We start from the raw sequence: 55,110 nt of genomic DNA, 5'->3' as shown, positions 1-55,110 counted from the left end.
TGCCACCATCTCGGACACCGTGAACACCGTGACGACCACGCCGCTCTCCTGGATGAGCTCGGCGTCTTCCGCATGGCTGAACTCGTTCTGGTAGACCCGGATGATGCGGTCGACGAGGTCGGAGTAGTAGCCGATCGTCCGATCCGCGTCCCCGCTGCGGGCGTCCGCGCGCTCGCGGAACGCGGCCAGGTCCGCGAGGCCGTGCTTCAGCTCCGCGACGTAATGTCCGTCCTCGCGCCCGGTCGCCGCCAGAGCTCCGTCCGCTGCCCGGCGGAACTCGTCCGCGGACCGGTCCGTGGCCGCGCGCCGCTCGCGCAGTTGTTTTTCGGACACGGAGCCGCCCGCCCACCATGTGGCGGTCATCGTCCGCTCATCCTGGATTTTGACCATCAGTCTGGTCAGGGGTACGTCGATCCGCTCACCAACTGCCACATCAGCGCGCAGTTGCTCCGACTGGTGCATCAGGGGCTGTACGGTCTTGACCACTTGGGCACTCATCGCCAGAATAGGGACGATTGCCAGCCAAATGAGCAGCGTACGCAGGCGCAGAGTACGCCGCCGACGAGTCGACAACTGCCCTCGTGTGCCTTCGGGTTCTATAGGAGACATCAGTCCTCGGAGAGCGGGGAAACAGTGGGGACGGCCCAACAGCCGAGACCAGACGCAGTCCTGGGGTCAGGACTGGGGGAAGTCCGGTTCGGCTTTGACGCGATGTGGGGTACCGATCATAACCGGCCGCACCGAAGAAACGGAGGGATGACTTCCGTTGGCCACATGTGGTAAAGGCGACGGAGACGTTGCACACCGGACGTTGGCGTTCACCTGACGCCTGGGCACAGGCGTGTTCGTGCAGGCAGGGCGACCCGCTCCCCCGGTCGCACGTCTTAGCCGGCATGACGTCGGTGCTCACGGCCGTCCGTCAGCTGTGGCTCTTCACGGGCCTGCAGATCCGCGCCTGCGCCCTCGCGGCCGCCATCCTTGCGGGCGGTCGCCCTGTCCGGCCTCATGTCCCAACTGCCGGTGGCCCGCTACCACCTCTGCTCCTGTACGGCGTGCTGCTCACCTTGGTGCTCCGGGCCTGCGGCTGGGAGATCGGACGGCAACTGGCGGTCATCGCGACACCACGAACTGGATCTGGACTGTCCGGAGATCCGCCCGCTCGTCGCCCAGCACGTTCCGGCCGTCGGCCCCGATCCGGATGCCCGCATGTTCACCAGGCCTCGGGGCAGCCGTGTCTCCACCGCGGTCCTGCGTGACCCCACCCACTGGGACAACGTCGTCACCAAGCTTGGGTACGAGCACCTGCGCCGCCATGGACTCACGTGGTTCGCCGATGCGGGGTCCAGGTCCACGTCCTGCGCAAGATCGCCGGGCACGGCTCGCTGACCACCACCCAGAAGTATCTGCACCCCGACGTGCACAAGATCACCGCCGCCGGCGCCACTCTCTCGGCACACGTCAGCGCGCTGCGCGCCCCGCGCTCCCTGCCGAGCCCGATCGTGGTCGCCCGCTGACACGGCTAAGGGTTCTGGTCCCCAACTGGTCCCCAAAAACGATCAAGGGCCGGTTTCGGATTGCTCCGAAACCGGCCCTGACCTCGACTCTCTTGAGTCGGGACGACAGGATTTGAACCTGCGACCCCTTGACCCCCAGTCAAGTGCGCTACCAAGCTGCGCCACGTCCCGATGCCCGCCTGGCCTGGGGTTTCCCCCGGCTGAACGCGCTTGAGAACGATACCGCACTTCGGCCGGTGGTAACGAACCCCTTTCCGCATTTCCGTGCTTGACCTCAAGTGCGCTTGAGGTCACACGGTGAGTCGCATGACAAATACAGCCTCCCCGACGGTCCACGGCCACCGGGACCTGAACCGGCTAGAACCGGCTCATGGACCTGATGACGGGCGACGAGAAGCACGGCCCTGCCGCGACCTCCACGCTGGACAGCCTCTGGGTCCTCTACGACCGGGTGCTGCGGGTATCGCCCGAGACGGCGGACCTGCCGGAGCGGGACCGCTTCCGAGATCAGCAGGGACGGTTTCCAGCAGGCCCAGCGCAAGCACCCGGACCGGGTGATCACTCCCCGCAGCCCTGCGCATGGCCCGGCGCCTGCACGAGCTCGGCGTCACCGCCTTCGAGCAGCCGCTGCCCGCCAATGACATCGCGGGCCTGCGGCGGCTGCGCGAGTCGTCACCAGTGCCGGTCGCGCTCGACGAGAGCCCGCGCCACCCCACCGACCTCGCGACTCGTACGCCTGGAAGCGGTGGACGTGGCCATCGCCAAGATTCAGCGCAACGGTGGGCTCACCCTGTCCCGGCGGTTGTGCGCGCTGGCCGAGGACCGCGGGGTCGAGCTGATGGGGTCGGGGCTCACCGACTCCGACCTGGGCCTCGCCGCCTCGCTGCACCTGTTCGCCGCGTACGGGATCGACTCCCCCGTGGACCTCAACGACCGTCAGTTCATCGGCTCGCCGTACGCGGCACGGACGGTCGTCGTGGAGAAGGGGACGGCGCGGGTGCCCGAGTCCCCCGGGCTCGGCGTGGAGGTCGACGAGTCGGTCGTACGGCAGCTGGCGGTCGACGTGTTGGAGCGGCGGGGCTGAGCTGAGCCGGCCGCGCGAAACAGCCGATCAGCAGCTCAAAAGGGGGCGCCCTCGCCGCGGTGGATCTGTTCGACCAGCTCGGCGGCCATCGCTTTGATCGTCTCCAGACCGGCCCGCCCCCACCGCCGGGGCTCGGTGTCTACGACACAGATCGTGCCGAGCACCAGGCCGGTCCGGTCGATGAGCGGTGCTCCCATGTACGAGCGGATGCCGATTTCATCAACCACCGGGTTGCCCGCGAACCGCGGATAGTCGCAGACGTCCTCCAGGACGAGCGCCTTGCGCCGGGCCACGACATACGGGCAGTAGCCGTGGTCGCGGGCGAGGAACCGGCCGATCCTGCCCGCCGCGGCGACCGCCCCCAGGTCCGTGCCGGTGTGCGTACCGGTCGGAGTGTGCAGACCGGCGAAGAACTGCCGGTTCTCGTCGATGAAGTTGACCATCGAGTACGGAGCTCCGGTCATCTCCGCGAGCCGGTCGGCGAAGGTGTCGAAGGCCGGTACGGCCCGGTCTCCGATGCCCAGTTGGAGGAGCCGCCGCACGCGGGCGGGCGCCTCACTGTCGACGGGAGTGAGCAGCAGATGACCGATCCTGTCGTACGTCATGTGGACGCTCCGTAGCTCGGCGAGGCCGGGGTGAGGGTGAGCAGGTGCCGGACCAGAGTGACCAGCGTCCGGATCCCGGAGCTGGCGATTCGGGCGTCGCAGAGCACGACAGGGGTCTCCTGCCTGAGGTCCAGCGCGGCCCGTACCTCGTCCGGTTCGTAGCGGTGGGCGCCGTCGAACTCATTGACGGCGACGACGAATTCGATGCCGCGCCGCTCGAAGAAGTCCAGGGCGGAGAAGCAGTCCTGGAGGCGGCGGGTGTCGGTGAGCACTACGGCGCCGAGCGCCCCCTCGGAGAGCTCGTCCCACATGAACCAGAAGCGTTCCTGGCCGGGTGTGCCGAAGAGATAGAGCACATGGTGTTCGTCGAGGGTCATCCGGCCGAAGTCCATGGCGACGGTCGTGCTGGTCTTGTCCTCGATGCCCTCCAGACTGTCGGTACCCACGCTCACCTGGGTGAGCAGTTCTTCGGTACTCAGCGGTGCGATCTCGCTGACCGCCCCCACGAAGGTCGTCTTTCCGACCCCGAACCCACCGGCCACAAGGATCTTGAGAGCGGTGGGAAAGGGATCAGAGCCGTCGTCGTAGGCCATCGAGGACTGCCTCCAGCAGGGAGAGGTCGGTGGGTTGGTCGTCGAAGCGGGGCGCGTGGGTGGTGATCGCCCCGCAGTCCAGCAGGTCGGACAGGAGCACCTTGGTGACGACGGCGGGGAGCTTCAGGTACGCCGCGACCTCCGCCACCGAGGTAGGTCTTTCGCACAGGTCCAGCGCCTGCAGGTGCTCTGGACCGAGGTGCGGCTGGGCGGTCGTACCCGTCGCCAGCACCATGGACAGCAGGTCGAGGGTGGCCGTGGGGCGGGTGCGGCCGTCGATCACCGTGTACGGGCGGATCAGCCGGCCCGCCGCGTCGTCGAGCCATGGCCCGTCCTGCGGGGTCGGCACGCTCAGCGCCCCGAGGCGCCAGGTGCGCCTGCCCGCTGCCTCGCCGGTGTCATCAGGTACGGCCGGACGCTCTTGACCAGCATCGCCATCTCGTAGCCCAGCACCGCCGCGTCCGCCTCACGGCCCGCGAGCACGGCCAGACAGGTGCCGGAGCCCGCGGTGGAGACGAAGAGGAGGGTGGAGTCGAGCTCCACCACCACCTGGCGCACCTCGCCGCCGTCGCCGAAGCGGGCGCCGGCGCTGCGGCCGAGTGAATACAGGCCGGAGGCCAGGGCGGCCATGTGGTCGGCGCTGTCGGTGTCGAGGCCGTGTACGGACTTCACCAGGCCGTCGGCGGAGAGCAGGACCGCGTGGCGTGTGAAGGGAACACGCTGGACCAAGCCGCTCAGCAGCCAGTCGAGATCAGATACTTGGCCGGTCGGCGCATCGCTCGCCATGGTGCATCTACTCCTTGGAGGTACTGCGGGACAGGGGCGGGGCGGGCGCGGAGCAGGGCGGCAGGCATGCGTCAGCCTGCGTCGCCCTCCTGCCGCGAGGGCGTGGGTGTGCTCGGGAACCGCTGGGGAAATGGCTCGAAGGGCGGGAGCAGCTGGGACGCCCCCGGTGCCTGGGGCGGCGCCGGTGCCTCCAGGTACGGGTCCGGTGCCTCCAGGTACGGGTCCGGCTGGGCCTCCGCCAGACCGATGCCCCGCTGGAAGGCCGCCATCAGACCGGGATCGTGGATGGCGGGGTGTTCCTCGTCCTCCCGCACGGCGGGGGCCTCCCTGAGCTGCGGCGCCAGATGTTCCTGACTGCGGCGCCTGGGCAGGAGGGGGCGGCTCGTGCTGCCGCGCACATATCCGTTCGCGCGCGGCTGCGTGAGGGAGTGCGCGGGGGGCTCGGCGGGCGGGTCGGACCGGGCATCGAGGTCTGCCATGTCCGGATGGCTGTTGTTCCGGCCGGTGTAACCGTCCAGGTCGGCGTGACCGTTCCCGTCCGTGTAACCGTTCCGGTCGGTGGGGCCGAGGCCGTCCGTATAGCCGTTCCGGTCGCCGGTGAGGCCGACGCCGTTCTGATCGGTGAAGCCGTCCTGACCGGTGAAGCCGTTCTGGACGGCCTGGCCGGTGTGCGCGTGCCGACCGTTCTGGCCGTTCTGGCTGCTCGGGCCGGTGCCAGGACGGGCGGCGGCCGGGGTGGACCGGTCCCCCTGCGCGCCGCGCACCGGCAGCGGCGGGGCGCTGCCGGTGGCCGGGGTCGGAACAGGAGGCGTGGGAGCGGGCGTGGGGGCGGCAGCGGGAGCAGGCAGGGGCTGCCGGTGCGCGGCTGTCTCCGGCTTGCCCAGACTGCCCTCGTCGCCGGTGCCGAGCAGCGCCTGCGGCAGCACGAGTACGGCCTGCACACCACCGTAGATGTTGGCCTGGAGCCGGACGTTGATGCCGTGTCTGCGGGCCAGCGCGGAGACCACGAAGAGTCCGATGCGCCCGTCCTGCAGAAGATGGCCGACGTTGACCTGGTCCGGGTCGCAGAGCAGGGCGTTCATCTTGTTCTGCTCGGTGAGGGACATGCCGAGCCCACGGTCCTCCACTTCGATGGCAAGACCCGAGGTGACGCGCTGGGCGCGCAGCAGCACCGTGGTGTGCGGGGCGGAGAACACCGTGGCGTTCTCGACGAGCTCCGCGAGGAGGTGGATGACGTCGGCGACCGCGTGGCCGCGCAGGGTGCCGTCGACCGGCGGCACCAGCTTGACGCGCGAGTACTGCTCGACCTCGGCGATCGAGGAGCGCAGCACTTCCGTCATGGTGACGGGGTTGCTCCACTGGCGCCGGGAGATCGCACCGCCGAGTACGGCCAGGTTCTCGGCGTGCCTGCGGATGCGGGTGGCCAGGTGGTCGACGTGGAAGAGGCCCTTGAGCAGCTCGGGGTCCTCGACCTCGTTCTCCAGCTCGTCGAGCAGCTGAATCTCGCGGTGTACGAGCGACTGGAGGCGCCGGGCGAGATTGACGAAGACTTCGACCTTCTGGTCGGTGCCCGCACTGCTGGACAGCTGCGCCGCCTGCACGACGGCGCCCACGGCGGACTCGTGGGCCCGCCCCAGCTCCAGGGCGAGCAGATCGAACTCGTCACCGCCCTGGCTGCCGGTCGGCGGCTTGCGGCGGGCCGGCGGGCCCTCGCCCCTGCGCAGTTGCTCCACCACGGCGCGCAGGTCGGCCTGGCCGCGCGCACTGGCTCCGCGCAGGGCGTTGCAGCGGTCGAGCACGGACTTGGCGGCGCGGTCGGCGCCCACGACGGCCGCCGCCAGCGAGACGACGGCCAGTGCGGCGGCGGCGGCGAGCGCCACCCCTAAGTTCCGCGTCGGCTCGGTGGCGGTGGAGCGCAGGGTGAAGACCACTGCCGCGGCGCCGCTCAGCGCGACGACGATGGCGGGCAGCACCGCAGCCCGCAGGAGCTGGGGGCGTATATGGACTTCGGGCGTCGACTGCGCGGGGTTGGGTCGGGAGCCCGGCCGTCCGTGCCGCCCGCCTTCGCGGCGGTCTGCGCGCGCTGCGGGTGCTCGAAGTTGAGACATCAGCGTCCTTGGTACGTGGGGCCCCAGGCATCGGCGTGCTGCGTCCGTTCGAGACCTCGGTCGGCCAGGAATCGGGCTGGAGTCGGTCTGGGTTCAACTCGGGTGATGTGGCCCCATGTTGATCACCGGGCACTCACAGTAGTCGTCAACCTTTCATGATCGACGGGCAGTTGCCAAACTTGCCCACGCAGCGTCCCGCTCTGGTATGACGTCTCGCACTGCAGACCGATATCCCGAGGGCTCCCCGGGCGCCCCCGTGTCAGCCCTGGACGGCGGGCGCGGCCTCCGGTTCGCCGGTGGCGACAGCCCGCTCGGGCGACGCCGGGCGGGTGGGAGCCGGGGTCACGCCGACCGGCGGCACCGCGACGGCACGCCACCAGGGCGCGACCGGGACGGTCTCCGAGCCGGGCTCGAACGGCAGTCCGGGGTTCGGCAGTGCGAGGGCGACGCCTGCTTCACCGGCGGCCGTGAGGGTGCCCTCGCCCGGCTCGGACCACGGGTGCGGGGCGAGGTTGAACGTGCCCCAGTGGATCGGCAGCATCGGGGCGCTCGACGGGCCGCCCTGGAGGTCGAGGTGGGCCCGGACGCCCTCGGCGGGGGTCATGTGGATGTCGGGCCAGTACTCGCTGTACGCGCCGATCTGGATCATCGTCGCGTCGAACGGCCCGTGCTCGGCTCCGATGTCCTTGAAGCCGGGGAAGTAGCCCGTGTCGCCGCTGTGGTAGACCCGGTGCTCCGGGCCCGCGACGGCCCAGGACGCCCAGAGGGTGTGCTGCTGGTTGCGCAGCCCGCGGCCGCAGAAGTGCCTGGCCGGGGTGGCGGTCAGGCTCAGGCCTGCCACCTTGGCCGTCTCGTTCCAGTCCAGCTCGTGCACGCGCTCGGCGGGCACACCCCAGCGCTCCAGGTGGGCGCCGACGCCGAGCGGCACCGCGAAGACCGTACGGGTGCTCGCGAGGGCGCGGATCGTGGGCATGTCGAGATGGTCGTAGTGGTCGTGGGAGATCACCACGACGTCGACGGGGCCGAGCGAGCCGAGCGGCACCGGGACGGGGTGCAGTCGCTTGGGTCCGGCGAAGGCGAAGGGCGAGCAGCGGTTGCCCCAGACCGGGTCGAACAGGACCCGGCGCCCGTCGATCTCGGCGAGCACGCTCGAGTGCCCCATCCAGGTGAGTCGCAGGCCTGTGGCGGGCGGTGCGGCAAGGTCGGCGAGGGTCGTGGCGTGGACGGGCACGGTGCCCGACGGGGTCCTGCGAAGGCGCTGCTCCTTGCGGAAGTAGATCTTCGCGAATTCGACCGTCGAACCGGACGGCCTGGTCCGTGCGCCCACCGGGTTCTGGAAGACGCCGTCCACGAAGTTCGGAGAGCGGCGGATGCGCTCCATGCGCTCCCCCGCCGGATCGGCGCCGAAGGCGGCGGTCCTCAGCGCACGCGCCCGGGAGCGCAGCGATTGCAGTTGGTCGGCGCCGGTCACAGGACCTCCAGAAGTTCAGTGTCCTTTCCATTATGTGCGGCCGGTACGACAGCGCAGGAAAGAGCTTGTTACGGGAGCGGTTACAGGACCGGGCGACCCGGTGGACGGCTCCGCCGAGCCCCGTCCGGCCACCGGACGGGCGGGCTGCTCCTTCCGGGGCAGCGGGCCGGCAGCGCGGCGCCACCCAGCCCGGCGGAGGTGGTGGCGGGCGTCGGTGCGGAGGAACCGGCGCCGCCCGCGATCGCCGCCGCGCGCCCGGGGCCGGTATCGCGATTGACGGGGCGCCGCCGCGTCCAGATACTGACCGACGGTTCAGCCGAGACCCGGCGGGGCCGTCGGCACCGCCCCGGAGGAGACCACCGCATGAGCGCCCCCCTGATCTCGCTGAGCTGGACCGACCACGTCACGGGACGGCAGGGTTTCCTGGTCGTCGACCGGCTGGTGCGCGGTGTCTCCAGCGGCGGGCTGCGGATGCGGGCGGGCTGCACGCTTGACGAGGTCACCGGCCTGGCCCGCGGCATGACGATGAAGGAAGCCCTGCACTACAACCCGGAGGGCCACTACATCCCGCTGGGCGGCGCCAAGGGCGGCATCGACTGCGATCCGAGGGACCCGGAGGCGTACGACGTGCTGGTGCGCTACCTGCGCGCCATGCGCCCGCACATCGAGAGCTTCTGGACCACCGGCGAGGACCTCGGCCTGACCCAGGACATCGTCGACAGGGCCGCCGCCGAAGCCGGTCTCCTCTCATCCGTCCAGGCCGTCTATCCGCTGCTCGACAACGAGAAGGCGGCGCGTCGGCGGCTCACCGACGCCTTCGCCATTGAGGTCGACGGCATCGGGCTCGACGAGCTGGTCGGCGGCTGCGGCGTCGCCGAGTCCGTGCTCGCGGCGCTGGACCGCGCCGGGGTCGGCCACCGCGGGACGCGTGTCTCCCTGCAAGGCCTGGGCACCATGGGCGGGGCCACCGCGCGTTTCCTGTCCCGCGCCGGGCTGAGCGTCGTCGCCGTCGCGGATGTACTGGGCACCATCGCCAACGAGCAGGGCCTGGACGTCGACGCGCTGCTCGCCGCCCGCGACACGCACGGGACCGTGGACCGCTCCGCGCTGCGCCCCGGCGACCGGCAGTTGCCCGCCGACGCCTGGCTGGCCGCCGACGCGGAGGTCCTGGTCCCGGCGGCCGTCTCGTACGCCGTCAACACCGGCAACCAGCATCGCGTCACCGCCCGCTGGATCGTCGAGGCGGCGAACATGCCGGTGCTGCCCGACGCCGAGGTGCTCCTGGCGGCCCGCGGGGTCATCGTCCTGCCGGACGTCGTCGTCAACTCCGGGACGAACGCCTGGTGGTGGTGGACCCTCTTCGGCGACATCGGGGCCGACGCGGACGAGGCGTTCGCGTACACCCGCCGCTCGATGCGCGCCCTGATCGACCAGGTCCTGGCGCGCGCCGAGGCCGAGGGGAGCACACCGCGCGCCGCGGCCCACGCCATCGTCGCCGACCGTCTGCCGGTCATCGCGGAGCGCTACGGCTGGTACCGGTAGCACAGGCGCGAACGAGCGAAAGCCGCACCAGCGGCAGCAGCCGGTCAGACTCCGGTCCTGGCGGTCACCAGCCGGTGGCCGTGGAGGACCGCGGAGAGTTCCGCGAGGAAGGGTCCGGCCAGCGGCGGCCAGTTCCAGAAGATGAGCCCCAGATGAGCGACCGCGATGGGCGGGTCGATCTTCCAGTCGAGGAAATCGGCCTCCTCCCCGCAGCGCACACAGGCGGCCCGGCCCGGTCCCGTCCCGCCGAACCAGGCGTACAGGGCGTCGAGCAGCGGCGACCAGGTGTCGTTCCACATCTCGGCTCCGCTGTCGGGCTGTTCGGTCGTTGCGCAGCAGTGCGGGCAGGTGGCGGTCCACAGGTCGACGCACGCATAGACGCGGCGCTCGACCTCCATCCCGACTCCGGACGTCAGCACATCCGCGACCTCGTCACCGGCGACGGCGCGCGCCGCGTGCGGCCCCGGCGCCCTGCCCAGCTCGTCCCCGAGCAGGCACTGCGTCAACTCGCTCCGGACAACGCCCCGCTCCTCCAGCCAGTCCATGGCCCGGCCGGCCAGCACCGCGGCTTCCTCCGGCCGGGCGTCCACGTCGGCCACCCATACGTACGCATCGCCCATGCCGCGCACGCTATCCCGTGGACCGCCGCGGCGCTGTTACCCCACTCGGCAAGATCACCGTTCCTGCCCTGGTCAGCCGACCCGTGTGTAGGGTTACCGGGTGGCCAGAGTCCGATTGAGTGTGGCGGAACGGCGCGATGACATGCTGCGTGCCGCCGTCCAGCAGATCGAGGCGCGGGGTGTGAGCGCCGTGCGCATCGCCGATGTCGCCTCGGCGCTCGGCGTGAGCAACGCGCTGGTGCTCTACCACTTCTCGACCAAGGAGAAGCTCGTCGCCGCGGCCTTCAGATACGCCGCCGAGGGCGATCTCGCCCAGCTGCGCAAGCTGTTGGGCCGTCGTACCACGGCCCTCCGCAGGCTGCGCGCCGCCGTCCGCTGGTACGCGCCGACCGGCGTGGCCAAGGGCTGGAAGCTGTGGATCGAGGGCTGGGCCGCAGCGCTGCGCGAGCCCGTGCTCCGTGAGGTGGCCGGCGACCTCGACCAGCAATGGAAGGCGGCGCTGATCGAGGTCATCGCGGAGGGTGTGGCGAGCGGGGAGTTCCGGTGCGAGGACCCGGTGTCCGCGGTCTGGCGGCTGACCGCCCTGCTGGACGGTCTCGCCGTCCAGATGACGTCATATCCCGGGACGCTCTCCCGTACCGCCGTGCTGGAGTGGACAGATGACGCGCTCGCCCGCGAACTCGGCATCGAGCGCATGGCCCTGACAGCCGCCGCCCGCTGACGGCCCGCCGGATCAGCCCACTTCAGGTCGAAGGAACCCAAGCCCATTCGGGATCAGTCCAGCTCGTATACGACCGTGACAGTGACCTGCTCCTGGACCTCGCCCGGCGCCACCGGCGCCTTCGCGTCCGCCAAGCTGCTCGGCTGCACCGCGAGGGGGCTGTGCTGTCCGCCCGCACCCTCGGTCAGCGAGACGAGCCTCCCCAATTCGCGTCCGCTCAGCCGCGCGTACTGCTCGGCCTTGTTCCTCGCGTCGGCGTAGGCGGCCTCGCGGGCCGCCGCGCGCGGGGGCGCCGGGTCGGAGACGTCGAAGGCGACGCCGTTGATCCGGCCGTCGTCGCCCGTCGCGTCCGTCACCGCCTTCAGGAGCGCGCCGGCCCTGTTGATGTCGCGGACCTTGACGGTGAAAGCCTGACCCGCCTGATAGCCGGTCGACTTGGAGGCGCCGTCCTGGTATCGGTGGACGGGGTTCAGGAAGATGCCCGTGGACTGTACGTCGCGGTCGGCGACACCCTGCTTCCGTACGGCGTCGAGCAGCTTCTTCGCGGCGGCGGACTGCCCAGCCATGGCCGCCTTGCCGGTGGGCTTCGTCACCTCGACGCCCGCGGTGACGACGGCCAGGTCGGGGGTGGCCGACGCGCTGCCCTCACCGGCGACCGTGACGGTGGACGCGGCGGGCGCGGGGGCGGAGAGCGGTGCGGGGGCCGCGGCGGTGGCGGTGGCGGGCGCCGCACCGGTGGCCAGCAGCCCGCCGGCCAGCACGGCAGCGGCGAACGACCTGGCCATGGTCGACGTGGCGGGCGGCCCGGCCGGGGACGATGACATACGTGCGGACATGGGGGGGTATTCCTTCCGGAAGCCGAAGGGCCATCCCAGCACCGACCGCCGCCGGACGAGTGACGCCACTCCCACCCGGGGGCATCTCCATTACGGCCATACTGAGGTTCGGGGGTACACGAAAGGGGATGCCTTGACGCACCAACAGGCTGAGCACGAGGAGCAGACGGGCCCCGCTCAGTACGACGTCCTGGTCGTCGGCGGCAGTGGCGTGGACACGGTGGTCCGCGTCGACTCACTGCCGGTGCCGCTCGTCGATTCCGTCGGGGTGCCGCCCATCCGTGAGTGGCCGGGGCACACCGGTGGCAATGTCGCCCTGGGCTGCCGCGCCCTGGGACTCGGCGTAAAGTTCATCGACTTCATCGGCGACGACCGGATCGGCGAGCAGGTCCGTGAGCGGCTCACCAAGGGCGATGTCGACTTCGAGCCGCTGATCTCACCGGCGGGCACCCGCCGCGCGGTGAACCTGGTCGACGGCTCGACGGGCCGCCGCATGTCGTTCTACGACGCCCGCGACCCGGGGCATCTGCGGATGCCACGCTCCTTCTACCTGCCGCACCTGCGGCGGGCCCGGCATGTGCATCTGTCCATCATGGATTTCTCCCGCCACCTCCTGGACGACATCGAGGAGCTCGGCGTACCTGTGTCGACGGATCTGCACGACTGGGACGGACTCACCGACCACCACCGGGAGTTCGCGCTCCGCTCCGACCTGGTCTTCCTCAGCGCGGCGGGCGCGGGTGAGCGTATCGCCGATGTGATGCGCGAAATCCTGCGCGAGGGCCGGGCCGAGACAGTGGTCGCCACGGCGGGCGCGGGCGGCTCGTACCTGATGACACGGGGCGGCAGCCGCACCCCGCGGCCGGTCCCGGCCACGGCGGTGCCGGGCCCAGTGGTGGACTCCAACGGCGCCGGGGACGCGTACGTCTGCGGTTTCTTGTACGGGCGGCTGGCCGGCCAGGACCCCGACGAGTGTGCCCACCTCGGCGCGGTGGCGGGCGCCCACGCCTGCACGACCGAGGGCAACACGGACCCGATCGCCCTGAGCGGTCTGCTGCCCGCCCGGACCTGACCCGGCACGGACCCGGGAGGGCAGGTCAGGGCGTCGGGCCAGGACGTCGGGCCGCGTCAGTACGTCAGCTCAGAGGGGGAGCAGATCGGGCCGCTTCGCCGCGGCGTGGTCCCCCGAGGACTCGCCGCGCAACCGCCGGCCGATCCACGGCACCAGGTGCTCGCGCGCCCACTGGATGTTGTCCCGGCGGACACCCATCGTGCCGCGCGGCATCTGCGGCGGCCACTCCTGGTCCGGGTCGGCCGGCACGTCGAGGCCGAGCACCTGGCCGGCGCGCAGGCCGACCCGGGTGTGACCTTCCGGGGACAGGTGCAGCCGGTCGGTGTCCCAGGCCCGCATGTCCTGGACCGACTTGAGCGACCACAGGTCGAGCACCGGGCAGTCGTACGTGTCGGCGATGGACCGTACGTGCGCCGTGAACGTCGCGATCTTGCCCCGCAGATGGCGCAGCACCGGCATGTGCCGCGTGTCGAAGCCGGTCGTCACCAGGACGGTGCCGACCCTGCTGGTGAGGTCGGCGACGGCCCTCTCGTAGCGCTGGGCCACATCATCGGGGTCGCTGCCCGGCCGGAGGATGTCGTTGCCGCCGGCGCAGAAGCTCACCAGGTCGGGCGCCAGCTCCATCGCCCTCGGGACCTGCTCGGCAACGATCTGGTCGAGGAGCCGGCCGCGCACGGCGAGGTTGGCATAGCGGAATGTGTGCTCGGGGACGCGATCGTCGAGGAGTACGGCCAGCCGGTCCGCCCAGCCGATGTACGCACCGCCGGGTCCGGGGTCACCGACCCCTTCCGTGAAGCTGTCCCCGATCGCCGCGTACGACCCTATGGTCCCTGTCCTGAATGATCTCGCATCGTCTCCCACGTCGGCCCATGCTCCACTGGATCAAGTGACTTACGCCACCGTAGGGAGGGGTTGACGCCGGTGAGAAAGGACACCGGTCAAGTTTGGGTCAACCCCGGAATACGCCTGGATCGACCCGGATCAACCTGATTTCACGCGTACGCCCCCCTCCGCGGCCGGTGTGCGGCGCGGAGGGGGGCGTACGGAAGGCGATGCCCGGATGCCCGGAGAGGGGCGTGTGTCAGACGGAGACGCCGTGACCGCGCAGGTAGCCCAGCGGGTCTATGTCCGAGCCGTAGCTCGGGCCGGTCCGGATCTCGAAGTGCAGGTGCGGGCCTGTGGAGTTGCCCGTGCTGCCGGAGAGGCCGATCTGCGTGCCGCCGGTGACGCTCTGGCCGGACGAGACGGACAGCGAGGACAGGTGGGCGTACTGCGAGTAGCGGCCGTCGTTGTGCTTGATGACGACCTCGTTCCCGTACGAGCCGCTCCAGCCCGCGGAGACGACCGTGCCGGCGCCGACGGCCTTGACCGAGGTGCCGCTGGACGCGGAGAAGTCGACGCCCGTGTGGTAGCCGCTGGACCAGCTGCCGCCGGAGGCGCGGTAGGAGGTGGTGACGCCCGCGGAGACCGGCGCGGTGAAGCCGGAGGAGGACGACGCCGTCGAGGCGGAACCCGCCGACTCGGACTTCTCGGGCCGGCTCGCGTTGGAGGAGGACTGCGAGGAGGACGACTTCGGCTGCGCGGCGGGCACGGCGGCCTTGGCCGACGACTGCGACGCGGATGACGGGGCGGAGCCTGCCGCCTTCGCACCGATGCTGAGCTTCATGCCAGGCATGATCAGCCCGGGGTTGTCGCCGACGGTCGAGCGGTTGTCCTCGTACAGCTTCTGCCAGCCACCGCGCACGTTCTGCTGGTCGGCGATCTTCGACAGGTAGTCGCCGGAGACCACGGCGTACGTCTTGCTGCCGGCCTTCTTCGGCTGCTGCTTCCGCTGGTGCGAGATCTGCGTGACGGCAGCGGCGGGCGCGGCCTTCTCGGGAGCGACGGCGGGCGCGGTGGCCGGTGCGGCGTTCTCGGCCGCGTTCGCGCCGGTGGCGGCGATGAACGGAAGTGCGAGTGCGGCTCCGCCCGTTCCCGCGGCGACGAATCCACGGGTGATCGAGTTGGACCTCGGGCGGCGGTGCTTACCCTTTGCGGGCATGGCGAATTTCCTCTCCGGCGCCTACGAGGTGAGCTGTCGGGTTCGGGCTGGAGATGCCCGGCCGCGCAAGTGCGCGACTTAACCCCGAGCCGGTCCGGAGTTCCGGATGACGGCGTACTACCTGGGTCCCCCGCTCCTGCCACACGTGAGTGTCGTGGGGTTTCCGGGCGGTGGCAGGATTCGGCGATCCACCCGGATTGACGGTGACCGTAAGCCGCCGAGGTGTCCTCGAACAAGCCGATCAGGACAATCGGCCATGGCTGGTCGTCGCCCTGCGGCAATCCGCCGGGGATTTGTCGTCACACTCCGTGGATTACCGATCTTCACGCCCCGCCCACGACCTGGCATTCGCTTCACGGCTTCGCCACACACCGTCACTAATATGATCCTGCTCACCAGCAGGCCCGCCACCCCCCTTACCCGCAAGGGGTGTTACCCACAAATAGGCCGATTCGCCCCAAGTGCTACACACCTCCGGAGGCGCGCCACCGCTGCAGGAATTCGCCCACCGCCCGGCGCCCCTCCTCCACCAGCGCGTCGCGCTCGTCCGGCGCGATCCCGAAGTCGCGATCCTGGCCCTGGCGCAGTCGACGACCAGGGTCCGCTGCCGGACACCCGGCCGTTCCAGGTGGGTCTGGTCGCGCCCGACCAGCGCCGGCGCCACCACCTGCTGGAGGAGTCGCAGCGGCGGCGACATCACCAGGCCGAGCGGCGGGAACAGCTCCGCGATCCCGGCGGGCAGGTCGGGCATGATGCGCACGCCGAACGTCGGCCAGCGCGCCTCCTTGCCGTCCGTACGGTCGAAGATCTCCACGGCGAAGTTGGACAGGATCCCGCCGTCGACGATCACCGAGGTCTCACCGGTCTGCGGATCGGTGACCGTGCACGGCCTGAAGTGGAACGGGATCGACAGCGAGCAGCGCACCGCGTCCGCCACCGACTGCTCGTCCGGGTCCAGGTGGTAGAGCGCGTAGTCCCACGGCAGCCGCAGGAGCCTGCCGTGCGTGACGTCGGTCGCCAGCACCACCAGCTGTACGCGCGGTCCCCCGCCAGGTCCGGCGAGGCGGCCCGGGTCCGCGGCCACCGGACGGCCAGCCGGCCTCAACCGCCCCACGCGCGCGTGGCGTTCATGGCCGGGTACGGTCAGTTCCCGCGAGGCCCGGGGCGACGGCTGCGCGGGCACGGCCGAGACGATTGCCTCAGGTACTCATGTCGTATCGTCGAATGGCGCCCAGATCGGCGAGCAACGCCGACGGCAGACACATCAGGAGCCACCGTGACACAGCAGCTGCCGCAGGTCCCGTCGACAGAGCCCGACCTTGCCGGAGTGCGCAACTTCCGCGATGTCGGCGGCCTGCCGACCGTGGACGGCCGGCAGGTGCGGCACGGCGTGCTCTTCCGCAGCGGTCATCTGGCGCACGCCACCGTCGCCGACGCCGTCTTCCTCGACTCCCTCGGCCTCCACACGATCTTCGACTTCCGCAATGGGGCGGACCAGAAGCTGGAGGGCCCGGACGTCGAGCTCGCGGGCGTACGCAATGTGAACCTGCCGCTGACCGACCCGGCCGACGGCGCCGTGTTCTGGAAGATGGTCCGCGACGGCAACCTCGACGAGCTGCGCGAGATCCTCGCGGACGGCAAGGCCGCGGGCCGGATGTCCGACACGTACCGCGAGATCATCAAAGAGCGCACCGGCGAGCACAGCCAAGTGCTGCACGCGCTGGCCGAGGACAGCGTCCCGGCGCTGATGCACTGTGCGGCGGGCAAGGACCGCGCGGGGCTCTCGATAGCCGTGTCGCTGCTGGCGGTCGGCGTCGAGCGCGAGGCCATCATGGCCGACTATCTCAAGTCGAACGACCCGTCGCGCCGCTACAAGGTCAGCCGTAGCGACAACTCCCCCGTCGGCATGTCCCCCGAGGTCATGGAGCTGCTCAGCCCGCTCTTCGAGGCCCGCGCCGAGTACCTCGACGCCGCCTTCGAGACCATCGAGGAGGTCTGGGGCGGCACCGAGCGCTACCTCACGGAGGGCTTGAGCGTCACCCCCGAGACGCGCGAGCGGCTACGACTGCGGCTCCTCGACGAAGCCTGAGCGACTCGCGGCCCGGGCCGACTCCTCGGCCCGGCGCTCGGCGCGGTCAGCCGTAGGCACGGTAACGACCTCACCCACGATTGGCAGCGGCGTCGCGGCGCCTGGGACCTCCGCCTCCCACTGTCAATCAATCGCGGGTGAGGTCGTAAGCGGTCAGCGCGGTCAGCGCTCGGCGCCCAGCGTGAAGAGCAGATAGACGAAGGCCGCGAAGAGGTGACCCGCGACCACGTACACGAAGAGCCTGATCATCAGCCCTCTGGGGAACTTGTCCTCGACGATGCTGCGCTTGGCTGGCCTCGCGCCCGCCTCTTCGCCGACGGCCTTCTCGTCGATCATGTCGTCCGGCATGTCAGATCTCCTGGGGTAGGCAGAGCCCGGCGGTGGCGCTCTGCAGCAGCGTATGGACGAACAGAAGATCGACCCCGTCCGCGGTGACGGCGGCGATGCGGTGCGGGGTCAGCGAATCGAAGTGCGCGCTGTCCCCGACAGCCAGCCGATGCACGCTCTCGCCGAGCACCAGCCGCAGCTCCCCCGACAGGATGTACAGCCACTCCTCGCCCGGGTGCACGCGCACCAGGTCGCCCTGCGCGCCGTGCGGCACATGCACCCGCAGCGCCTGCATGGCGCGCCCGGGACCGCCCGCCCGGTGGTACGTCCAGCCGTCGGCCTCCGTGGCCTGCGCCTCGTCGGCCCGCAGCACCGCTTCACGGTCGGGCGCGCTCTCGCCGAGCAGCGCGGAGACCGTCGTACCGTAGATGCGGGCCAGCGTGAGCAGCATCGGCAGCGACGGCTGGCGGTGCCCGGTCTCCAGGCGGGACAGGTGTGCGGGCGAGAGCCCGGCGCGCCGGGCGGTAGCCTCCAGGGTGAGGGCACTGTGACGGCGCAGGTCGCGCAGTCGCGGGGCGACCGACGGCAGCCCGTCGGTCGCCTCCTCTTCGAGGCGTGGGGTCATGCCGTCCATTGAGCCAGAAACCTTGCCTGAGAGACAAGTCTCTTGCCTCTCAGGCAAAAAGGGGTGTCCCTCCGACTACCGGTTGGCGACCGCCTGTTTCACCAGCGTCCTGCCGAAGTCCCACATCAGGCCTCCGCCGCTGTGCGCGTCGTCCATGACCGCGGTGAACGCCTCGACGAATCGGTCGACCTCCTTCTCACCCACGGTCAGCGGCGGAATGAGCTTGATGACTTCGAGGTGGTCGCCGGAGACCTGGGTCAGGATGCGGTGCTTCTGGAGCAGCGGTACGACGACCATCTGCGCGAAGAGCCCCTTGCGGGCGGCCTGCAGCATAGTCCAACGACTGCGCAGCTTCAGCGAGTTCGGCCGTCCGAACTCGATGCCGATCATCAGCCCCCGGCCGCGTACGTCGTGCAGCAGCTCATAGCGGTCGACCAGGGCGGCCAGCCGTCCCCGCAGCAGATCACCGACGCGCCGGGCGTTCGCGACGGTCTCCTCGTCCTCCATCACCGCCAGCACGGCGAGCCCCGCGGCCATGGCCTGGGCATTTGAGCCGAAGCTGGCGGAGTGGACGAGCACCCGGTCCATCGACGAATAGACCTTCTTGAAAATCCAGTCCTTGCCGAGGGTGGCCCCCACCGGCACATAGCCGCCGGAGAGCGCCTTGGCGACGCACAGCAGGTCCGGCTCGACGCCCTCCTCGTGCTGGTACGCATAGAAGTCGCCCGTCCTGCCCAGGCCAGTCTGGACCTCGTCGGCGATCAGCAGTGCCTTGTGCCGGCGCAGCAGCAGCTGCGCGCCGAGCAGGAACCCGGGCGGGGACGCGTGCACGCCCTTGCCCTGGATCGGCTCGACGACGAAGCCGGCGACGTCGCCGCGCTTCAGCTCCCGCTCCAGGGCCGTCAGGTCGCCGAGGTCGATGGCGGTGTCGGGCAGCAGGGGCGCGAAGCCGTCGCGGAAGCCCGCCTCGCCGTTGACCGACAGCGCGCCGGTCGTCAGGCCGTGGAAGGCGTGCGTACAGTACAGAATTCTGGGTTTCCCCGTGGCGTACCGGGCGAACTTCAGCGCGGTCTCGACGGCCTCGGTGCCGCTGTTGCCGAAGAACACCCGGTCCAGGTGCGGGCTGTGCGTGAGCAGTTTCTCGGCGAGCAGTCCGGGCAGCGGCTGGCAGTCGAAGCGCGTCAGGTCGGCGAGCGAGGCGTCGAGCACATCGTGCAGCGCCTTGCGTACGACCGGGTGGTGCCGGCCGAGTCCCATCACGCCGAAGCCCGCGAGCATGTCGAGGTAGTCGTTGCCGTCCGCATCCCAGAAGTACGCGCCCTCGGCCCGCTCATAGACCTTGTCGAAGCCGATGGTGTGGAGCATGCGCGGCAGTTGGTGGTTGAGGTGCCGGGCGTGCAGCTCGTACCGTTCGGCGCCACGCTCGGCGAGGAGCGTCGCCAGATCGAACCCTTCGGGCCCGCCGTCCGTCATTGACCGGTCTCCTTCACCAATGAGGCCTCCTTGGTCGCCAGGGTGGCGCTGATGTGGCCCGCGATCTCCACGGGGGTGAGCCCGATGTCGGCCAGCACCTCGCCTCGTTTGGCGTGCGCCAGGAACTGCCCGGGGATGCCGTACGTCCGCAGGGGCACGTCCACACCCGCGTCGCGCAGCGACTGCCCGACGGCCGAACCGACGCCGCCGCTGCGGCTGTTGTCCTCGACGACCGCGACGAGGCGGTGGCGCGAGGCGAGTGGGGCGAGCTGTTCGTCGACGGGCTTGACCCAGCGCGGGTCGACGACAGTGCACCCGATGCCCCGGCCCGTCAGCAGGTCGGCCGCCTGGAGACAGACGGGCGCCATGGCGCCGACGCAGACCAGCAGCACCTCGGCGTGCTCGGACCGGTGCAGCACATCCATGCCGCCCACCCGGTCGATCGCCCCGATCGCCGGGCCCACCGACTCCTTGGGGAAGCGCAGCACGGTCGGAGCGTCGTCGACGTCGACGGCCTCGCGCAGCTGGGCGCGGAGCTGCACGGCGTCGCGGGGCGCGGCGATCCGCAGGCCGGGTACGACCTGGAGGATCGACATGTCCCACATGCCGTTGTGCGAGGCCCCATCGACGCCGGTGACACCGGCCCGGTCGAGCACGAACGTCACCCCGCACCTGTGCAGGGCCACATCCATCAGCAGTTGGTCGAAGGCGCGGTTGAGGAAGGTCGCGTAGACGGCCACAACGGGGTGCAGCCCGCCGGTGGCCAGTCCGGCTGCGGAAACCGCGGCATGCTGCTCGGCGATGCCGACGTCCCAGACCCGGTCGGGGAACTCCTGCGCGAACCGGGTCAGCCCGACGGGGTGCAGCATGGCCGCGGTGATCGCGGCCACGTCCGGCCGCTCGGCCCCTATCTTCGCGATCTCCTCGCCGAACACCGAGGTCCAGGAAGGCCCGTTGGACGGCGCCAGGGGCTCACAGGTCAGCGGGTCCATCGCGCCGACCGTGTGGAAGCGGTCGGCCTCGTCCAGTTCCGCGGCGGCGTATCCGCGGCCCTTCTCGGTCAGGCAGTGCACGAGCACGGGTCCGTGGAAGCGTTTGGCCCGGCGCAGCGCCGACTCGACGGCGGCGTGGTCGTGCCCGTCGATCGGCCCGACGTATTTGAGTCCCAGGTCCTCGAACATGCCCTGCGGGGCGAAGGCCTCCTTGAAGCCCTTCTTCGCGCCGTGCAGCGACTCGTACAGCGGCTGGCCGACGACGGGGGTGTGCTGGAGCACGCCCTTGCCCCAGGAGAGGAACCGCTCGTACCCGTCGGTGGTGCGGAGCGTGGCGAGATGGTTGGCGAGGCCGCCGATGGTCGGCCCGTACGAGCGCTCGTTGTCGTTGACGACGATGATCAGTGGGCGGTCCTTGGCTGCGGCGATGTTGTTGAGCGCCTCCCAGGACATGCCGCCGGTGAGCGCCCCGTCCCCGATGACGGCGACCACGTGGTCCGTCCTGCCGAGCACCTGGTTGGCCTTGGCGAGCCCGTCGGCCCAGCCGAGGACGGTCGACGCGTGGGAATTCTCGATGACGTCGTGCTCGGACTCCTCGCGGGACGGGTAGCCGGAGAGTCCCCCCTTGCCGCGCAGCTTCGAGAAGTCCTGCCTGCCGGTGAGCAGTTTGTGTACGTAGCTCTGGTGGCCGGTGTCGCACAGGATGCGGTCGGCGGGCGATTCGAAGGCCCGGTGCAGGGCGATGGTGAGCTCCACCACTCCGAGGTTGGGCCCGAGATGACCGCCCGTTCTGGCCACCGCGTGGACCAGGAACTCACGGATTTGCACCGCGAGTCGGCGGATTTCTTCCTCTGTCAGCGCCTTCAGGTCGCGCGGTCCCCGGATGTCTTCCAAGATCGTCACGCTCGGTCCCCCTGCCTCTCTGATCCTCTTCAGCTCACAGTGGCGTCGGGCGGCCCTGACGGGACCCCGGCATCCTCCATCTGTTCGGCGATCTTCATGGCTTCCTCGATGAGGGTCTCGACGATCTTCGACTCCGGGACCGTCTTGATGATCTCGCCCTTGACGAAGATCTGCCCCTTGCCATTACCCGAAGCCACCCCCAGATCGGCCTCACGCGCCTCACCGGGACCATTCACCACACAGCCCATCACCGCCACACGCAACGGCACCTCCAGGCCGTCCAGACCCGCCGCGACCTGATCCGCCAGCTTGTACACATCCACCCGCGCCCGCCCGCACGACGGGCACGACACAATCTCAAGACGCCGCTGCTTCAGATTCAACGACTCCGCGTCGTCGTCATCGACTGCACCGAAGCAGGCGCATCCCCGCCGACCGCCACCGACCCGACCTGGATGCGCCGCGAAGTGCGGCGCACCGCCAACGGCCGGGCCGGCAGCCCGGGGAGCCCTTGTACGACGGGCTCTCCAACGGTCATCACCTCAGCCGCGGTTTCCCGAGACGGTCTCACGCACCGCACGCAGGGACTCCTTGAGCGAGCCCATGGTGGCGAGCACGGCCGTCGGCTCGTAGCCGCAGTGCGCCATGCAGTTGGCGCACCGCGGATCCTTGCCGCGGCCGTACTTGCTCCAGTCGGTGTCGTCGACGAGCTCCCGGTACGTGGGGACGTATCCGTCGCTCATCAGATAGCAGGGCCGCTGCCATCCGAAGAGCGAGTAGTTGGGGATCGCCCACGCCGTGCACGGGAAGTCCGCCTTGCCCTCCAGGAAGTCCAGGAAGAGCGGCGAGTGGTTCAGGCGCCAACGGCGCCGGTTGCCGCCCGAGAAGGCCTTCTTGAAGAGTTCGCGGGTCTGCTCCACCCCAAGAAAGTGCTCCTGGTCGGGAGCCTTCTCGTAGGCATACGCGGGCGAGATCATCATCTCGTCCACGTGCAGATCGTCATTGAGGTAGTTGAGGACCTCGATGATGGTCTGCGGAGTGTCGGTGTTGAAGAAGGTGGAGTTGGTGGTGACCCGGAAGCCGAGCCTCTTGGCCTCCTTGATCGCCTCCACCGCCTCGTCGAACACCCCCTCCTTCGCCACGGATTCGTCGTGCCGCTCACGCAGCCCGTCGATGTGCACCGCGAAGGCGAAGTAGGGCGAAGGCGTGAACTTCTTGATCTTCTTGCGCAGCAGTACCGCGTTGGTGCAGAGGAACACATACTTCCTCTTCGCCACCAACTGCCGCACGATCTCATCGATCTGAGGATGCATCAGCGGCTCGCCACCCGCGATGGAAACCATCGGGGCGCCGGATTCCAGGACCGCACCCACGGCCTGGGCCACAGGCATGCGCTGCTTCAGCACCCCGGCCGGGTGCTGGATCTTTCCGCAGCCCTCGCACGCGAGGTTGCACGCGAAGAGCGGTTCGAGCTCAACGATGAGCGGGAACTTCTCTCGCTTGCGGAGCTTCTGTTCAAAGAGGTACGTCCCGACCCTGATGGTCTGACGAAGCGGCATGGCCATCTAGCTCACCTCCTGGGGAGCAGCAAAGAACGGTGCCATTCATGAAAAGCCGGTAGGACGGCGCGGAGAACACGAAAGGCTGATATTCCACCCCGGACCGTCCCAATGCGGACGAGCTCATGCTCTGGAGCGTCCACGACCACTCGTACGGCCGCAACCGGGCGCGGCCCCGCGCGCAGAGCGCTCCACAGCGTCGCGGCGGATTCCATGTCCACCGCGATTGCTCCCGTGGCCCGCAGCTCGGCCCGCTCCACGCCACGTACGACATGGTCGGAGCCGGTCAGCGGGCCGGTGTGTACGGTGCGCCCGGGCACCGCTCTGGCCAGTGCCTCCGCGAGCAGCCCGTGGCCCGTGCAGGCCGTGCTGCCGCGAGAGTCTCGGGTCTCCTCGGCGACGATCAGGTCCCCGGGGCGCATCCCCGGGGCGAGACCGGCGCAGAAGCCCGACGCGATGACGGCCGTGCCCCGGCCCTGGAGGCCGCCGAGCATCCGGGTGACGGCCGCTTCCGCGGCCTTGGGCCCCATGCCCGTACGGAGCACGGTCACGGACCCCGGCGCGCCCCCGCGGTCCCCGCCGCGCAGGGCGAACCTCTCGATGCCCAGCGCGCAGGCGATCAGCAGGGGTGCGGGTCCGTGGGGCGCGCCGGGGCCGGTCATCGGGCCCCCTCGCGCAGGTCGCAGAAGGTGGGCTCCCCGTGGACGTACCGCCCGAGAGCGGTGAGCGGGAAGACCTGCCGGTAGAGGTTGTAGTTGATGGAGAAGTCCCAGGGGAAGCCGGTGCCCGTGAAGTACGGCTCGTCCCAGGCCCCGTCCTCGCGCTGGGTCTCGGCGAGCCAGCCGACGGCCCGCTCGACGGACTTGCCCTCCCGCTCCCCCGCCGCGAGCAGCGCGAGCAGCGCCCAGGCGGTCTGCGACGCGGTCGACGCGCCGCGCCCGGCCCACTCGCTCTCGCGGTACGAGCGAAGGTCCTCGCCCCATCCTCCGTCGTCGTTCTGGACGGATTCGAGCCAGCCGACGGCCCGCCGGATCGCGGGGTGGGCTTCGGGCAGTCCGGCCGCGGTCAGCGCCGGCACCACCGCCCCTGTCCCGTATACGTAGTTGACGCCCCAGCGGCCGAACCAGGAGCCGTTCGTCTCCTGGTTGGCGAGCAGCCACTCGATGCCGCGCCTGGTGCCCGGGTGATGCGCCTGCCCCTCGATGGCCAGCATCTCCACCACGTGCGCGGTGACATCGGCGGACGGCGGGTCGATGACCTCGCCGAAGTCGCAGAAGGGAAGCCGGTTGGGGAACGCGCTGGTGTTGTCCGCGTCAAAGGCCCCCCAGGCGCCGTTCTTGGACTGCATCCCGAGGTTCCAGCGGACACCGCGCTCGATGGTCGCCTCCATCCGCGCACGGTCCGGGTGGGCGACGCGTCGCAGCGCGAGGACGACTTCCGCGGTGTCGTCGATGTCCGGGTAGTTGTCGTTGTGGAACTCGAACGCCCAGCCACCGGGCTCAAGTCCGGGCCTGCGCACGGCCCAGTCGCCGGGGCGCATGATCTGCTCGGTCATCATCCAGTCGGCCGCCTTGACGAGCGCCGGGTGACCGGCGCCCACGCCCGCGTCGGCGAGCGCGATCGTCGCCAGGCAGGTGTCCCAGACCGGTGACTGACAGGCCTCGACCATGCGGGCGCCGTCCTCGCGCCATACGGCGAACCGGTCCAGGGACTCCAGTCCGGCGCGCATCACCGGGTGGTCCAGGTCGTATCCGAGGAGGTGCAGCGCGATCAGCGAGTACACGGCGGGCGGTTGGATGCCGCCCCAGCAGCCGTCGTTCTCCTGCCGCTCGACGATCCAGCGCGCAGCGCTCTTCATCGCGGCGCCGCGCAGCAGGCGCGGAGCGAACCGGTGATAGACGCGCAGGGCCCTGTCGAGCCGCTGGAACGCGCCGTCCCAACTGGTCGGCGGCGCAAGGCGCCTGGGCGGGTTCGGCACCCGCGGATTAGTGTGCAGCTCGTCGAGCGCGAACGGCGCGGCCCGCACCGGGCGCTTCGCGGAGACGACCGTCAGCGGCACGATGGTCTGCCGGGCCCAGCAGCCGAAGTCATAGATGTTGAGCGGCACCCACGTGGGCAGCAGGACCAGCTCGGGCGGCAGCTCGGGCAGGTCGTCCCACTTCCACCAGCCGAAGAGGGCCAGCCAGATACGGGTGAAGACCCGGCTCGCCGCGATGCCGCCGTGCTGCCTGATCCAGGCGGCGGCGCGCGCCATGTGCGGGTCGTCCGGCAGGTCACCGGCCAGCCGCAGGGCGACGTACGCCTCGATGGTCGTGGAGAGTTCACCGGGACCGCCGTAGAACGTGGCCCAGGTGCCGTCCTCGCGCTGCTCGCCGCGGATGAACAACGCGGCGGCCTGGACGGTCTTCTCGTCCTGGATGCCGAGGAACTGACGGAGCAGCAGATCCTCGGCATCCATGGTCACGTTGGTTTCGAGGTCGCCCTTCCACCAGCCCTGGGCGTCCTGCGCGGCGAGCAGATGCTCGACCGCCCGATCCGTGGCCCGCCGCGCGGCGTCAAGGACGTCCGCCGTCGCGGCCGCGGGTGCGGTGGTGTCGCTCGCCACGGCTGCGCCGGGCCCCACCGCCCCGGCGCTTCCGTCGGTCGTCGCTGTCATGGCTTTCCCCTCCGTTGCAGTTGGTCCTCTGCTGTGCTGGGGGTTCCGGGGGTTAAATCCCGGAGAAAGCGGTTATACGCCGGGGATCCATCATCTCTTCCGTACGACGACAAACTCGGCCAGCGCGGTGAGCTGCGCCCGTACCTGCTGCGGAATGTCGACGCCGTCGAGTGCCTCGATCGCGACGGCATGCTGTCTGCGGGCCTCCTGGGAGGTCCACTCGCGACCGCCGGCCTCCTCGATGAGCGCCGCCCTGGTGGCGAACTCCGCCTCGGAGAAGCTGTCGAAGTCGTTGCTCTTGGCGTCGGCGGCGAGCAGCTCGCCGAGCTGCTCGGAGGCCGGCCCGCCCGCGGCGAGCGCGGCGACGACCGGCAGGGACTTCTTACGCTGACGCAGGTCGCTCCAGGTCTGCTTGCCCGTGGCCAACGGGTCGCCCCAGATGCCGAGCAGGTCGTCGACGGCCTGGAAGGCGAGACCCAGGTGGTAGCCGTACGCCTCCAGGGTGTCGGCGGTCCTGTCATCGGCGCCGCCGAGTACCGCGCCGATGGAGACGGCGCAGGCGAGCAGGGCGCCCGTCTTGTTGCCCTCCATCTCCAGGCATTCCTCGACGGTGACCCGCTCGCGGTGCTCGAAGGAGATGTCCTGCGCCTGGCCGTCGATCAGCTTGCGCGTCGCGGTGGTGAGCCGGCGCGTCGCGCGCCCCGCCTCGACCGTGCCGATCTCAAGGAGCACCTCGTTGGCGAGCGCGAAGAGCGCGTCGCCGACGAGGATCGCCTGGGCCGGGCCGTGCACCTTCCACACGGTGTCGCGGTGGCGGCGCTGCTCGTCACCGTCCATCAGGTCGTCGTGCAGCAGGGAGAAGTTGTGTACGAGTTCCACCGCCACGGCGCCGGGCACACCGGTCTCGGGCGTCGCGCCCGCGGCCTCCGCGGAGAGCAGGGCGAGCGCCGGGCGCACGGCTTTGCCGCCGTCGCCGTCGGCGGGCCTGCCCTCCACGTCGATCCACCCGAAGTGGTAGGCCGCGACGGTGTCCATGGGCGGCGCGAGCCGGTCCACGGCGGCCTTCAGCACCGGCGTGGACAGGGTGCGGCCGCGCTCCAGAAGCGCGGCGATGTCCACCGTGGTGTTGCCAGCCGGATTCACCGGGGTCACAGGCTCTCCTCTTGTTCCAATGCCAGTGCTCATGCCGCCTCCTGCAGCGGATGTACATGGGGGCGGCCGAGTTCGGAGAGCGCTGCGCCCGCGGCGCTGAAGCCGCTGCGCACGGCGCTCTCCATGGTTGCGGGCCATCCGGTGTCGGTCCACGCGCCGGCCAGGTAGAGGCCGGGCGCGTGGGTACGGGCGCCGGGGCGCAGCCGTCCGACGCCGGGGGTGGGGGCGAACGTCGCTGTCCGCTCCCGGGTGACGAAGAAGTCGCGTACGCCGGCGCCGCGGGCGGCGGGCAGCAGTCGCTCCAGTTCGGGCAGGTACCGGGCGCGCAGGGTGGCGACCGGCTCGTCGATCTCGTCCTGGGCGGCGGACTGCGACAGGGCGAGATACTGGCCGCCGCCGCGCAGGCCCGAGGCTTCCGTGCGGTCGAAGACCCATTGGACGGGGGTGCCGAGCGCGGCGAAGAAGGGTCGGCGCAGCACCTTGCGGTCGTACACGACATGGATGTTGAGGATCGGCGCGGTGTCGATGTCCAGCAGCTTGTCGGGGTCGTCGAGTGCGCCGTCGGGCAGCAGCGTGTGAGTCTCGTGCTGGGGTACAGCGAGCACGACGGTATCGGCCTCCAGTTGCTCGCCCTCCGCCTCGACGGTCCAACGGCCGTCACCGGTACGGGAGACGGCGCCGACCTTGGCGCGCAGTTCGGTGCGTACGCCCGCGGAGTCGAGTGCCTTGCGTGCGAGCGTGTCGTGGAGGTCGCCCAGCGGTACGTGCGACCAGCCGATGTCGGCGGCGCCGGGCTCGGAGAGCAGCCCGGTCTTGAAGACCATCGCGGCGAGCCCCATCGAGGCGCGCGGCGCCCGCGCGTTGAGCGTGGCGACGCCGACCAGGTCCCAGAGGGCTTCGATGGCCCGCTGCGACTGGCCGTGGCGGCCGAGCCAGGTCGCGAAGTCCAGGCCGTCCAGCGCCGGATCGGCCGGGTCGAGCTGCTTGAGGGCGAGGGCGGCGCGGCCCACGCTCGCGCGTTCGGCGAGGGACAGGTGCGGATACGTCGCGAGGCCGGCGGCCAGATGCAGGGGTACGGGCAGGTCGGTGCGGCGCAGGCGGCCGAGTCTGGGTCCGGAGGCCCGGCCGACGTCCAGCACCGGCACGTCGAGGCGTCGTTGCAGCGGGGCCAGGGCGGCCCCTTCGACGCGGTCGAGGAACCAGCGGTAGGCGGTGCAACAGCGCAGATAGACATGTTGGCCGTTGTCGACGGTGAGCTCGCCGCGGCGGAAGGAGAACGCGAGGCCGCCCAGGCGCGGGCGGCCTTCGAGCAGTGTCACGCGCATTCCGGCGTCGGCGAGCTGGAGTGCGGCCGTGACACCGGCCAGGCCGCCGCCGACGACAACCGCGTGTGCCGACGCCCCCGCGGGCGCGGTCGGCCTACTGCCTGTCATGCGCCCTCCCCCCGCGCCGCGCCGCCGGCGTACCCATGGCGGGCCATCGAAGTCAGGGACGCGTCAGGGCACAGCAGGGTTGCGCGCTGATTCTGCTCATTCGTCCCTCTCGTCGCATCGCCGTACATCAGACACGCCTCCTGGCGGCCTGCCGGGAAACGTTCCGGGCGTCGAGGCCGGAGAGGCCGCGCACCGCGACGTACGCCTTCTCGCGTCCGGGCAGCGAGACCCGGCCGCGCAGTACGGCCTCGGGGTCGCGCTCGATGCGGTCGAGGAGCCGCCGGTAGATGCCGGCCATGGCGGCTACACAGGCTCCGCTGCGCCGGTCGAGCAGGGGCAGCAGCCGGTAGCCCTCGGCGAACAGGGCGCGGGCCCGGCGGACCTCGAAGTGGATGAGGCCCGCGAAGTCGGACCCCTCGGGCGGCGTCGAGCTGTGGAAGCCGACGGAGCAGCCGAACTTGGCGAGGTCGTCGGCGGGCAGGTAGGTGCGCCCGTTGTCCGCGTCCTCGCGCACGTCCCTGAGGATGTTGGTGAGCTGGAGGGCGAGGCCGAGCGTATCGGCGTACTCGGGGGCGCGTTCCGCCCCGCGTGCGCCGGTCTGTGGGCCGAACACGCCCAGCGAGAGCCGCCCGATGGCGCCCGCGACGCACCGGCAGTAGACCTTGAGGTCGTCCCAAGTCTCATAGGTCTCGCCGCGTACGTCCATGAGGACGCCGTCGATGAGCTCGTCGAGGCCACCGAGCGGGAGCGGGAACCTCCGCGCGGCGTCGGCGAGCGCCACCGCGACGGGGTCGGTGTCGTCCTCGTCGACGGCATCCGCCCGGACGCGCCCCAGCAGGGCCCTGGTGTCCTCAAGACGTACCTGCTTGACGTCCGGCGCAAGCACACCGTCGCCGATGTCGTCGACGCGCCGCGAGAACGCGTAGAGCGCCGACATCGCGTGCCGCTTGTCCGTGGGCAGCAGTCGGATGCCGTACGCGAAATTGCGCGCCTGCTGTCCCGTCACAGCCTCGCAGTAGCTGTACGCGGCGAGTACCGGTGCGGACACCTGTGCGGTTTCCTCCATGGTCCGGCTCACCCCTCTCTTCGGTTTCATCGCCAGACAGCTCCCACTGCGCGCAGCAGGCTGAGCTTGGTGGGCTTGGGTGGTCCGGGCAGTACGTCGTAACCGGCGGCCGCGACCGCCGTGAGGGCGGCACGTCCGCCGGCCACGAAACCGGCGAGCAGCAGCTTGAGTCTGCCGTGGACGCTACCCACCAGCGGGGTGCCTTCATCCAGGAGGCGCCCGGCGCGTTCTGCTTCGAATGCGACCAGAGCGCGCGCCGATGCGCCGGCGCTCGGGGCGGCCAGGTCGGCCTCGGTGACGTGGAATCGCGCCATGTCGTCGGCGGGGAGGTAGATCCGGTCGCGGCCGAGGTCCTCGCTGACGTCCTGGAGATGTTCGACGATCTGCAGCGCGGTGCAGATCGCGTCCGAGTGCCGGATGCGTTCGGGGCTCGCGGTGCCGGTGATCGCGAGGACCAGTCGGCCCACGGGGTTGGCGGACAGTTCGCAGTACGCGAGGAGCTCGTCGTACGTCGCGTAGCGCCGCATCACCTGGTCCTGCCGGTTGGCCTCGATGAGGCCGAGGAAGGGCTCGGGGGTGAGGTCGCAGCGCCGCACGGTGGGGGCCAGCGCGCGCAGCAGCGGGTGGCGCGGGCCGTCTCCGGCCGGGGCGAAGACGCGGCGCAGGTCGGCCTCGAAGGCGTCGAGCATCGCCGTCCGGTCGTCGGCCTGCGCGGGATCGAGGCCCAGCAGGCGGGCGTCGGCGCCGCCCGGTGCGAGATCGCCGTCGCCGATGTCGTCCACCAGGCGCGCGTAGCCGTACACGGCCATCAGGTCGTCGCGCCAGGCGCGCGGCAGGAAGAAGGGGGCCACCGGGAAGTTCTCGTCGGCGGCCTTGGAGAGGGTGGCGCGCTCGTGGGCGTCGGGGCGCCCCTGCCTGACTCCGGTCATCGCGGGCTGCCGGGCGCGGGAACGGCGGAGGCTTCTCGGAGCCGAAGAGATTCCATAGCCATTGCCGTCACAGCTCCCGTTCTACACTGCCGATCCAATACATCCCATTTCGGACACGCCGCCGGTCCTCGCGAGTAGCGGACCACCCCTTGACCGGGGCCCGAGGAGGTATCGCCCCACTTGCCGCGAATCAGCACCGTTACAGCTTACGTTGCACAACGCTCAGCACCATGTCGGGGTGTCGCACGCATTACAAGACCGCACCGATCAGTCCCAACCTTCCTCAAGCGGGCCGGAGTTGATGATTCCGGGGCGTTACGGGGCGACGATCCCAGCGACCACCCCGGCCAGGGTGCGCTCGATCACCGCTTCGCGCGCGGCCTCGGGCAGTCGGCGCATCGGGCCGTCGAGCAGCAGCAGTGACAGCCCGTGTACACCCGCCCATGCGGCGGCCTCGGAGGCCGCCCGGTTCCGCGCGTCGAGCCGACCCGCCTCGACCAGGGCGTCCAGCACGCCCGCGAGCAGGGCGAAGGCCTGGTATTCGGGCTCGGGGCCCCCCGGGTCACCCCGGCCCACCCGTCGCCCCCCTCGTCCTCGCCCGTGAGGTGCGGGTGACAGAAGGCGGTGCGGAACAGGCCGGGCCGGCGTAGGGCGAAGGCGATGTAGCCGCGCCCCATGGCCTTGAGCCGTAGCTCGGCCGTCTCCCCGGGGCTGCACGACGCGGGGGCCGACCGGACCACCACGGTCACCGAGGGGCTGTCGCGCGCCGGGCGGATGGTCACCATAGCCGCGGGTCTGCTCGCGGTGAGCTTCCTCGCGTTCGGTACGAGCGACATCACCTTGCTGTGAATGTTCGGCATCGGCAGCGGGCTGGCGATCGTGATCGACGCGGTGCTGGTCCGCGGCATGCTGGTGCCCGCCGCGATGCGGGTGCTCGGCCGCCACGCCTCGTACGCGCCACGCTCCCTGCGCAGGCTGCACGCGCGCGTGGGGCTCGACGAGGCTCCCGCGCACCAGGAGCGGGTCGCGCGCCGGAGTGTGAACGCCAGTGAGCCCCCGCCGGACGTGTCCGGCGGGGGCTCACTGCTGTGCTGGGAGGCGACCTACCGGCCGGTCTCCTTTTCGTACGCCTTGATGACCTCGTCCGTGGGGCCGTCCATGAGCAGCTCGCCCTTCTCCAGCCACAGCACGCGGTCGCAGGTGTCCCTGATCGACTTGTTGCTGTGACTGACGAGGAAGACCGTGCCGGCCTCCTTGCGGAGCTCGCGGATCCGCTGCTCGGAGCGGATCTGGAACTTGCGGTCGCCGGTGGCGAGTGCCTCGTCGATCATCAGTACGTCGTGGTCCTTGGCCGCGGCGATCGAGAAGCGGAGCCTCGCCGCCATGCCCGAGGAGTACGTGCGCATCGGCAGCGTGATGAAGTCGCCCTTCTCGTTGATCCCGGAGAAGTCGACGATCTGGTCGTAGCGCTCACGCACCTCCTCGCGCGTCATGCCCATCGCCAGGCCGCCGAGGATGACGTTGCGCTCACCGGTCAGGTCGTTCATCAGGGCGGCGTTCACGCCGAGCAGCGAGGGCTGGCCGTCCGTGTAGACCTTGCCCTGCTCGGTCGGGAGCAGGCCCGCGATGGCGCGCAGCAGGGTCGACTTGCCCGAGCCGTTCGACCCGATCAGGCCGATCGCCTCGCCGCGATAGGAGGTGAAGGAGACACCGCGTACCGCGTGCACCTTGCGCACGCCGGGCGACTCGCGCTTGCCGCCGCGCACGATGCGGCTCAGCGCCGCCGTGGCGCTGCCCCGGCCGCCGCCTCCGCCGTTGACGCGGTACACGATGTGCACATCGTCGGCGATGACCGTGGGGATGTGTGCCGGATTCTTGTCGTTCGAGTCATCAGCCACGGCCGTAGCGCTCCTCAGCCTTCCAGAAGTACACGAAGCCCACGAGGCCGAGGACGACCGCCCAGCCCAGTGCGACCGCCCACACGTGCGGGGGCAGGTTCTCGGAGCCGTACCCGTCGATCAGGGCGAAGCGGATGAGATCCATGTAGACGGCGGCCGGGTTCCACTGGAGCACGTCCGTGACCCAGGGCGGTACGTCCTTGTCGGCGAGCATGATCGGAATGCTGAACATCACCCCGGACGCGTACATCCACGTACGCATCACGAACGGCATCAGCTGCGCCAGGTCGGGCGTCTTGCTGCCCAGCCTGGCCATGATGAGGGCCAGGCCGATGTTGAAGACGAACTGCAGGGCCAGCGCGGGCAGGATCAGGAGCCAGGACAGCGAGGGGTAGCTGCCGAACGCGACCACGATGATCAGCAGCACGATCATCGAGAACAGCAGCTGCTGGAGCTGCTGCAGGGCGAACGAGATGGGCAGCGAGGCCCGCGGGAAGTGCAGCGCCCTGACCAGCCCGAGGTTCCCGGAGATCGACCGGACGCCGGCCATCACCGAGCTCTGGGTGAAGGTGAACACGAAGACGCCCGTCACCAGGAACGGGACGAAGACCTCGTGCGGAATACCCCGCTTGGTTTCCAGCAGGATGCCGAAGATGAGGTAGTACACGAGCGCGTTCAGCAGAGGGGTGGCGACCTGCCACAGCTGGCCCAGCTTGGCCTGGCTGTACTGGGCGGTCAGCTTCGCCTGGGAGAAGGCGATGATGAAGTGGCGCCGGCCCCAGAGCTGCCGGACGTAGTCCATCAGCCCGGGTCGGGCGCCGCTCACCGACAGGCCGTACTTGACGGCGAGCTGCGCCGGGGTAAGTCCGTCGTCGGGAGACGGCGGGGCGCTTGTCGCGACCGCGCCGTCTTGGGTTGTCTCACTCACAAGTTGAAACTTTCGTGTTCAAGATGCGCAGGCAGTGGGGGCGCAGGCTCTGGCGGCAGTCCGCGTACGTCCAATGCTTTCAGACCCGAGCTTGTCAGACGACAGGAGGTCGTCCCAGCCGGGTCAGGCGCCAGACGGTACGCCACTTCATCGGACGGCGGGGTCCCGCGGAAGTCGTCCACCCTTCCTTGAAACCGCCGAACCATGCCTTGAGCGCGGGTCCCGAGGGCCGTCGCGCCAGCGTGAGCAGCAGCCACACGCCGAGGTAGACGGGGACCAGGGGGGCGGGCAGATTGCGACGCGCCAGCCAGACCCGGTTGCGGGCCACCATCCGGTGGTAGACGGCGTGCCGGGACGGCGCGGTCGTCGGGTGGTACAGGACCATGTCCGAGCGGTAGTCGATCATCCAGCCGGCGTCGAGCGCCCGCCAGGCCAGATCGGTCTCCTCGTGGGCGTAGAAGAACTCGTCGGGCAACCCGCCGACCTCGGCGAAGACCTTCGTGCGTACGGCGTTGGCGCCGCCGAGGAAGGTCGTCACGCGCGAGGAGCGCATCGGGTCCGCGGCACGCAGCCGCGGCACATGGCGCCGCTGCGTCTCCCCGGTGTCCGGGTCTGCGATCCGGAAACTGATGATGCCCAGCTCCGGGTCGGCCGCGAAGGCCTGTCGGCACAGCTCGGCCGTGTCGTGGCCGGCCAGCAGCCCGTCGTCGTCGAGGAAGAGCAGCACGTCCATCTCGGTGCCGCCGGGGCCGAACGCCTCGATGCCGGCGTTGCGGCCGCCCGGGATGCCCAGGTTCTCCGACAGCTCCACGGTCCGTACGCCCTCGGGCACACCGGTGACCGGGGAGCCGTTGCCGACGACGACCACCTCGACGTGGTCGCCGTCCTGCTTGGCGACAGAGTCGAGCAGGGCGCGCAGTTCCTCGGGCCGGTTGCCCATCGTGATGATGACGGCGCCGACCTTCATGCCCGTCACTTCAGCCTGCTCGAAGCGAGGATGGACACCAGGTGCAGGAACGTCTGCACGATCGCGATGCCGGCCAGCACAGCGATACCGAGGCGGGTGAAGAACAGGTCGCCCAGGATGAAGTCGGCGATCGCCACGGCCAGGATGACCAGGCTCGCCTCGATGCCGCCGACGAGCCGGTGGAAGTTGAGCGCGGCGGCCAGCCTGCGGGCGAGCGCCAGACCGGAGGAGCGGGGCACGGATGCCTCGTCCTTGACGGCGGGCAGTCCGCTGCGCTGACGGGCCACGTCGACCAGGTCGGTCTCGGCCTTGATCAGGATCGCGCCGAGTGCGGCGAGCGTCCCGAGGAAGGCCCACATCCAGTTGGTGGCGCCGTTGTGGTGGAAGACGTCCGCGCCACGGACACCGAAGCCCACCAGCAGGGCCGCCTCGCACAGGTAGTGGCCGACGCGGTCGAGGTAGACGCCGGTGATCGAGGTCTGCTTGCGCCAGCGGGCCACCTCGCCGTCGACACAGTCGAGCAGCAGGTAGAGCTGGAACAGCAGGACGGTGATGATCGCACCGGGGAGCCCGGGGATCAGCAGGGTCGCGCCGCCGATGACACCCACGACCACCATGAGGTACGTGAGCTGGTTGGGCGTGATCTTGGTGTTCACCAGGTACGGGTCGATGTGCAGCGAGATCTCTCGCATGTACATGCGCCCGGCCCAGTGCTCGCCGCTGCGCCGGTCCTTGACACCGTCGGGGTGTACGACCGGACGGAGTTCAGCTACTGATGGTCTTGACATAGTCGGCGTAAGCGTCCCTGATCTGGTCTGCGGACAGGTCGAGGTGTTCCAGGATGGTGAAGCGTCCCGGGCGGGTCTGCGGTGCGTACTGAACGGCATTGACGAACTCGTCGACGCTGAAGCCGATCTCTTCGGGAATGACCGGCAGGCCGTGCCTGCGCAGTACGTCGGCGAAGAGAGCGGCGTCGTCGTGGGCTCCGCGCAACTGCATCGCGAAGGCCGCGCCGAGGCCGACCTGCTCACCATGGCTCGCCGCCCGCTTGGGGTACAGCAGGTCGAAGGCATGGCTGATCTCGTGGCAGGCGCCCGACGACGGGCGGCTGTCACCGCTGATCGACATGGCGATGCCGGACAGGACGAGCGACTCGGACAGGACCGTCAGGAAGTCGTCGGTGCCGACCCCACCGGGGTGGCGCAGTACGGCCTCTCCGGCGGTACGGGCCATGGCGGCGGCCAGTCCGTCGATCTGCTCGCCGGTGACGCGGTGGGACAGCTCCCAGTCCGCGATCGCCGAGATGTTGGAGATGGCGTCGCCGATGCCGGAGCGGACGAAGCGGACCGGGGCGTCCCGGATCACATCGAGGTCGATGACCATGGCGATGGGCATGGGGACGCCGTAGGAGCCGCGGCCGTTGTCGTTGTCCAGGATGGACACCGGCGAGCAGATCCCGTCGTGCGCGAGGTTCGTGGCGACGGCCACCATCGGCAGGCCGACCCGCGCCGCCGCGTACTTCGCCACGTCGATGATCTTGCCGCCGCCGAGGCCGACCACGGCGTCGTACCGCTTGCCCTTGATGTCGTCGGCCAACTTGACGGCGGAGTCGATGGCTCCGTCCGCGATGGCGTACCAGTCCGCACCCGGCAGGACCGGCGCGAGCCTGTCCCGCAGGGCAAGACCGGAGCCACCGCTGGTGGCGATGGCGAGCTTGCCGGAGGCGGAGATCCGCTGGTCGGCCAGCAGGCCGGCCAGGTCGTCCATGGCGCCGCGGCTGATGTCGACGACGACCGGGGACGGGATGAGCCGGGTCAGTACTGGCACGCGATCTCCCGACCCCTCGCGAGGTCGGCGTGGTTGTCGATCTCCACCCACGTCACTTCGCCGATGGGGGCCACGTCCACGGTGAACCCGCGGTTCACGAGCTCCTGGTAGCCGTCCTCGTAATAGAGGTCGGGGTCCCGATCGAAAGTCGTCTTCAGCGCGTCGGCGAGCTCTTCGGCGGCCTCGGGCTCGATGAGGGTGACGCCGATGTACTCACCGGTCGCGGTGGCCGGGTCCATCAGCTTGGTTATGCGCCGCACGCCCCGGTCGCCGGCGGTGATGACCTTCATCTCCTCGTCGGCGAGGTTCTTCACCGTGTCGAGGGCGAGGATGATCTTCTGGCCCTTGCCGCGGGCGGCGAGAAGGGTCTTCTCCACGGAGACCGGGTGCACGGTGTCGCCGTTGGCGAGGATCACACCCTGCTTGAGCACGTCGCGGGCACACCACAGGGAGTAGGCGTTGTTCCACTCCTCGGCCTTGTCGTTGTCGACGAGGGTGAGCTTGAGGTTGTACTTCGCCTCGAACTCCTCCTTGCGCGCGTACACGGCTTCCTTGCGGTAGCCGACGACGATCGCGACCTCGGTCAGCCCGACCTCGGCGAAGTTGGCCAGCGTCAGGTCGAGGATCGTGATGGTCTCGCCCTGCCCTTCAGGGCCCACGGGCACAAGGGCCTTCGGAAGCGTGTCGGTGTAGGGACGCAGGCGCCGTCCGGCGCCGGCAGCCAGTACGAGGCCGATCATGCGAGTTCTCCTTCGTCGTGTACCGCGGGCGCTCCGGAGGACACCCAGAAACGGATGGACTCCGCGAGCACCACCAGCGCCACGGCCACAGCAAGGGCCGTCAGCGCCACGGTGAAGTGTGCGTTCTGCGTCGAGAGCGCGGCGGCGAGTACGGCCACCAACAGTGTCCGGCCTTCGTGGCCGCCGATGGTCCGCACCAGCCACTGGGGCGGCGCGCCGGTGCCGCCGCGAATGCGATACACCGTGTCGTAGTGATGGTAGGCGACCGCCGCGACGAGGCCGAAGGCCGCGGGTAGCGCCCCGTCCGCGTCGGACCGGGCCGCCAGCACCAGGACGGTGCAGTACTCGGCGGCCCTGAACACCGGCGGGACGAGCCAGTCGAGGGGGCCCTTGAGGGGCCGCCCGACCGCGAGACCCGAGGTGACGACGTACGCCAGGGCGGCCACGGCGGGCCAGAGCCCACCGAAGGGCGCGTAGGCGGCGGTCGCGACGACGGCCGCGCCGCCGAGCAGGGCGATCGCCACGGGGACGTACGTGGGAAGCCGGCGCACCGCGCCCTGGGTGACGGCTGCCACGCCCTGGGCGAGCGGTCCGCTGTCGGCGAGTTCGGCGAGCGCGCGGGCGGCTCGGTCGGTGCGGCGCGCCTTGCGGGTCAGCGAGCGCAGGACACGGCCGGCCGTCGTGTAGAGGGCGGCCAGCGCGCAGCCGACGAGCAGGGCGTAGAAGACGATCCTGGGCGTGGTCACCGCGGTCAGCACGGCGATCATGGCCCACCGCTCGCCGATCGGCAGCACGATCATCCGCCGCACCCAGACCGTCCAGCCACGGCTGTCGAGCCGGTCGGAGAGGGCAGCGGTGGGGCTCGTATTGGACTGCGCGTCGTGGTTCGCCTCGTTGAAGGAGAAGTCCACGACGTGGCGGGAGATCTGGAGCACCATCGCGCCGAGCGCCAGCGCCCATACGTCGTCGCCGCCGCGGGCCGCGCCGAGCGCCAGACCCGCGTAGTACGCGTACTCCTTGGCCCGGTCGAAGGTCGCGTCGAGCCAGGCGCCCATCGTCGAGTACTGCAGCGAGTAGCGGGCGAGCTGCCCGTCGGTGCAGTCCAGGACGAAGGAGAAGAGGAGGAGCAGGCCGGCCGCGATGTATCCGCCGCGGGTGCCGGTCGCCGCGCAGCCCGCCGCGATCAGCGCGGTGATCAGCGAGGCGGTGGTGACCTGGTTCGGGGTGAAGCCCCGGCGGGCGCACCAGCGGGCGATGTAGCGCGAGTACGGGCTGATGCAGAAGGTGGTGAAGAAGCCGTCGCGGGACTTGACCGCGGTACGCAGCCGCACGGCCTCCTCGTCGACGGCTTCGACCGCGGCGCGGGCCTGGTCGCGTTCGGCGTCGCCGGTGGGAACGGCTGCGACCAGCGAGCCGAGCTCGGGCCGCTGCACGGTGGTGCCCTCGGCTTCGAGCGCGGCGGCGACGGCGTCGGGCCCGGCCGGCGCGGTGCGCACGGCGCGGGCCAGTGCGGCGCGGGCCTCGGGCTGCGCCGTGAGCGCGCCGGGTGCGGCGGCCGCGGGGAAGCGGGGGTCGGTCAGCGCGAGGCGCAGGGAGTGGACGTGGCCGACGAAACGCGGGTCGACGAGCGCGACGCGCTCACCGGTGGGCGTCGCGTCGAGCAGCAGAGCTGTCTCATCCGCGTCGGCGGCGGACCGTACATCGAAACCCAGCGACCGCAGGTCGCCTTCGAGCGGCGATCCGGGGACCGGCGGGCCGATGAGGATGGCGGTCGACAGACGGACTCACTCCTTGGAACTGACCAGGGCGGCATGCGAGATTCCGGCCCGGTCACGGGCAGGAGGCATGTCGGCAGAGGCTATCGGATGAACGGAAGCGAGAATTCACGGCCCGTTCACGCCCCGATCGGACGGGCACGGGGCGCGGGCAACCCGCCGCGATCATCTTGGTCGATCAATGCCCCGGCCGACAAACCGTGTTCCCGCCGACCACCGCCCGTGGCCTGTTCCGTACAGGCCCTAGGGTGAGCGATATGACATGGCTGATCACAGGTGGTGCGGGTTATATCGGGGCGCATGTGGCGCGAACGATGCTGGCGGCGGGTGAGCAGGTCGTCGTGCTCGACAATGTCTCGTCCGGCATTCCCGACAGACTGCCCCCCGAGGTGCCGCTGGTACGCGGTTCGGTGCTCGACCGGGAGCTGCTCGACCGGACGCTCGCCGAGCACTCCGTCACCGGTGTGCTGCATCTCGCGGCGAAGAAGCAGGTCGGGGAGTCTGTCGAGCAGCCGCTCGTCTACTACCGGGAGAACGTGTACGGCCTGACCGTGTTGCTGGAGGCCGTCGTGGCGGCCGGGGTGCGGCGCTTCCTCTTCTCCTCCACCGCCGCCGTGTACGGCGTGCCCGAGGACGAGCTCATCTCCGAGGGCACCCCGTGCAACCCGATCAATCCGTACGGCGAGACCAAGCTGGCCGGCGAGTGGCTGGTCAGGGCCGCCGGGCGGGCGCACGGCTTCTCGACCGCCTGCCTGCGGTACTTCAATGTGGCGGGCGCGGCGAAGCCGGAGCTGTCGGACATCGGTGTGTACAACATCATCCCGATGTTCTTCGACCGGATCACCCGCGGCGAGCCCATGCGCATCTTCGGGGGCGACTATCCGACCCCGGACGGCACCTGCGTACGTGACTACATTCACGTCGCGGATCTCGCCGACGCCCATCTGTCCGTCGCGCGGTCGCTGGCCGCGCGGGACGGCGTAGGGGATCTCACGGTGAACATCGGCCGCGGTGAGGGTGTCTCGGTGCGTGAGCTCGCCGATCTGGTGAGCGAGGTGACCGGTTTCGCCCAGCCGCCGGTGATCGAGGCGCGGCGCCCGGGCGACGCCGCGCGGGCCGTCGCTTCGTCGGAGCTGATCGCCAAGGAGCTGGGCTGGACGGCCAGTACCGGAGTGCGCGAGATGGTGGAGTCCGCGTGGGAGGGCTGGCTGCTGCGCCACCCGGACGCGGGCCGGAACTGATCTTGCCAGGGCTCTGACCTGCGGTCATTTCCGCAGGTCAGAGCACATGACAACGGTGTTCAGTCTCGTGTTGCCTCATACCCCCCACCAGTAGTTCACTGGCCCCGGTCAGACCATTCACGGATCCGGGAGGCGTCCCTCATGGGGGCTGGGCACGATCACGGGCACACCCACGGACCACCGCCCACGGGCACGGCGGCCGCCGCCTACAAGGGACGGCTGCGCATCGCCCTGGGCATCACGCTGGCCGTGATGACGGTCGAGATCATCGGCGGGCTGGTCTCCAACTCGCTGGCCCTGGTGGCGGACGCGGCCCACATGGCGACGGACGCCCTCGGGCTGGCGATGGCGCTGCTGGCGATTCACTTCGCCAACCGCCCGGCCAGCAAGAACGCCACCTTCGGCTATGCCAGGGCGGAGATACTCGCGGCGCTGGCCAACTGTCTGCTGCTGCTCGGGGTCGGCGGTTTCCTGCTCTTCGAGGCCGTCGAGCGTTTCATCACGCCGGCCGAGACCAAGAGCGGGACGGCGATCGTCTTCGCGCTGATCGGCCTCGTCGCCAACATGATCTCGCTCTCCCTGCTGGTCAAGGGACAGAAGGACAGCCTCAATGTGCGCGGCGCCTTCCTGGAGGTGGTCGCGGACACGCTGGGCTCGGTCACCGTGCTGATCTCGGCGGGCATCATCATGGCGACGGGCTGGCAGGCCGCCGACCCGATCGCCTCACTGCTGATCGGCCTCATGATCGTGCCGCGCACCTGGAAGCTGCTGCGCGAGACGCTGACGGTTCTGCTGGAGGCCGCGCCCAAGGGCGTGGACATGGCCGAGGTGCGCGCGCACATAGTGGAGCTGCCCGGGGTGGAGGACGTACACGATCTGCACGCCTGGACGATCACCTCCGGGATGCCGGTCCTGTCCGCCCATGTCGTCGTCAGCCAGGAAGCCCTCGACTCCGTGGGGCACGAGAAAATGCTGCACTCCCTACAGAACTGCCTGGGAGACCACTTCGACGTGGAGCACTGCACCTTCCAGCTGGAGCCCAGCGGTCACGCCGAGCACGAGGCGAAGCTCTGCCACTGACCCGGCAGGACCCGCCGCGGGCGATCTGTACGAGCCGTTCCTCGTCGAGCTGCGGCAGTTCGGCGAAGCGCGTGGGGTCGGTTGAGCGATCCGTACCGAGCAGGCCGACATGGGCGAACTCCCCCACCCCGACGGGTCGTTCGACCTGATCCGGGCGGAGAGCCCGGTCTGCAACATCGGCTTCGACTGCGCGCCTGGCGCCGACTGCTACGTCGCCATCGCCCCGGACGGCGAGGTGGCGGCGTACGCCCTGCTGACCCGGTGCCGGGGCGGGGACGCCCCCGCCCCGGCGCTCGCGCCGGCCGCGGTGGCTCCCGGGTATCGGCGCCGGGGCGCGGGCGCGGCGGTCGTCAGGGCTGCGCTCGACGCGGCACGCGCGTGGCGAGCGGCTCGTCCTGGTGTTCGGGCACCCTGAGTACTACCCGAAGTTCGGTTTCGGGCGTGCTTCGGCGTACGGGATTCGGCCCGGCTTCGAGGTGCCCGACGAGGCCATGATGGCCCTGGTGCTCGATGATTCGGCGTCGGTCGCGCAGGGCACGATCCACTACCCGACGGCCTTCGGAGTCTGACGAACGGTCCGCCCCCGCCGCGTGCGCGCGGCGGGGGCGGACATGCGGCAAGCCGTCGAAGTACGGACAAGACGCTTTTGTGCGGCAGACTTGGGGCCGGGAATCGAAGCGAAGGATGGTTATGCCGACCACACCAGTCACCGCGGCGAACAGCTCGTCGAGCGGCACAGTGGAAGAGATCTTGCTTGAGCTGGTCGACGAGGACGGCAATACCATCGGCACCGCGGAGAAGCTCTCCGCCCACCAGGCTCCCGGTCGGCTGCACCGCGCTTTCTCCGTCTTCCTCTTCGATGAGGCGGGACGGCTGCTGATCCAGCGCCGCGCGCTCGGCAAGTACCACTCCCCCGGCGTCTGGTCCAACACCTGCTGCGGGCACCCCTACCCCGGGGAGTCGCCGTTCGCCGCGGCCGCCCGGCGTACGTACGAGGAGCTGGGGATCTCCCCGTCGCTGCTCGCCGAGGCGGGCACCGTCCGCTACAACCACCCGGACCCGGCTTCGGGCCTGGTCGAGCAGGAGTACAACCACCTCTTCGTCGGGATGGCGCAGTCTCCGCTGCGGCCCGACCCGCAGGAGGTCGGCGAGACGGCCTTCGTGACCGCGGGCGAGCTGGCCGAGCGGCACGCGCAGGCCCCGTTCTCCGCGTGGTTCCACACCGTGCTGGACGCGGCGCGCCCCGCGGTCAGAGAGCTGACGGGGCCTGCGGCGGGCTGGTGAAGGACCCCGCCAGCGGCAGGATGACCCTGATGGCCTTGCCGCCGCTCGCCGTGTGCTCCATGTCGCACACCCCGCCGGCCTCCGCGGTGATCTCCCGCACGAGCAGCAGCCCCCGCCCGCCGGTCTGCGCGTAGTCCCTTTCCAGGGCCCTGGGCCGGTAGGGGTGGTTGTCCTCCACTGACACCCTGATCCAATCCGTACCGATCGCGACCTCGACGGCCAGCTCGGGCGAGAGCAGAGCCGCGTGCCGTACGGCGTTGGTGACGAGCTCGGAGACGATGAGCAGGAGCCCCTGCACCAGCTCGTCGCGCGCTGGGACGCCCTGACGATTCAACAGATCCCGGACGGCGTGTCGGGCCTGGGGAACCGATACGTCGACCGCCGGGGCCGTGAACCTCCAGACCCCTTCGTAGCCGGCCGGGGCAATCGGGACTGCCGGGGCATGGTCGGTGGAACCGTGTTCGCTCATCACCACGCTTCGAGTGTTGGGAACGAGCTGGTCCGGACCGGGGATCTGAACACAAGTCAGCAACAATCGGCGAAATATGACCGGCCTGCTTGCGAGAACGTCAGTTGTGTGACTGTTCCTGACCTTCTGGTGATGCGGTCGGTGCACTGTCCCCATACGCCTCCGGCTTCCCGGTGGTTTCCGGGACCGTGGCGTTCGAAGTCATGCTGTCCGAGACCATGGTGACGATCCGGCGGCCACCCGTGCCGATGGCGACCAGGCCGAGCCCGTCGAAGAGCAGCGCGAGCGAGAAGAAGCAGCCCAGGACGTAGAGACTGCTGTGGGGCCAGTCGAAGAGCACCAGCAGGCCAAGGAGTACACCGAAGGCGCCCTGCACCAGCGTCCAGCCGAACTGCGGGCCGCGCACCACCACGGAGCCGACCAGCCGGAAGACACCGCCGGTCAGGAACAGCAGCGCGGCGAACATCGTCAGCGCCTCCGCCGTGCCCTCGGGGTGCCGGATGACGACGATGCCGGCCGCGAGGTTCAGCGCGGCGACCACCACGCCGAGCCAGAAGAAGTTCGAACCGCGGGACTGGACCGCCTGCAGCAACCCGACGAGACCGCCGATCAGCAGCAGCCAGCCGAAGAGAAGCATCGAGGTCAGCGTGGCGACACCCGTGTACACCAGGCCGACGAGGCCGCCGAGCACGAGGATCACCCCGAGCAGCGTCAGCCAGCCGAAGCCGCGCTTGAGCTTCTTGCCCTCACCTGTCGGACCGGCCATGACCACTCCTCAGACAGCTGCGTCCACTTCTCGGCCCCTCATCGATCATAGGTTCGCACGGTCCGGATAGCATCCGGCGCATGGAGCCGCATCTGCAGCACAGCGTCATGGACGGGGTCGCCACCGTCGTCATCAGCAATGCGGCCAAGCGCAATGCCATGACCGCGCAGATGTGGCGCGCGCTGCCCGGACTGCTGGAGCGGTTCGCCGCGGACCCGGAGGTACGGGCGCTGGTGCTGACCGGCGAGGGGGACACCTTCTGCGCCGGCGCTGACATCTCCTCGCTGCGCGCGCCGGACCGGGGCCCCGTGGACGGCCTCTTGCCCGATGACGCCCCGCAGGATCTCGCGGTGCGGGCCGAGGAGGCCCTGGCCGCCTTCCCCAAGCCGACGCTCGCCGCCGTACGCGGCTACTGCGTGGGCGGCGGCTGCCAGCTCGCTGCGGCCTGCGATCTGCGGTTCGCCGAGGAGGGTGCCTCCTTCGGCGTCACCCCGGCGCGGCTCGGGATCGTCTACCCTGCGTCGTCCACCCGGCGGCTCGCGGCCCTGGTGGGGCCGTCGGCCGCCAAGTACCTGCTGTTCTCGGCCGAGTTGATCGACCCCGAGCGGGCGCTGCGCACCGGCCTGGTCGACGAGGTGCTGCCGGCCGGACAGCTCGACAAGCGCGTCACCGAGTTCACCCGGGTGCTGGCCTTGCGCTCGCAGCTGACGCAGGCTGCGACGAAGGAGTTCATCGCGGGCCGGTCCGACCGGGATGCCCACTGGGCCAAGGAGGCGCGCGGCAGCGGCGACACCGCGGAGGGGGTCGCCGCCTTCCTGGAGCGCCGCACGCCCCGCTTCACCTGGACTACTCGGGGATGAAGCGGCTCCGCTCCCGCCACTCCTCGACGATCTCGGCGGGGGCCTTGTCGGGCGATCCGGCGTCGTAGGGCGGCTGAGGGTCGTACTCCACCATCAGCTGCACGCTCTGGGCGTGCCGGTCGCCCGCGATCCTGCCGCTCAGCGTGAGGCCCATGTCGATGCCGGAGGAGACTCCCGCCGCCGTGACGTACTTCCCGTCGAAGACGACCCGCTCCCCGGTGGGCTCGACTCCGAGGGTCTTCAGGTCGTCGAGGGCCAGCCAGTGGGAGGTGGCCCGGCGGCCGGTGAGCAGGCCGGCCGCGGCGAGCAGCAGCGAGCCCGTACAGACCGAGGTCGTCCAGGTGGTGGTGGCGTCGACGGCGCGCAGCCAGCCGAGCAGCGCCTCGTTCTCCATCTGGTCGGACTGGCCGGGGCCGCCCGGCACGACGACGATGTCGGGGCTCGTGACGTCGGCGAACGTGTGGGTCGCGACGAGCGCCAGCTCGCCCCTGTCGTTGGGGACCGGTCCGGTCCGTTCGGCGACGAAGACCACCTCGGCGTCCGGCAGGCGGCAGAGGATCTCGTAGGGGCCGACGGCGTCCAGCGAGGTGAAGCGGTCGAAGAGCGGGATGGCGATCTGTGTCATGGGTTCCTTCTCCAGGGCTGGTCGGGTGGGTGGTGCCGGTCAGTCGGCCGGCTGGGTGCGGAAGCGGCGCCGGTATTCGGCGGGCGCGGTGCCGAGTGATTTCACGAAGGCGCGGCGCATCGCTTCCGGGGTGCCGTAGCCACAAGTGCGGGAAATCTCCTCGACGCCGTCCGCGCAGTCCTCCAGGAGCCGTCTGGCGTGCTCCAGGCGTACGCGCTCCACGTACCGGCCGGGCGTGCTGCCGGTCTGCGATCTGAAGGCGCGGGCGAAGTGCCGGGGTGAGAGTCGGGCACGGCCGGCCAGCGCCTCCACCGACAGATCACCCCCGGGGTGTTCGGTGATCCACTGCTGAACCTCCCGCAACGGCTCGCGCTGAGCCGTCTGGGCGGCGAGCTGGGCGCTGAACTGCGCCTGGTTTCCCGGGCGTCGCAAGAACACGACGAGATGGCGGGCGATGGTCAGTGCCACGTCCCTGCCCAGGTCCTCCTCGACCAGTGCGAGCGCGAGGTCGATGCCCGCGGTGACGCCTGCGGAGGTCGCCACTCTGCCGTCCCGCACATAGATCGGGTCCGGGTCGACCTCGACGGCCGGGAAGCTGCGGGCGAGGTGGTCGCAGACCATCCAGTGCGTGGTCACCCGGAGCCCGTCGAGCAGTCCCGCCTCGGCGAGCAGCAGCGCGCCGGTGCAGACGGAGACCAGCCGCTCTGGGCCCGCGGCGTTCGCCCGCAGCCAGTCGGTCAGGCGCGGATCTGGGTCGCGGGTGCCGCGCCCGCCGGGGACGACCAGGGTGTGCGGCGGGGGCTCGTCGGCGAGGCTGCCGTCGGGGACGATCGTGAGCCCGCTGGTGGTGCGGACCGGAGCACCGTCGAGCGAAGCGGTACGGATGCGGTACGCGTCCGATTCGCCCACACAGTGGGCGGCGCCGGCGAATACCTCCACCGGGCCGGTCACATCGAGGCTCTGGACGTCGTCGAAGAGCACGACCAGTACGGATCGCTGCGTCATGGGCTCCATCCTTCAGCGCTCCGCAGTTGTCCGCAATGACGAATACCCCTCCTTTACTGCCATTAGGGTCCACCACTTCCGGACGTACCGACCAGTCGGTAACGTACGGGTATGACCTCTCTGCCCGCGCGCGCCGGTCGCCGCTGCCACAACGCTCTCAATCCGCTGCACTCGACGGTGTACTTCTCCCCGGACTTCGCCAAGGAGCTCGCCGGAGTGGGTGTCGAGGACAACAACGCCGCCTACTTCGCGGGCCGCGCCGCGGCCATGGGCGCGGTCGGGCCCGGTGTGATCAGCGCCACCTTCTACAACTTCAACCATGAGCTCGTGGCCCGCCACGTCCCCGAGGTGTGGCGGACCGCCGCACCCGAGACCGTTCTCGCGGCGCGGTCGCGCGCCGTCGACAGCACACTGCGGCGGCTGCTCGGCGAGGAGGCCGTGGGCTCCGGCCTGATGGCGGAGGCGGCCGGGCTCGCCCTGCGCGCCGCCGAGGCCTGCACCCCGCATGCCCGCCCGCTGTACGCCGCGCACGCCGACCTGCCGGTGCCCGAGCTGCCCCACGTCGCGTACTGGCACGCCGCGACACTGCTGCGCGAGCACCGCGGCGACGGCCATCTGACCGCCCTGCTCGGCGCCGGGCTCGACCCGCTGGAGGCGCTGGTCAGCCATACCGCGACGGGCAAGGGCATGTCTCCCCGCTGGATCCTGGCCACCCGCGGCTGGCGCCGGGCGGACTGGGAAGCGGCGTCCGGGCGGCTGCGGGAGCGCGGGCTGCTGGACGGCGAAGGCGCCCTGACCGAGGCCGGCGTACAGCTGCGGCAGGAGCTGGAGGAGGCGACGGACCGGCTCGACGCGGCGCCGTACGAGCACCTGGGCGCGGCAGAACGTCGAGCGGCTCACCGAAGTGGGGCGCGCCTTTCTCGGAGCCGCGCTCGGGGCGGGCGCCTTCCCCGCCGATTTGAACAGCTGACGACCGGGCCCATGGCCGGGTAATGGGACTGTCCCGTGTCGGGGAGTTTGCGCGCGGCAATCGCGGCAACCCGTACCGATGTCGGAAACGAAACAGCGAGACACCGAAACATCAGGAGGTTCAACGTGCTTCGTGCGATAGGAGACGTGTTCCGTACGATCGGGTCGGCCATCGCCACGGTGGTGACACTGCCCTTCCGGCTGGTGGCAAAGCTGTTCGGCGGTGCGTCGAACACCGCTTCGCGCGGAGGGCGCCGGGCCTGATCGGCCGGTGGGCGCGCGACAGAGGACCCGACAACCCTGCACAATGCAGGCTCAAGCACAGCCCGCAGGAGAAGGCGAGTCGGGAACATCGTGACGACGTCCATCGAAGGCAGTATCGCCGAGGAACTCGGCGTCAAGGAGCGGCAGGTCCGAGCCGCCGTCGAGTTGCTCGACGGCGGCTCGACCGTGCCGTTCATCGCTCGTTACCGCAAGGAAGCGACCGAGGAGCTCGACGATGCGCAGCTGCGCACCCTTGAGGAGCGGCTGCGGTATCTGCGCGAGCTGGAGGAGCGACGGGCCGCGGTCCTGGAGTCCGTACGCGAACAGGGCAAGCTGGACGAGGCCCTTGAGGCACGGATTCGGGCCGCCGACACCAAGGCCCGGCTGGAAGACATCTACCTGCCGTTCAAGCCCAAGCGCAGGACGAAGGCGCAGATCGCGCGCGAGGCCGGCCTGGAGCCGCTGGGCCAGGGCCTGCTCGGCGACCCGGGACGCGACCCGCTGGCCGTGGCCGCCGCGTTCGTGGACGCCGACAAGGGCGTCGCGGACCCCGCCGCCGCGCTGGAGGGCGCGCGGGCCATCCTCACCGAGCGCTTCTCGGAGGACGCCGACCTGATCGGCGAGGTCCGGGAGCGCATGTGGTCGCGGGGCCGGCTGGCCGCGAAGGTCCGGTCGGGCAAGGAGGAGGCGGGCGCCAAGTTCGCCGACTACTTCGACTTCGCCGAGCCCTTCACCGCACTGCCGTCGCACCGGGTGCTGGCCATGCTCAGGGGCGAGAAGGAAGACGTACTCGACCTGGTCCTGGAGCCGGAGGAGCCGTCCGACGAGCCAGGCCCTTCCGCGTACGAGGCCATGGTCGCCCACCGCTTCGGGATCTCCAACCAGGGCCGCCCCGGCGACAAGTGGCTCGGCGAGACGGTGCGCTGGGCATGGCGGACCCGGATCCTGGTGCACCTCGGGATCGACCTGCGGCTGAGGCTGCGCACGGCCGCCGAGGACGAGGCGGTCAAGGTCTTCGCGGCGAATCTGCGTGACCTGCTCCTCGCGGCCCCCGCGGGCAGCCGCGCCACGCTCGGACTCGACCCGGGATTCCGTACGGGTGTGAAGGTCGCCGTCGTGGACGCGACCGGCAAGGTCGTCGCGCAGGACGTGATCCACCCGCACGTCCCGCAGAACAGGTGGGACGAGTCCCTCGCCAAGCTGGCGCGCATCGCCAAGGACCACAACGTCGAGCTGATCGCGATCGGCAATGGCACGGCGTCCCGCGAGACCGACAAGCTCGCCGGTGAACTGTGCGAGAAGCACCCGGAGTTGAACCTGACGAAGGTGATGGTGTCGGAGGCCGGCGCGTCCGTTTATTCGGCGTCCGCCTTCGCCTCGCAGGAGCTGCCGGATCTCGACGTCACGATCCGGGGCGCGGTGTCGATCGCGCGCCGCCTCCAGGACCCGCTGGCCGAGCTGGTCAAGATCGACCCCAGGTCGATCGGTGTCGGCCAGTACCAGCACGACCTGTCCGAGGTGAAGCTGTCGCGCTCGCTCGACGCGGTCGTCGAGGACTGTGTGAACGGGGTGGGCGTGGACGTCAACACCGCGTCCGCGCCGCTGCTTTCGCGGGTCTCCGGCATCGGCTCCGGACTCGCCGAGAACATCGTCTCGCACCGGGACGCCAATGGTCCTTTCCGCTCCCGCAAGGGCCTCAAGGACGTGGCACGGCTGGGTCCGAAGGCGTACGAGCAGTGCGCGGGCTTCCTGCGGATCCAGGGCGGCGACGACCCGCTGGACGCGTCGAGCGTGCACCCCGAGGCGTACCCCGTGGTGCGGGCGATGGTCAAGACCGCGGGCAGCGGGGTCGGCACGCTCATCGGTAACGCGCCGGTGCTGAGGTCGCTGAAGCCGGCCGACTACGTGAACGACAAGTTCGGGCTGCCCACCGTCACGGACATCCTGCGGGAGCTGGAGAAGCCCGGTCGCGACCCGCGGCCCGCGTTCAAGACGGCGACCTTCAAGGAGGGCGTCGAGAAGCTCGGCGACCTGGCGCCCGGGATGGTGCTCGAAGGCGTCGTCACGAACGTCGCGGCGTTCGGTGCGTTCGTGGACGTCGGCGTCCATCAGGACGGTCTGGTCCATGTGTCGGCGCTGTCCAGGACCTTCGTCAAGGACCCGCGGGACGTCGTCAAGTCCGGCGACGTCGTGAAGGTCAAGGTCATGGAGGTGGACATTCCGCGCAAGCGGATCTCGCTGACGCTGCGGCTGGACGACGATGCGTCGCAGCCGGGCGGTGGCGGCCAGAAGCGTGAGCGGGGCTCCGGCGGCTCGGGTGGCAGGCCGCCGCAGCAGCGGCAGGGGCGTCCGCAGCAGCGTGGGGGCGGGAGCCCTGGAGGTGGTGGCGGCGGCCGTCCGGCACCTGCTCCGGCGAACAGCGCGATGGCGGACGCGCTGCGCAAGGCAGGGCTTACGGACCCGAAGCGGGGCTGAGGCGGCAGGGGATTGCGGGTGCCGCTGCCGCTGCACCGGGCTTGTTCCCCACCCCTTCCCGTAACCGGGGCTCCGCCCCAGACCCCGGTCCTCGATCGCCGGACAGGCTGAAAGGTTCAGCCTGTCCGGCGATCGAGGACACGCCTGAAGGGTGCCCCGGGGGTCCGGGGGCTTGTCCCCGCCACGCGGCGGCAGCCGCACCATGTCGCAGCGGGAAGGCACGGGTAGGGGACAGCGCCGCAGGCAACCCGCACCGAACCGCCCCCGCACCCGGACCCAGCCGCCGCACACCGCCCCCACCCCTCAGTGCTCGTGCACCTTGCCGTCCGTGACCTCGACGCGCCGCGTGGTGCGGACCGCGTCCAGCATTCGGCGGTCGTGCGTGACCAGCAGCAGCGTGCCCTCGTAGGTGTCGAGCGCCGATTCCAGCTGCTCGATCGCCACCAGGTCCAGATGGTTCGTCGGCTCGTCCAGGACCAGCAGATTCACGCCCCGGCCCTGAAGCAGCGCGAGCGCCGCCCGGGTCCGCTCCCCCGGTGAGAGCGTCGTGGCGGGGCGCAGAACGTGATCCGCCCGGAGGCCGAACTTGGCCAGCAGGGTGCGTACTTCCGCCGGTTCGGTGTCCGGGACCGCCGCGCAGAACGCGGCCAGGAGCGTTTCCGTACCGTAGAAGAGGCCGCGGGCCTGGTCGACCTCGCCGACCACCACCCCGGGGCCGAGCGTCGCGTATCCCGCGTCCGGTGTCAGCCTGCCGAGCAGGACGGCGAGCAGCGTGGACTTGCCCGCGCCGTTGGCGCCGGTGATCGCGACGCGGTCCGCCCAGTCGATCTGGAGCGACGCGGGGCCGAACGTGAAGTCGCCGCGGCGCAGCTCGGCCTCGCGCAGGGTCGCCACGACCGCCCCGGAGCGCGGCGCCGTCGCGATCTCCATGTGCAGCTCCCACTCCTTGCGGGGCTCATCGACCGTGTCCAGGCGCTCGATCATGCGCTGGGTCTGGCGCGCCTTCGCGGCCTGCTTCTCGCTGGCCTCACTGCGGGCATTGCGGCCGAGCTTGTCGCCGTCGGTCGCCTTGCGGCGGGCATTCTTGACGCCCTTGTCCATCCAGGAGCGCTGCATGTGGCCGCGCGCTTCGAGACCCGCCTTCTTGTCGGCGTACTCCTCGTACCCCTCGCGGGCGTGCCGGCGGGCGGTCTCCCGCTCTTCGAGGTACGCCGTGTAGCCGCCGCCGTAGAGCGTGATCTGCTGCTGGGCGAGGTCGAGCTCCAGGACCTTGGTGACCGTACGGGTCAGGAACTCCCGGTCGTGGCTGATGACGACGGTTCCGGCGCGCAGTCCGGCGACGAAGCGCTCAAGTCGCTCCAGGCCGTCCAGGTCGAGGTCGTTGGTCGGCTCGTCGAGGAGGAAGACGTCGTAGCGCGACAGCAGCAGCGAGGCGAGGCCCGCTCGGGCGGCCTGGCCGCCGGAGAGCTCGGTCATGGGCCGGTCGAGGCCGACGGTCAGACCGAGCGAGGCGGTGACCTCCTCGGCCCGCTCGTCGAGGTCGGCGGCGCCGAGGTCGAGCCAGCGCTCCAGGCTCGTGGAGTACGCGTCGTCCGCGCCCGGCGTCTCGTCGACGAGTGCCTGCGTCGCTTCGTCCAGCGCGAGCTGCGCGGCGGCGACTCCGGTGCGCCGGGCGAGGAACGTCCGTACCGTCTCGCCCTCGCGCCGCTCGGGCTCCTGCGGGAGGTGACCGACGGTGGCGGTGGGCGGCGAGAGCCGCAGCTCGCCGCCCTCGGGGGTGTCGAGTCCGGCGAGGAGGCGCAGCAGCGTGGACTTGCCCGCGCCGTTGACACCAACGAGACCGATCACGTCACCGGGTGCGACGACCAGGTCGAGGCCGGAGAAGAGCGAGCGGTCGCCGTGGCCCGCGGCGAGATCTTTGGCGACGAGAGTTGCAGTCATCAGGCCACGGATCCTATCGAACGGCCCTTGGGGCTCAGCGCACCATGGGGGCCACGAGCACACCTCCCATCGTGCGCGCCACGATGAAGGACCGCCCCCTTGTCGCCTGCTCGTCCAGCGCGATCCGGTGTTTGCCGGGGTCCAGCACGGCGTCGAATACGTCATGGGTGTGAGCCCGGTGGAGACGATCCAGGCGGTACGAGATCAGCTGCACCCGGCAGGTCGACGTGACCTCCACACCCGCCTCGCCCTCGACGGCCACCAGCTGTGTCAGTCGGCGCTGCTCCAGTGGACTGCGGTCCAGGGCCTGCTCGATCTGGGCGACGAGCAGCGGGACGATGGGCGCCAGAGCGTCAATGTAGGCGACGTCCGCACCGGCCCGTGCGAAGGCGGCCTGCACGGCCGTGCGTTCCTGCTCGTCGACCGACTCCCCGAAGGCCACCGCCCCGTACTCCCGCAGCTCCTCGGCGGGGGCGTGCGCCGCGTCATGGGTGATGTCCGCGCCGATGTTGATGATGCGCAGGGCCGCGGCGAGCCTGGCCAGGACCGCGACGCGTGCGCCGATCAGCAGGACGCGGCGGCGGGCGGGCGGCTCGTCGGCGCCGGTCGCCAGCCGTTCCAGTGCGGCGCGGTACTGCTCGCCTTCGAAGCGGAAGGGGCCTATGCCGTGGTAGCCGTTCATCTCCAGGTCGGCGACCTCGCTGGTCTGCCAGGCGAAGTCGCGCCAGACGAAGTCCTCGCCCGCCCGCTCGATGACGGCGGTGACCGCTCCGCACTCCAGTCCCTCGCACTCGGGGCAGCCGTAGATGATGTACCGGCCGTCGGCCAGCGGTGCGTCCGCCTCGAGCAGCAGGCTGCGCACCTGCTCGGTGAAGATGGCGGGCGGTACGTCCGAGGCGAGCGGGGAGACGGCGTCGAGGTCGGAGAGCCGGTACAGCAGGGGGCGGCCGTCGACGACGAAGTCCATGAATTCACGGTGCACTTGGTAGGCGCCATTGCTGAGGACTCCCCCGGCGCGCATCGCGGGAGCCAGCCCGAAGGTCGCGTACTCGACAGACATGTCCTGAGTATTCCCACTGATGACGTGTCGTGAGCGTGGCATCACACATTCGATTGGCGTCCTTCGACCGGACACCCCTTAGGGTCCGTCCATGAGCAGCGAAGTGATCGTGGTGGGTGGCGGGGCGATCGGGCTGACGACGGCCGTCACCCTCGCGGAAAGTGGCACTCCGGTACGGGTGTGGAGCAGGGAGCAGGTGGACGCGACGACGTCCGCGGTGGCGGGCGCGCTGTGGTGGCCGTATCGCATCGAGCCCGCGGAACGGGTGGGCGCCTGGTCGCTGGCCTCACTGCGGGTGTACGAGCACCTGGCCCGCTCCCCCGACGAGACGGGCGTGCGGCTGGTGGAGGGGGTCATGACGGGCACCGCACTGGCCGGTCTCGGGCCGTGGGCCGCCGACGTACCGGGGCTGCGGGAGGATCCGTACGGCCTGGTCCTCGGCGGCACCGCCCAGGAGGACAACTGGGACACGGACCCCGATCCGGCTGTCGCGCGGGCGATCGTGGAGCGCTGCTCCCGGGTGCGGCCCGAGGTGGCGGGCGCCGGGATCCTGGAGCACCGGGTCGGGCTGCGTCCGGCGCGCGCGGGCGGGGTGCGGCCGGCCGCGGAGCGGTTGCCGTCCGGGGCGCTGTGCGTGCACAACTACGGGCACGGGGGCGCGGGGGTCACCGTCGCGTGGGGCTGCGCGCGGGATGCGGCCCGGCTGGTCGCGGGCTGAGGAACGGTGGGACCGGGCGGGGCCGCCGGCCACGCCGCGCGAGCGGCACTGCGCGGTCGGCGGCAACCGTCTCAGGGGCGCCCTGCGGGCTCTTCCATCCCGTTCGTGCCGGATTCCCCGTTGGTGTCGGTGTCACCGGTACCCGGGCCGATCTGCAGCTCGAAGTCACCGTCGTACTGCTCGTGGCCGGCGATCACCGCCGTCTCGATTGCTTCCACGCCCTTCTCGCCGCGCACGATCAGCGGGTCCTTGCGCAGGTCGCGCATCAGCGCGAAGCACATGCCGATCATCACGACGGCGAAGGGCGCCGCTACGAGGATCGTCAGATTCTGCAGTCCGGCCAGTGCGTCGCTCTCACCGTCGCCGATGAGCAGCATCACGGCCGCGACCGCGCCCGTGACCACACCCCAGAAGATGACCACGAACTTGCTGGGCTCGAAGGAGCCCTTCTGCGAGAGCGTGCCCATCACGATGGACGCCGCGTCGGCGCCCGAGACGAAGAAGATGCCCACCAGGATCATGACGAGCAGGCTCGTCGCGGTGGCGATGGGGTACTCCTGGAGTACGCCGAAGAGCTGGCCCTCGGGGGTCGCCTCGTCGGAGAGCTTTCCAGCCTCCTGCAGCTTCATGGCCGTGCCGCCGAAGACGGCGAACCACAGCAGGCTGACCGTGCTCGGCACCAGGATGACGCCGCCGACGAACTGACGGATCGTACGGCCGCGGCTGATCCTGGCGATGAACATGCCGACGAACGGCGTCCAGGAGATCCACCAGGCCCAGTAGAAGACGGTCCAGCTGCCCAGCCAGTCCGCGACGTCCTTGTTGCCTGTCGCCTCGGTCCGCCCGATGAGTTGCGGCAGATCACCCAGATACGCGCCCAAGGAGGTCGGCAGCAGGTCGAGCATGAAGATGGTCGGGCCCACGATGAAGACGAACAGGACCAGGAGTCCGGCGAGCACCATATTGATGTTGGACAGCCACTGGATGCCCTTCTCCACACCGGAGATGGCGGAAGCGACGAACGCGATCGTGAGCACAGCGATGATCGTGACGAGCAGGCCGGTGCCCACCGTCTTCTTCCAGTCCAGCTCCTGGACTCCGCTGCCGATCTGAAGGGCGCCGAGGCCCAGCGAGGCGGCGGAGCCGAAGAGCGTCGCGAAGATCGCGAGGATGTCGATCCCCCGGCCCACACCGCCGTTGGCGTGCTTCTCGCCGATGAGCGGGGTGAAGACCGCGCTGATCGTCTGGCGCCTGCGGCGCCGGAAGGTGCTGTACGCGATGGCGAGACCGACCACCGCGTAGATCGCCCACGGGTGGAGCGTCCAGTGGAACAGGGTGGTGGCCATCGCCGTCTGCATGGCCTCCGCCGAGGTGGCGGGGTCGGTGCCGGGCGGGGGCGAGCCGAGGTGTGAGAGAGGCTCGCTGACGCCGAAGAACATCAGGCCGATACCCATACCGGCGCTGAACATCATCGCGACCCAGGACACCGTGCGGAACTCGGGCTTCTCCCCCTCCTCACCGAGGGTGATCCTCCCGTAGCGGCTGATCGCGAGCCACAGGGCGAAGACGACGAAGCCGGAGGCGGCGAGCATGAAAGCCCAACCGCCGTTGTGCATCAACCCCTTCAGGAGCCTGCCCGAGACGCTTTCCAGCTGCTCGGTCGCCACGGCGCCCCAGACCACGAAGGCCACCGTGAAGACGGCGGTGACGCCGAACACGATGCGGTCGGTCTGGGGAGCCGGGGTTTCATGAGGGCTGCCGGGAAGATGGACAGGTACTGACCCCTTCCCCGCATCACTCGTATGTGGTCCGTCGTGCGTCACAGGCAGTACCTCTCACAGGGGTGCGTTTCAGTCTCCGCTACCCCCTACCACAAGTGCCGCACATCACAACTTTCTAACGACCTCACCCACGATTGGCAGCGGCGTCGCGGCGCCTGGGACCTCCGCCTCCGGCGTTGTCGTCAGTCGCGATGGCTCCGCCATCACTCCCTCCTCCGCCTTGGATTCGAAGGCCCCAGA

Annotated in this window: 53 protein-coding genes, 1 tRNA gene, 4 pseudogenes and 1 riboswitch (1 of these 59 only partly in view); of the genes and pseudogenes, 18 read left to right on the top strand and 40 right to left on the bottom strand. The window is 70.4% G+C overall.

Features of this window, described 5'->3' with window-relative positions:
* Window positions 1-498, bottom strand: the start of a protein-coding gene (locus QMK30_RS30305; protein WP_283521519.1) for a sensor histidine kinase. It extends 1,722 nt beyond the left edge of the window; only the first 498 of its 2,220 coding nucleotides appear in the window; it begins with the start codon at window positions 496-498; the stop codon falls past the left edge of the window.
* A gap of 824 nt (window positions 499-1,322) precedes the next feature.
* Between QMK30_RS30305 and QMK30_RS30300 the strand changes: the two genes are divergently transcribed.
* Complete coding sequence (locus QMK30_RS30300; protein WP_283521518.1) at window positions 1,323-1,514, top strand: hypothetical protein; 192 nt, start codon at window positions 1,323-1,325, stop codon at window positions 1,512-1,514.
* Window positions 1,515-1,611: 97 nt separating this feature from the next.
* On the opposite strand, the gene QMK30_RS30295 is transcribed toward QMK30_RS30300, so the two are convergent.
* Window positions 1,612-1,685: transfer RNA gene (locus tag QMK30_RS30295), tRNA-Pro, on the bottom strand.
* A gap of 199 nt (window positions 1,686-1,884) precedes the next feature.
* Here QMK30_RS30295 and QMK30_RS30290 point away from each other — a divergent pair.
* From QMK30_RS30290 to QMK30_RS30280, 3 genes and pseudogenes are all read left to right on the top strand, one after another.
* A pseudogene (locus tag QMK30_RS30290) lies at window positions 1,885-2,040 on the top strand (transketolase); the annotation flags it as partial.
* Window positions 2,041-2,093: 53 nt separating this feature from the next.
* Window positions 2,094-2,177 (top strand): annotated as a pseudogene (locus tag QMK30_RS30285) (hypothetical protein); the annotation flags it as partial.
* Window positions 2,178-2,265: 88 nt separating this feature from the next.
* Entirely contained in the window at window positions 2,266-2,598 is a 333-nt protein-coding gene (locus QMK30_RS30280) for an enolase C-terminal domain-like protein (protein WP_283521537.1), read from the top strand.
* Window positions 2,599-2,633: 35 nt separating this feature from the next.
* Here QMK30_RS30280 and QMK30_RS30275 read toward each other — a convergent pair whose 3' ends face one another.
* The 6 genes from QMK30_RS30275 to QMK30_RS30250 form a co-directional block, all read right to left on the bottom strand.
* Window positions 2,634-3,203 carry a GAF domain-containing protein gene (locus QMK30_RS30275; RefSeq protein ID WP_283521517.1) on the bottom strand — a complete coding sequence of 190 codons (570 nt, stop codon included), beginning with the start codon at window positions 3,201-3,203 and terminating at the stop codon, window positions 2,634-2,636.
* Window positions 3,200-3,796, bottom strand: coding sequence for a GTP-binding protein (locus QMK30_RS30270; RefSeq protein WP_283521516.1), 597 nt, complete (start codon window positions 3,794-3,796; stop codon window positions 3,200-3,202). The genes QMK30_RS30275 and QMK30_RS30270 overlap by 4 nt, the downstream gene beginning before the upstream one ends.
* A complete protein-coding gene (locus tag QMK30_RS30265; protein WP_283521515.1) occupies window positions 3,774-4,145 on the bottom strand; it encodes a DUF742 domain-containing protein in 372 nt (123 codons plus the stop codon). The genes QMK30_RS30270 and QMK30_RS30265 overlap by 23 nt, the downstream gene beginning before the upstream one ends.
* Window positions 4,146-4,147: 2 nt before the next feature.
* Window positions 4,148-4,582: a roadblock/LC7 domain-containing protein gene (locus tag QMK30_RS30260; protein ID WP_283521514.1), complete on the bottom strand. Its 435-nt coding sequence runs from the start codon at window positions 4,580-4,582 to the stop codon at window positions 4,148-4,150.
* Between the two features lie 71 nt (window positions 4,583-4,653).
* A complete protein-coding gene (locus QMK30_RS30255) occupies window positions 4,654-6,690 on the bottom strand; it encodes a sensor histidine kinase (protein WP_283521513.1) in 2,037 nt (678 codons plus the stop codon).
* 259 nt (window positions 6,691-6,949) lie between these two features.
* Complete coding sequence (locus QMK30_RS30250) at window positions 6,950-8,161, bottom strand: MBL fold metallo-hydrolase (protein WP_283521512.1); 1,212 nt, start codon at window positions 8,159-8,161, stop codon at window positions 6,950-6,952.
* A gap of 363 nt (window positions 8,162-8,524) precedes the next feature.
* Here QMK30_RS30250 and QMK30_RS30245 point away from each other — a divergent pair, with 363 nt between their 5' ends.
* Entirely contained in the window at window positions 8,525-9,703 is a 1,179-nt protein-coding gene (locus QMK30_RS30245) for a Glu/Leu/Phe/Val dehydrogenase dimerization domain-containing protein (RefSeq protein ID WP_283521511.1), read from the top strand.
* Window positions 9,704-9,747: 44 nt separating this feature from the next.
* Here the strand turns inward: QMK30_RS30245 and QMK30_RS30240 are convergent, their stop codons facing one another.
* A complete protein-coding gene (locus tag QMK30_RS30240; RefSeq protein WP_283521510.1) occupies window positions 9,748-10,323 on the bottom strand; it encodes a hypothetical protein in 576 nt (191 codons plus the stop codon).
* Window positions 10,324-10,423: 100 nt separating this feature from the next.
* Here QMK30_RS30240 and QMK30_RS30235 point away from each other — a divergent pair, with 100 nt between their 5' ends.
* Window positions 10,424-11,044: a TetR/AcrR family transcriptional regulator gene (locus QMK30_RS30235; protein WP_283521509.1), complete on the top strand. Its 621-nt coding sequence runs from the start codon at window positions 10,424-10,426 to the stop codon at window positions 11,042-11,044.
* Window positions 11,045-11,097: 53 nt separating this feature from the next.
* Here the strand turns inward: QMK30_RS30235 and QMK30_RS30230 are convergent, their stop codons facing one another.
* Window positions 11,098-11,880: an SIMPL domain-containing protein gene (locus QMK30_RS30230; RefSeq protein WP_283521508.1), complete on the bottom strand. Its 783-nt coding sequence runs from the start codon at window positions 11,878-11,880 to the stop codon at window positions 11,098-11,100.
* A gap of 133 nt (window positions 11,881-12,013) precedes the next feature.
* Between QMK30_RS30230 and QMK30_RS30225 the strand changes: the two genes are divergently transcribed.
* Window positions 12,014-12,952, top strand: coding sequence for a carbohydrate kinase family protein (locus QMK30_RS30225; RefSeq protein ID WP_502963254.1), 939 nt, complete (start codon window positions 12,014-12,016; stop codon window positions 12,950-12,952).
* Window positions 12,953-13,021: 69 nt separating this feature from the next.
* Here QMK30_RS30225 and QMK30_RS30220 read toward each other — a convergent pair whose 3' ends face one another.
* From QMK30_RS30220 to QMK30_RS30210, 3 genes are all read right to left on the bottom strand, one after another.
* Window positions 13,022-13,813: an SGNH/GDSL hydrolase family protein gene (locus tag QMK30_RS30220; RefSeq protein ID WP_283521507.1), complete on the bottom strand. Its 792-nt coding sequence runs from the start codon at window positions 13,811-13,813 to the stop codon at window positions 13,022-13,024.
* A gap of 220 nt (window positions 13,814-14,033) precedes the next feature.
* Window positions 14,034-14,993, bottom strand: a complete 960-nt coding sequence (locus QMK30_RS30215) for a M23 family metallopeptidase (protein WP_283521506.1) — start codon at window positions 14,991-14,993, stop codon at window positions 14,034-14,036.
* A 3-nt stretch (window positions 14,994-14,996) separates the two neighbouring features.
* A riboswitch (cyclic di-AMP (ydaO/yuaA leader) is annotated at window positions 14,997-15,173 on the bottom strand.
* A gap of 133 nt (window positions 15,174-15,306) precedes the next feature.
* Entirely contained in the window at window positions 15,307-16,176 is an 870-nt protein-coding gene (locus QMK30_RS30210) for a patatin-like phospholipase domain-containing protein (RefSeq protein WP_283521505.1), read from the bottom strand.
* A 93-nt stretch (window positions 16,177-16,269) separates the two neighbouring features.
* Here QMK30_RS30210 and QMK30_RS30205 point away from each other — a divergent pair, with 93 nt between their 5' ends.
* Window positions 16,270-17,082 (top strand): tyrosine-protein phosphatase, encoded by an 813-nt coding sequence (locus QMK30_RS30205; RefSeq protein ID WP_283521504.1) that lies wholly within the window; start codon window positions 16,270-16,272, stop codon window positions 17,080-17,082.
* 162 nt (window positions 17,083-17,244) lie between these two features.
* Here the strand turns inward: QMK30_RS30205 and QMK30_RS30200 are convergent, their stop codons facing one another.
* The 13 genes and pseudogenes from QMK30_RS30200 to QMK30_RS30140 all read right to left on the bottom strand — a co-directional run bounded on the left by QMK30_RS30200 (window position 17,245) and on the right by QMK30_RS30140 (window position 30,773).
* Window positions 17,245-17,430, bottom strand: coding sequence for a DUF6126 family protein (locus tag QMK30_RS30200; protein WP_283521503.1), 186 nt, complete (start codon window positions 17,428-17,430; stop codon window positions 17,245-17,247).
* A gap of 1 nt (window position 17,431) precedes the next feature.
* Complete coding sequence (locus QMK30_RS30195; RefSeq protein ID WP_283521502.1) at window positions 17,432-18,043, bottom strand: helix-turn-helix domain-containing protein; 612 nt, start codon at window positions 18,041-18,043, stop codon at window positions 17,432-17,434.
* A gap of 66 nt (window positions 18,044-18,109) precedes the next feature.
* On the bottom strand, window positions 18,110-19,507 hold the full coding sequence (locus tag QMK30_RS30190) for an aspartate aminotransferase family protein (RefSeq protein ID WP_283521501.1): 1,398 nt from the start codon (window positions 19,505-19,507) through the stop codon (window positions 18,110-18,112).
* Window positions 19,504-21,402 carry a 1-deoxy-D-xylulose-5-phosphate synthase gene (gene dxs / locus QMK30_RS30185; RefSeq protein WP_283521500.1) on the bottom strand — a complete coding sequence of 633 codons (1,899 nt, stop codon included), beginning with the start codon at window positions 21,400-21,402 and terminating at the stop codon, window positions 19,504-19,506. The genes QMK30_RS30190 and dxs overlap by 4 nt, the downstream gene beginning before the upstream one ends.
* Before the next feature lie 29 nt (window positions 21,403-21,431).
* Window positions 21,432-21,791, bottom strand: a pseudogene (locus QMK30_RS30180) (flavodoxin-dependent (E)-4-hydroxy-3-methylbut-2-enyl-diphosphate synthase); the annotation flags it as partial.
* Between the two features lie 153 nt (window positions 21,792-21,944).
* A complete protein-coding gene (gene hpnH / locus QMK30_RS30175; protein ID WP_283521499.1) occupies window positions 21,945-22,967 on the bottom strand; it encodes an adenosyl-hopene transferase HpnH in 1,023 nt (340 codons plus the stop codon).
* Window positions 22,968-22,972: 5 nt separating this feature from the next.
* On the bottom strand, window positions 22,973-23,623 hold the full coding sequence (locus QMK30_RS30170; protein WP_283521498.1) for a phosphorylase family protein: 651 nt from the start codon (window positions 23,621-23,623) through the stop codon (window positions 22,973-22,975).
* Window positions 23,620-25,617: a squalene--hopene cyclase gene (gene shc, locus QMK30_RS30165; RefSeq protein ID WP_283521497.1), complete on the bottom strand. Its 1,998-nt coding sequence runs from the start codon at window positions 25,615-25,617 to the stop codon at window positions 23,620-23,622. Before shc ends, QMK30_RS30170 begins: the two co-directional genes overlap by 4 nt.
* Before the next feature lie 90 nt (window positions 25,618-25,707).
* On the bottom strand, window positions 25,708-26,802 hold the full coding sequence (locus QMK30_RS30160) for a polyprenyl synthetase family protein (protein WP_283521496.1): 1,095 nt from the start codon (window positions 26,800-26,802) through the stop codon (window positions 25,708-25,710).
* Entirely contained in the window at window positions 26,799-28,202 is a 1,404-nt protein-coding gene (gene hpnE, locus QMK30_RS30155; protein WP_283521495.1) for a hydroxysqualene dehydroxylase HpnE, read from the bottom strand. The genes QMK30_RS30160 and hpnE overlap by 4 nt, the downstream gene beginning before the upstream one ends.
* A 127-nt stretch (window positions 28,203-28,329) precedes the next feature.
* Window positions 28,330-29,268, bottom strand: a complete 939-nt coding sequence (gene hpnD, locus QMK30_RS30150; RefSeq protein WP_283521494.1) for a presqualene diphosphate synthase HpnD — start codon at window positions 29,266-29,268, stop codon at window positions 28,330-28,332.
* Window positions 29,269-29,294: 26 nt separating this feature from the next.
* Window positions 29,295-30,197 carry a squalene synthase HpnC gene (gene hpnC, locus QMK30_RS30145; protein ID WP_283521493.1) on the bottom strand — a complete coding sequence of 301 codons (903 nt, stop codon included), beginning with the start codon at window positions 30,195-30,197 and terminating at the stop codon, window positions 29,295-29,297.
* Window positions 30,198-30,512: 315 nt separating this feature from the next.
* Window positions 30,513-30,773: a WHG domain-containing protein gene (locus tag QMK30_RS30140; RefSeq protein WP_283521492.1), complete on the bottom strand. Its 261-nt coding sequence runs from the start codon at window positions 30,771-30,773 to the stop codon at window positions 30,513-30,515.
* A 99-nt stretch (window positions 30,774-30,872) separates the two neighbouring features.
* Here QMK30_RS30140 and QMK30_RS38930 point away from each other — a divergent pair, with 99 nt between their 5' ends.
* The gene (locus tag QMK30_RS38930; RefSeq protein ID WP_502963253.1) at window positions 30,873-31,046 is read left to right on the top strand and encodes a hypothetical protein; all 174 of its coding nucleotides are present in this window, start codon (window positions 30,873-30,875) and stop codon (window positions 31,044-31,046) included.
* A 254-nt stretch (window positions 31,047-31,300) separates the two neighbouring features.
* On the opposite strand, the gene QMK30_RS30130 is transcribed toward QMK30_RS38930, so the two are convergent.
* The 7 genes from QMK30_RS30130 to QMK30_RS30100 form a co-directional block, all read right to left on the bottom strand.
* The gene (locus QMK30_RS30130) at window positions 31,301-32,095 is read right to left on the bottom strand and encodes an ABC transporter ATP-binding protein (RefSeq protein ID WP_283521491.1); all 795 of its coding nucleotides are present in this window, start codon (window positions 32,093-32,095) and stop codon (window positions 31,301-31,303) included.
* Window positions 32,088-33,023 carry an ABC transporter permease gene (locus QMK30_RS30125; RefSeq protein WP_283521490.1) on the bottom strand — a complete coding sequence of 312 codons (936 nt, stop codon included), beginning with the start codon at window positions 33,021-33,023 and terminating at the stop codon, window positions 32,088-32,090. Before QMK30_RS30125 ends, QMK30_RS30130 begins: the two co-directional genes overlap by 8 nt.
* Before the next feature lie 94 nt (window positions 33,024-33,117).
* Window positions 33,118-33,990 (bottom strand): glycosyltransferase family 2 protein, encoded by an 873-nt coding sequence (locus QMK30_RS30120; protein WP_283521535.1) that lies wholly within the window; start codon window positions 33,988-33,990, stop codon window positions 33,118-33,120.
* A 5-nt stretch (window positions 33,991-33,995) separates the two neighbouring features.
* Window positions 33,996-34,778 carry a CDP-alcohol phosphatidyltransferase family protein gene (locus QMK30_RS30115; RefSeq protein ID WP_283521489.1) on the bottom strand — a complete coding sequence of 261 codons (783 nt, stop codon included), beginning with the start codon at window positions 34,776-34,778 and terminating at the stop codon, window positions 33,996-33,998.
* Window positions 34,756-35,817, bottom strand: coding sequence for an iron-containing alcohol dehydrogenase family protein (locus QMK30_RS30110; RefSeq protein WP_283521488.1), 1,062 nt, complete (start codon window positions 35,815-35,817; stop codon window positions 34,756-34,758). The genes QMK30_RS30115 and QMK30_RS30110 overlap by 23 nt, the downstream gene beginning before the upstream one ends.
* Complete coding sequence (locus QMK30_RS30105; RefSeq protein WP_283521487.1) at window positions 35,805-36,557, bottom strand: phosphocholine cytidylyltransferase family protein; 753 nt, start codon at window positions 36,555-36,557, stop codon at window positions 35,805-35,807. The genes QMK30_RS30110 and QMK30_RS30105 overlap by 13 nt, the downstream gene beginning before the upstream one ends.
* Window positions 36,554-38,335, bottom strand: a complete 1,782-nt coding sequence (locus QMK30_RS30100; protein WP_283521534.1) for a DUF5941 domain-containing protein — start codon at window positions 38,333-38,335, stop codon at window positions 36,554-36,556. Before QMK30_RS30100 ends, QMK30_RS30105 begins: the two co-directional genes overlap by 4 nt.
* Before the next feature lie 254 nt (window positions 38,336-38,589).
* Between QMK30_RS30100 and galE the strand changes: the two genes are divergently transcribed.
* The 4 genes and pseudogenes from galE to idi all read left to right on the top strand — a co-directional run bounded on the left by galE (window position 38,590) and on the right by idi (window position 41,937).
* Entirely contained in the window at window positions 38,590-39,573 is a 984-nt protein-coding gene (gene galE / locus QMK30_RS30095; protein ID WP_283521486.1) for a UDP-glucose 4-epimerase GalE, read from the top strand.
* 141 nt (window positions 39,574-39,714) lie between these two features.
* A complete protein-coding gene (locus QMK30_RS30090; protein WP_283521485.1) occupies window positions 39,715-40,653 on the top strand; it encodes a cation diffusion facilitator family transporter in 939 nt (312 codons plus the stop codon).
* A gap of 208 nt (window positions 40,654-40,861) precedes the next feature.
* A pseudogene (locus tag QMK30_RS30085) lies at window positions 40,862-41,222 on the top strand (GNAT family N-acetyltransferase); the annotation flags it as partial.
* Window positions 41,223-41,343: 121 nt separating this feature from the next.
* Complete coding sequence (gene idi, locus QMK30_RS30080; protein WP_283521484.1) at window positions 41,344-41,937, top strand: isopentenyl-diphosphate Delta-isomerase; 594 nt, start codon at window positions 41,344-41,346, stop codon at window positions 41,935-41,937.
* Here the strand turns inward: idi and QMK30_RS30075 are convergent.
* Together QMK30_RS30075 and QMK30_RS30070 are read right to left on the bottom strand one after the other, a co-directional pair.
* Window positions 41,903-42,406, bottom strand: coding sequence for an ATP-binding protein (locus tag QMK30_RS30075; RefSeq protein ID WP_283521483.1), 504 nt, complete (start codon window positions 42,404-42,406; stop codon window positions 41,903-41,905). The two genes, idi and QMK30_RS30075, sit on opposite strands and share 35 nt — an antisense overlap.
* Before the next feature lie 100 nt (window positions 42,407-42,506).
* Window positions 42,507-43,172, bottom strand: a complete 666-nt coding sequence (locus QMK30_RS30070; protein WP_283521482.1) for an HdeD family acid-resistance protein — start codon at window positions 43,170-43,172, stop codon at window positions 42,507-42,509.
* An 80-nt stretch (window positions 43,173-43,252) separates the two neighbouring features.
* Here QMK30_RS30070 and QMK30_RS30065 point away from each other — a divergent pair, with 80 nt between their 5' ends.
* Window positions 43,253-44,032, top strand: coding sequence for an enoyl-CoA hydratase/isomerase family protein (locus QMK30_RS30065; RefSeq protein WP_283521481.1), 780 nt, complete (start codon window positions 43,253-43,255; stop codon window positions 44,030-44,032).
* On the opposite strand, the gene QMK30_RS30060 is transcribed toward QMK30_RS30065, so the two are convergent.
* Entirely contained in the window at window positions 44,019-44,657 is a 639-nt protein-coding gene (locus QMK30_RS30060; RefSeq protein ID WP_283521480.1) for a DJ-1/PfpI family protein, read from the bottom strand. The two genes, QMK30_RS30065 and QMK30_RS30060, sit on opposite strands and share 14 nt — an antisense overlap.
* Before the next feature lie 39 nt (window positions 44,658-44,696).
* Window positions 44,697-45,662 (bottom strand): GlxA family transcriptional regulator, encoded by a 966-nt coding sequence (locus tag QMK30_RS30055; RefSeq protein ID WP_283521479.1) that lies wholly within the window; start codon window positions 45,660-45,662, stop codon window positions 44,697-44,699.
* Between the two features lie 111 nt (window positions 45,663-45,773).
* On the opposite strand from QMK30_RS30055, the gene QMK30_RS30050 reads away from it, so the two are divergent.
* The 3 genes from QMK30_RS30050 (at window position 45,774) to QMK30_RS30040 (ending at window position 49,370) form a co-directional block, all read left to right on the top strand.
* A complete protein-coding gene (locus tag QMK30_RS30050) occupies window positions 45,774-46,655 on the top strand; it encodes an SCO6745 family protein (RefSeq protein ID WP_502963252.1) in 882 nt (293 codons plus the stop codon).
* Window positions 46,656-46,757: 102 nt separating this feature from the next.
* Window positions 46,758-46,895, top strand: a complete 138-nt coding sequence (locus tag QMK30_RS30045; protein ID WP_283521478.1) for an LPFR motif small protein — start codon at window positions 46,758-46,760, stop codon at window positions 46,893-46,895.
* A 90-nt stretch (window positions 46,896-46,985) separates the two neighbouring features.
* On the top strand, window positions 46,986-49,370 hold the full coding sequence (locus QMK30_RS30040; protein WP_283521477.1) for a Tex family protein: 2,385 nt from the start codon (window positions 46,986-46,988) through the stop codon (window positions 49,368-49,370).
* Between the two features lie 303 nt (window positions 49,371-49,673).
* On the opposite strand, the gene QMK30_RS30035 is transcribed toward QMK30_RS30040, so the two are convergent.
* Window positions 49,674-51,311: an ABC-F family ATP-binding cassette domain-containing protein gene (locus QMK30_RS30035; RefSeq protein ID WP_283521476.1), complete on the bottom strand. Its 1,638-nt coding sequence runs from the start codon at window positions 51,309-51,311 to the stop codon at window positions 49,674-49,676.
* A 34-nt stretch (window positions 51,312-51,345) separates the two neighbouring features.
* Window positions 51,346-52,371 carry an oxidoreductase gene (locus QMK30_RS30030; RefSeq protein ID WP_283521475.1) on the bottom strand — a complete coding sequence of 342 codons (1,026 nt, stop codon included), beginning with the start codon at window positions 52,369-52,371 and terminating at the stop codon, window positions 51,346-51,348.
* A 91-nt stretch (window positions 52,372-52,462) separates the two neighbouring features.
* On the opposite strand from QMK30_RS30030, the gene QMK30_RS30025 reads away from it, so the two are divergent.
* Complete coding sequence (locus QMK30_RS30025) at window positions 52,463-53,089, top strand: FAD-dependent oxidoreductase (protein ID WP_283521474.1); 627 nt, start codon at window positions 52,463-52,465, stop codon at window positions 53,087-53,089.
* 71 nt (window positions 53,090-53,160) lie between these two features.
* On the opposite strand, the gene QMK30_RS30020 is transcribed toward QMK30_RS30025, so the two are convergent.
* On the bottom strand, window positions 53,161-54,912 hold the full coding sequence (locus QMK30_RS30020) for a BCCT family transporter (RefSeq protein WP_502963251.1): 1,752 nt from the start codon (window positions 54,910-54,912) through the stop codon (window positions 53,161-53,163).
* Window positions 54,913-55,110: the final 198 nt, after the last annotated feature.

Source organism: Streptomyces sp. H27-C3 (assembly GCF_030063415.1).
In the GTDB taxonomy this organism is placed as follows: Bacteria; Actinomycetota; Actinomycetes; order Streptomycetales; family Streptomycetaceae; genus Streptomyces.
Note: the sequence above shows the minus strand (reverse complement) of the source record. Positions and strands in the feature narration are given on the sequence as shown.

What these genes read in the sequence shown, in the direction of transcription:
- QMK30_RS30200 (WP_283521503.1), bottom strand. Translation starts at nt 17,430, where the DNA reads ATGCCGGACGACATGATCGACGAGAAGGCCGTCGGCGAAGAGGCGGGC.
- QMK30_RS30060 (WP_283521480.1), bottom strand. Translation starts at nt 44,657, where the DNA reads ATGACACAGATCGCCATCCCGCTCTTCGACCGCTTCACCTCGCTGGAC.
- QMK30_RS38930 (WP_502963253.1), top strand. Translation starts at nt 30,873, where the DNA reads ATGGCCTTGAGCCGTAGCTCGGCCGTCTCCCCGGGGCTGCACGACGCG.
- QMK30_RS30075 (WP_283521483.1), bottom strand. Translation starts at nt 42,406, where the DNA reads ATGAGCGAACACGGTTCCACCGACCATGCCCCGGCAGTCCCGATTGCC.
- QMK30_RS30090 (WP_283521485.1), top strand. Translation starts at nt 39,715, where the DNA reads ATGGGGGCTGGGCACGATCACGGGCACACCCACGGACCACCGCCCACG.
- QMK30_RS30170 (WP_283521498.1), bottom strand. Translation starts at nt 23,623, where the DNA reads ATGACCGGCCCCGGCGCGCCCCACGGACCCGCACCCCTGCTGATCGCC.
- QMK30_RS30190 (WP_283521501.1), bottom strand. Translation starts at nt 19,507, where the DNA reads ATGACGGACGGCGGGCCCGAAGGGTTCGATCTGGCGACGCTCCTCGCC.
- galE (WP_283521486.1), top strand. Translation starts at nt 38,590, where the DNA reads ATGACATGGCTGATCACAGGTGGTGCGGGTTATATCGGGGCGCATGTG.
- QMK30_RS30115 (WP_283521489.1), bottom strand. Translation starts at nt 34,778, where the DNA reads ATGTCAAGACCATCAGTAGCTGAACTCCGTCCGGTCGTACACCCCGAC.
- QMK30_RS30255 (WP_283521513.1), bottom strand. Translation starts at nt 6,690, where the DNA reads ATGTCTCAACTTCGAGCACCCGCAGCGCGCGCAGACCGCCGCGAAGGC.
- QMK30_RS30035 (WP_283521476.1), bottom strand. Translation starts at nt 51,311, where the DNA reads ATGACTGCAACTCTCGTCGCCAAAGATCTCGCCGCGGGCCACGGCGAC.
- QMK30_RS30070 (WP_283521482.1), bottom strand. Translation starts at nt 43,172, where the DNA reads ATGGCCGGTCCGACAGGTGAGGGCAAGAAGCTCAAGCGCGGCTTCGGC.
- QMK30_RS30195 (WP_283521502.1), bottom strand. Translation starts at nt 18,043, where the DNA reads ATGGACGGCATGACCCCACGCCTCGAAGAGGAGGCGACCGACGGGCTG.
- QMK30_RS30230 (WP_283521508.1), bottom strand. Translation starts at nt 11,880, where the DNA reads ATGTCCGCACGTATGTCATCGTCCCCGGCCGGGCCGCCCGCCACGTCG.
- QMK30_RS30245 (WP_283521511.1), top strand. Translation starts at nt 8,525, where the DNA reads ATGAGCGCCCCCCTGATCTCGCTGAGCTGGACCGACCACGTCACGGGA.
- QMK30_RS30270 (WP_283521516.1), bottom strand. Translation starts at nt 3,796, where the DNA reads ATGGCCTACGACGACGGCTCTGATCCCTTTCCCACCGCTCTCAAGATC.
- QMK30_RS30050 (WP_502963252.1), top strand. Translation starts at nt 45,774, where the DNA reads ATGACCTCTCTGCCCGCGCGCGCCGGTCGCCGCTGCCACAACGCTCTC.
- hpnE (WP_283521495.1), bottom strand. Translation starts at nt 28,202, where the DNA reads ATGACAGGCAGTAGGCCGACCGCGCCCGCGGGGGCGTCGGCACACGCG.
- QMK30_RS30065 (WP_283521481.1), top strand. Translation starts at nt 43,253, where the DNA reads ATGGAGCCGCATCTGCAGCACAGCGTCATGGACGGGGTCGCCACCGTC.
- shc (WP_283521497.1), bottom strand. Translation starts at nt 25,617, where the DNA reads ATGACAGCGACGACCGACGGAAGCGCCGGGGCGGTGGGGCCCGGCGCA.
- QMK30_RS30030 (WP_283521475.1), bottom strand. Translation starts at nt 52,371, where the DNA reads ATGTCTGTCGAGTACGCGACCTTCGGGCTGGCTCCCGCGATGCGCGCC.
- hpnD (WP_283521494.1), bottom strand. Translation starts at nt 29,268, where the DNA reads ATGGAGGAAACCGCACAGGTGTCCGCACCGGTACTCGCCGCGTACAGC.
- QMK30_RS30275 (WP_283521517.1), bottom strand. Translation starts at nt 3,203, where the DNA reads ATGACGTACGACAGGATCGGTCATCTGCTGCTCACTCCCGTCGACAGT.
- hpnC (WP_283521493.1), bottom strand. Translation starts at nt 30,197, where the DNA reads ATGACCGGAGTCAGGCAGGGGCGCCCCGACGCCCACGAGCGCGCCACC.
- idi (WP_283521484.1), top strand. Translation starts at nt 41,344, where the DNA reads ATGCCGACCACACCAGTCACCGCGGCGAACAGCTCGTCGAGCGGCACA.
- QMK30_RS30215 (WP_283521506.1), bottom strand. Translation starts at nt 14,993, where the DNA reads ATGCCCGCAAAGGGTAAGCACCGCCGCCCGAGGTCCAACTCGATCACC.
- hpnH (WP_283521499.1), bottom strand. Translation starts at nt 22,967, where the DNA reads ATGGCCATGCCGCTTCGTCAGACCATCAGGGTCGGGACGTACCTCTTT.
- QMK30_RS30160 (WP_283521496.1), bottom strand. Translation starts at nt 26,802, where the DNA reads ATGAGCACTGGCATTGGAACAAGAGGAGAGCCTGTGACCCCGGTGAAT.
- QMK30_RS30105 (WP_283521487.1), bottom strand. Translation starts at nt 36,557, where the DNA reads ATGATCGGCCTCGTACTGGCTGCCGGCGCCGGACGGCGCCTGCGTCCC.
- QMK30_RS30240 (WP_283521510.1), bottom strand. Translation starts at nt 10,323, where the DNA reads ATGGGCGATGCGTACGTATGGGTGGCCGACGTGGACGCCCGGCCGGAG.
- QMK30_RS30120 (WP_283521535.1), bottom strand. Translation starts at nt 33,990, where the DNA reads ATGAAGGTCGGCGCCGTCATCATCACGATGGGCAACCGGCCCGAGGAA.
- QMK30_RS30025 (WP_283521474.1), top strand. Translation starts at nt 52,463, where the DNA reads ATGAGCAGCGAAGTGATCGTGGTGGGTGGCGGGGCGATCGGGCTGACG.
- QMK30_RS30055 (WP_283521479.1), bottom strand. Translation starts at nt 45,662, where the DNA reads ATGACGCAGCGATCCGTACTGGTCGTGCTCTTCGACGACGTCCAGAGC.
- QMK30_RS30260 (WP_283521514.1), bottom strand. Translation starts at nt 4,582, where the DNA reads ATGGCGAGCGATGCGCCGACCGGCCAAGTATCTGATCTCGACTGGCTG.